Origin of the sequence: Amycolatopsis lurida (assembly GCF_900105055.1) — a bacterium.
Classification (GTDB): domain Bacteria; phylum Actinomycetota; class Actinomycetes; order Mycobacteriales; family Pseudonocardiaceae; genus Amycolatopsis; species Amycolatopsis lurida.
On sequence record NZ_FNTA01000004.1, the window covers coordinates 1,704,821 to 1,762,491 of the forward strand.

At 69.1% G+C, this 57,671-nt stretch carries 46 protein-coding genes and 1 pseudogene (2 of these 47 running past the window's edge); 26 read left to right on the forward strand and 21 right to left on the reverse strand.

Translation table 11 applies throughout. From position 1 onward, the window contains the following. From BLW75_RS13150 to BLW75_RS13160, 3 genes are all read right to left on the reverse strand, one after another. On the reverse strand, positions 1-1,380 hold the 5' portion of the coding sequence (locus BLW75_RS13150) for a sensor histidine kinase (protein ID WP_034321762.1). Its footprint begins 12 nt before the window's first position; 1,380 of the gene's 1,392 nt are visible here — the first part of the coding sequence; the start codon lies at positions 1,378-1,380; its stop codon lies beyond the left edge, outside the window. A gap of 9 nt (positions 1,381-1,389) precedes the next feature. Beyond that, positions 1,390-1,650 (reverse strand): hypothetical protein, encoded by a 261-nt coding sequence (locus BLW75_RS13155; protein WP_034321760.1) that lies wholly within the window; start codon positions 1,648-1,650, stop codon positions 1,390-1,392. A 69-nt stretch (positions 1,651-1,719) separates the two neighbouring features. Next, positions 1,720-2,868: a N(5)-(carboxyethyl)ornithine synthase gene (locus BLW75_RS13160; RefSeq protein ID WP_034321758.1), complete on the reverse strand. Its 1,149-nt coding sequence runs from the start codon at positions 2,866-2,868 to the stop codon at positions 1,720-1,722. Between the two features lie 145 nt (positions 2,869-3,013). Between BLW75_RS13160 and BLW75_RS13165 the strand changes: the two genes are divergently transcribed. After that, entirely contained in the window at positions 3,014-3,451 is a 438-nt protein-coding gene (locus BLW75_RS13165) for a DUF5994 family protein (RefSeq protein ID WP_034321756.1), read from the forward strand. A 9-nt stretch (positions 3,452-3,460) separates the two neighbouring features. On the opposite strand, the gene BLW75_RS13170 is transcribed toward BLW75_RS13165, so the two are convergent. Continuing rightward, a complete protein-coding gene (locus tag BLW75_RS13170; RefSeq protein ID WP_034321833.1) occupies positions 3,461-4,279 on the reverse strand; it encodes an NAD(P)H-binding protein in 819 nt (272 codons plus the stop codon). Positions 4,280-4,427: 148 nt separating this feature from the next. Between BLW75_RS13170 and BLW75_RS13175 the strand changes: the two genes are divergently transcribed. From BLW75_RS13175 to BLW75_RS13200, 6 genes are all read left to right on the forward strand, one after another. Beyond that, a complete protein-coding gene (locus BLW75_RS13175; protein WP_034321754.1) occupies positions 4,428-5,573 on the forward strand; it encodes a CaiB/BaiF CoA transferase family protein in 1,146 nt (381 codons plus the stop codon). A gap of 59 nt (positions 5,574-5,632) precedes the next feature. Further along, positions 5,633-6,796, forward strand: coding sequence for an FAD-dependent monooxygenase (locus BLW75_RS13180; protein WP_034321750.1), 1,164 nt, complete (start codon positions 5,633-5,635; stop codon positions 6,794-6,796). Positions 6,797-7,036: 240 nt separating this feature from the next. Next, complete coding sequence (locus BLW75_RS13185; RefSeq protein ID WP_034321748.1) at positions 7,037-7,618, forward strand: RNA polymerase sigma factor; 582 nt, start codon at positions 7,037-7,039, stop codon at positions 7,616-7,618. Continuing rightward, the gene (locus tag BLW75_RS13190) at positions 7,609-8,175 is read left to right on the forward strand and encodes a hypothetical protein (RefSeq protein ID WP_034321746.1); all 567 of its coding nucleotides are present in this window, start codon (positions 7,609-7,611) and stop codon (positions 8,173-8,175) included. Before BLW75_RS13185 ends, BLW75_RS13190 begins: the two co-directional genes overlap by 10 nt. Further along, on the forward strand, positions 8,165-8,566 hold the full coding sequence (locus BLW75_RS13195) for an Asp23/Gls24 family envelope stress response protein (RefSeq protein WP_034321743.1): 402 nt from the start codon (positions 8,165-8,167) through the stop codon (positions 8,564-8,566). Before BLW75_RS13190 ends, BLW75_RS13195 begins: the two co-directional genes overlap by 11 nt. Next, the gene (locus tag BLW75_RS13200; RefSeq protein ID WP_034321741.1) at positions 8,563-8,868 is read left to right on the forward strand and encodes a hypothetical protein; all 306 of its coding nucleotides are present in this window, start codon (positions 8,563-8,565) and stop codon (positions 8,866-8,868) included. Before BLW75_RS13195 ends, BLW75_RS13200 begins: the two co-directional genes overlap by 4 nt. A 61-nt stretch (positions 8,869-8,929) precedes the next feature. Here the strand turns inward: BLW75_RS13200 and BLW75_RS13205 are convergent, their stop codons facing one another. Further along, positions 8,930-9,607, reverse strand: coding sequence for a fasciclin domain-containing protein (locus tag BLW75_RS13205; RefSeq protein WP_034321738.1), 678 nt, complete (start codon positions 9,605-9,607; stop codon positions 8,930-8,932). Positions 9,608-9,695: 88 nt separating this feature from the next. Then, positions 9,696-11,258 (reverse strand): molybdopterin-dependent oxidoreductase, encoded by a 1,563-nt coding sequence (locus BLW75_RS13210; protein ID WP_034321736.1) that lies wholly within the window; start codon positions 11,256-11,258, stop codon positions 9,696-9,698. Between the two features lie 231 nt (positions 11,259-11,489). Between BLW75_RS13210 and argG the strand changes: the two genes are divergently transcribed. Next, positions 11,490-12,938 (forward strand): argininosuccinate synthase, encoded by a 1,449-nt coding sequence (gene argG / locus BLW75_RS13215; RefSeq protein WP_034321733.1) that lies wholly within the window; start codon positions 11,490-11,492, stop codon positions 12,936-12,938. Positions 12,939-13,012: 74 nt separating this feature from the next. Here the strand turns inward: argG and BLW75_RS13220 are convergent, their stop codons facing one another. Next, positions 13,013-14,281: an SON protein gene (locus BLW75_RS13220; protein WP_241784036.1), complete on the reverse strand. Its 1,269-nt coding sequence runs from the start codon at positions 14,279-14,281 to the stop codon at positions 13,013-13,015. A 128-nt stretch (positions 14,282-14,409) separates the two neighbouring features. Further along, the gene (locus BLW75_RS13225; protein WP_034321727.1) at positions 14,410-15,594 is read right to left on the reverse strand and encodes a PQQ-dependent sugar dehydrogenase; all 1,185 of its coding nucleotides are present in this window, start codon (positions 15,592-15,594) and stop codon (positions 14,410-14,412) included. 148 nt (positions 15,595-15,742) lie between these two features. Between BLW75_RS13225 and BLW75_RS13230 the strand changes: the two genes are divergently transcribed. After that, entirely contained in the window at positions 15,743-16,288 is a 546-nt protein-coding gene (locus BLW75_RS13230) for a helix-turn-helix domain-containing protein (protein WP_241784034.1), read from the forward strand. Between the two features lie 614 nt (positions 16,289-16,902). On the opposite strand, the gene BLW75_RS13235 is transcribed toward BLW75_RS13230, so the two are convergent. After that, positions 16,903-19,869 (reverse strand): tetratricopeptide repeat protein, encoded by a 2,967-nt coding sequence (locus tag BLW75_RS13235; RefSeq protein ID WP_167373494.1) that lies wholly within the window; start codon positions 19,867-19,869, stop codon positions 16,903-16,905. 282 nt (positions 19,870-20,151) lie between these two features. Between BLW75_RS13235 and BLW75_RS13240 the strand changes: the two genes are divergently transcribed. Beyond that, positions 20,152-21,369, forward strand: coding sequence for a hypothetical protein (locus tag BLW75_RS13240; protein WP_034321722.1), 1,218 nt, complete (start codon positions 20,152-20,154; stop codon positions 21,367-21,369). A gap of 299 nt (positions 21,370-21,668) precedes the next feature. Here BLW75_RS13240 and BLW75_RS13245 read toward each other — a convergent pair whose 3' ends face one another. Next, positions 21,669-23,759 carry a tetratricopeptide repeat protein gene (locus BLW75_RS13245; protein WP_091597518.1) on the reverse strand — a complete coding sequence of 697 codons (2,091 nt, stop codon included), beginning with the start codon at positions 23,757-23,759 and terminating at the stop codon, positions 21,669-21,671. An 814-nt stretch (positions 23,760-24,573) separates the two neighbouring features. Between BLW75_RS13245 and BLW75_RS13250 the strand changes: the two genes are divergently transcribed. The 4 genes and pseudogenes from BLW75_RS13250 to BLW75_RS13260 all read left to right on the forward strand — a co-directional run bounded on the left by BLW75_RS13250 (position 24,574) and on the right by BLW75_RS13260 (position 28,111). Further along, the gene (locus BLW75_RS13250) at positions 24,574-25,728 is read left to right on the forward strand and encodes a thioester domain-containing protein (RefSeq protein ID WP_034321719.1); all 1,155 of its coding nucleotides are present in this window, start codon (positions 24,574-24,576) and stop codon (positions 25,726-25,728) included. 336 nt (positions 25,729-26,064) lie between these two features. After that, positions 26,065-27,024: pseudogene (locus BLW75_RS13255) on the forward strand (lipase family protein); the annotation flags it as partial. Positions 27,025-27,157: 133 nt separating this feature from the next. After that, positions 27,158-27,379, forward strand: coding sequence for a lipase family protein (locus tag BLW75_RS43935; protein ID WP_277815021.1), 222 nt, complete (start codon positions 27,158-27,160; stop codon positions 27,377-27,379). Between the two features lie 87 nt (positions 27,380-27,466). Then, positions 27,467-28,111, forward strand: coding sequence for a TetR/AcrR family transcriptional regulator (locus BLW75_RS13260; RefSeq protein WP_241784030.1), 645 nt, complete (start codon positions 27,467-27,469; stop codon positions 28,109-28,111). On the opposite strand, the gene BLW75_RS13265 is transcribed toward BLW75_RS13260, so the two are convergent. The 3 genes from BLW75_RS13265 to BLW75_RS13275 are packed head-to-tail and all read right to left on the reverse strand — an operon-like array spanning position 28,108 to position 31,342. Continuing rightward, a complete protein-coding gene (locus BLW75_RS13265; protein WP_034321712.1) occupies positions 28,108-28,956 on the reverse strand; it encodes an SDR family NAD(P)-dependent oxidoreductase in 849 nt (282 codons plus the stop codon). The genes BLW75_RS13260 and BLW75_RS13265 overlap by 4 nt on opposite strands. Continuing rightward, entirely contained in the window at positions 28,953-29,852 is a 900-nt protein-coding gene (locus tag BLW75_RS13270; protein ID WP_034321709.1) for an alpha/beta fold hydrolase, read from the reverse strand. The genes BLW75_RS13265 and BLW75_RS13270 overlap by 4 nt, the downstream gene beginning before the upstream one ends. After that, a complete protein-coding gene (locus tag BLW75_RS13275) occupies positions 29,849-31,342 on the reverse strand; it encodes a flavin-containing monooxygenase (protein ID WP_034321707.1) in 1,494 nt (497 codons plus the stop codon). Before BLW75_RS13275 ends, BLW75_RS13270 begins: the two co-directional genes overlap by 4 nt. A gap of 89 nt (positions 31,343-31,431) precedes the next feature. Between BLW75_RS13275 and BLW75_RS13280 the strand changes: the two genes are divergently transcribed. Next, a complete protein-coding gene (locus BLW75_RS13280; protein WP_034321704.1) occupies positions 31,432-32,676 on the forward strand; it encodes a PucR family transcriptional regulator in 1,245 nt (414 codons plus the stop codon). A gap of 6 nt (positions 32,677-32,682) precedes the next feature. Here BLW75_RS13280 and BLW75_RS13285 read toward each other — a convergent pair whose 3' ends face one another. Together BLW75_RS13285 and BLW75_RS13290 are read right to left on the reverse strand one after the other, a co-directional pair. Further along, positions 32,683-35,643 carry a hypothetical protein gene (locus tag BLW75_RS13285; RefSeq protein ID WP_091597521.1) on the reverse strand — a complete coding sequence of 987 codons (2,961 nt, stop codon included), beginning with the start codon at positions 35,641-35,643 and terminating at the stop codon, positions 32,683-32,685. Positions 35,644-35,808: 165 nt separating this feature from the next. Then, positions 35,809-36,174, reverse strand: a complete 366-nt coding sequence (locus tag BLW75_RS13290) for an effector-associated constant component EACC1 (protein ID WP_091597524.1) — start codon at positions 36,172-36,174, stop codon at positions 35,809-35,811. Between the two features lie 97 nt (positions 36,175-36,271). Here BLW75_RS13290 and BLW75_RS13295 point away from each other — a divergent pair, with 97 nt between their 5' ends. From BLW75_RS13295 to BLW75_RS13305, 3 genes are read left to right on the forward strand one after another with little or no spacing between them, the layout of a single operon-like run. Further along, the gene (locus BLW75_RS13295; protein ID WP_034324581.1) at positions 36,272-37,051 is read left to right on the forward strand and encodes an isocitrate lyase/PEP mutase family protein; all 780 of its coding nucleotides are present in this window, start codon (positions 36,272-36,274) and stop codon (positions 37,049-37,051) included. A gap of 34 nt (positions 37,052-37,085) precedes the next feature. Continuing rightward, a complete protein-coding gene (locus BLW75_RS13300) occupies positions 37,086-37,709 on the forward strand; it encodes a DUF2238 domain-containing protein (RefSeq protein ID WP_034324583.1) in 624 nt (207 codons plus the stop codon). Positions 37,710-37,734: 25 nt separating this feature from the next. Beyond that, positions 37,735-39,117 carry a serine/threonine-protein kinase gene (locus tag BLW75_RS13305; protein WP_091597527.1) on the forward strand — a complete coding sequence of 461 codons (1,383 nt, stop codon included), beginning with the start codon at positions 37,735-37,737 and terminating at the stop codon, positions 39,115-39,117. Positions 39,118-39,176: 59 nt separating this feature from the next. Here the strand turns inward: BLW75_RS13305 and BLW75_RS13310 are convergent, their stop codons facing one another. Together BLW75_RS13310 and BLW75_RS13315 are read right to left on the reverse strand one after the other, a co-directional pair. Continuing rightward, positions 39,177-40,370, reverse strand: coding sequence for a hypothetical protein (locus BLW75_RS13310; protein ID WP_034324586.1), 1,194 nt, complete (start codon positions 40,368-40,370; stop codon positions 39,177-39,179). Then, positions 40,370-41,386, reverse strand: coding sequence for a hypothetical protein (locus BLW75_RS13315; RefSeq protein ID WP_034324589.1), 1,017 nt, complete (start codon positions 41,384-41,386; stop codon positions 40,370-40,372). Before BLW75_RS13315 ends, BLW75_RS13310 begins: the two co-directional genes overlap by 1 nt. Before the next feature lie 70 nt (positions 41,387-41,456). Here BLW75_RS13315 and BLW75_RS13320 point away from each other — a divergent pair, with 70 nt between their 5' ends. The 3 genes from BLW75_RS13320 (at position 41,457) to BLW75_RS13330 (ending at position 45,111) form a co-directional block, all read left to right on the forward strand. Further along, positions 41,457-42,572, forward strand: a complete 1,116-nt coding sequence (locus tag BLW75_RS13320; RefSeq protein WP_091597530.1) for a BTAD domain-containing putative transcriptional regulator — start codon at positions 41,457-41,459, stop codon at positions 42,570-42,572. An 89-nt stretch (positions 42,573-42,661) separates the two neighbouring features. Next, positions 42,662-44,083 (forward strand): amino acid permease, encoded by a 1,422-nt coding sequence (locus BLW75_RS13325; RefSeq protein WP_034324607.1) that lies wholly within the window; start codon positions 42,662-42,664, stop codon positions 44,081-44,083. Positions 44,084-44,376: 293 nt separating this feature from the next. Next, complete coding sequence (locus tag BLW75_RS13330; protein WP_034324592.1) at positions 44,377-45,111, forward strand: hypothetical protein; 735 nt, start codon at positions 44,377-44,379, stop codon at positions 45,109-45,111. A gap of 54 nt (positions 45,112-45,165) precedes the next feature. Here BLW75_RS13330 and BLW75_RS13335 read toward each other — a convergent pair whose 3' ends face one another. Then, positions 45,166-45,504: a YybH family protein gene (locus BLW75_RS13335; RefSeq protein WP_034324594.1), complete on the reverse strand. Its 339-nt coding sequence runs from the start codon at positions 45,502-45,504 to the stop codon at positions 45,166-45,168. 77 nt (positions 45,505-45,581) lie between these two features. Between BLW75_RS13335 and BLW75_RS13340 the strand changes: the two genes are divergently transcribed. Together BLW75_RS13340 and BLW75_RS13345 are read left to right on the forward strand one after the other, a co-directional pair. Further along, positions 45,582-46,598, forward strand: a complete 1,017-nt coding sequence (locus tag BLW75_RS13340) for a helix-turn-helix transcriptional regulator (protein WP_091597533.1) — start codon at positions 45,582-45,584, stop codon at positions 46,596-46,598. 7 nt (positions 46,599-46,605) lie between these two features. Then, positions 46,606-48,987 (forward strand): ATP-binding protein, encoded by a 2,382-nt coding sequence (locus BLW75_RS13345; RefSeq protein WP_034324597.1) that lies wholly within the window; start codon positions 46,606-46,608, stop codon positions 48,985-48,987. Between the two features lie 469 nt (positions 48,988-49,456). On the opposite strand, the gene BLW75_RS13350 is transcribed toward BLW75_RS13345, so the two are convergent. Continuing rightward, a complete protein-coding gene (locus tag BLW75_RS13350) occupies positions 49,457-50,710 on the reverse strand; it encodes an HNH endonuclease signature motif containing protein (RefSeq protein ID WP_091597536.1) in 1,254 nt (417 codons plus the stop codon). A 356-nt stretch (positions 50,711-51,066) separates the two neighbouring features. Then, entirely contained in the window at positions 51,067-51,915 is an 849-nt protein-coding gene (locus tag BLW75_RS13355) for an NmrA family NAD(P)-binding protein (RefSeq protein WP_034324855.1), read from the reverse strand. 351 nt (positions 51,916-52,266) lie between these two features. On the opposite strand from BLW75_RS13355, the gene BLW75_RS13360 reads away from it, so the two are divergent. Then, complete coding sequence (locus BLW75_RS13360) at positions 52,267-54,963, forward strand: ATP-binding protein (protein ID WP_034324858.1); 2,697 nt, start codon at positions 52,267-52,269, stop codon at positions 54,961-54,963. A gap of 49 nt (positions 54,964-55,012) precedes the next feature. Here the strand turns inward: BLW75_RS13360 and BLW75_RS13365 are convergent, their stop codons facing one another. Then, on the reverse strand, positions 55,013-55,888 hold the full coding sequence (locus tag BLW75_RS13365) for an FG-GAP repeat domain-containing protein (protein WP_034324861.1): 876 nt from the start codon (positions 55,886-55,888) through the stop codon (positions 55,013-55,015). A gap of 100 nt (positions 55,889-55,988) precedes the next feature. On the opposite strand from BLW75_RS13365, the gene BLW75_RS13370 reads away from it, so the two are divergent. Together BLW75_RS13370 and BLW75_RS13375 are read left to right on the forward strand one after the other, a co-directional pair. Further along, positions 55,989-56,639 carry a helix-turn-helix domain-containing protein gene (locus BLW75_RS13370; RefSeq protein WP_277815028.1) on the forward strand — a complete coding sequence of 217 codons (651 nt, stop codon included), beginning with the start codon at positions 55,989-55,991 and terminating at the stop codon, positions 56,637-56,639. 218 nt (positions 56,640-56,857) lie between these two features. Continuing rightward, positions 56,858-57,671, forward strand: the 5' portion of a protein-coding gene (locus tag BLW75_RS13375) for an aminoglycoside phosphotransferase/kinase family protein (protein ID WP_091597543.1). 107 nt of this gene lie beyond the right edge of the window; only the first 814 of its 921 coding nucleotides appear in the window; its start codon is at positions 56,858-56,860; the stop codon falls past the right edge of the window.

Below are 57,671 nucleotides of genomic sequence, written 5' to 3' on the forward strand. Positions count from 1 at the left end.
ACCTTCCGCCACGGGGATCTCCATGGTGAACCGCGCCCCTTCGCCGGGCGCGGTGTCGAGCAGGACACGGCCACCGTGCGCTTCGGCGATCGCGGCGACGATCGCGAGGCCCAGCCCGGCGCCGTCGTCGCCGTTCGAGTTGCTGCCGCGTTTGAACCGCTCGAAGATCCGGCTTCTCGAATCCGGGGGGACTCCCTCGCCGGTGTCGCGGACCCAGAGCCGCGCCGTCGTCGCGGTCACCTCGGAGCCGAGGGCGATCTCCTGGCCTGGCGAAGTGTGCCGGACGGCGTTGGAGACCAGTTGCAGCAACGCCTGCGCGAGCCGCTGGCCGTCCGCGCGGACCGTCGCCTCGGCGACCGCGTCGAGCCGCCAGACGCGGTCGGCCAGCGGACGGGATTTGGCGAGGGTCTCGACGGTGAGATCGGCGAGGTCGGTGTCGCCGGGCGTGAGGAAGTCGGGGTTGCCGGATTTCGCGAGGACCAGCAGGTCGTCCACGATCCGTTGCATACGCCCGAGTTCGTCGAGGACGAGATGCCGGGTGGCGGCGTTCTCCTCGGGGTCTTCCCCCATCAGCTCGAGATGGCCCCGGACGATCGTGATCGGCGTGCGCAGTTCGTGCCCGGCGTCGTCGATGAACTCGCGCTGCCCGGCGAAGGCGCTTTCGAGCCGGTCCAGCATCGTGTTGAAGGTGCGCCCGAGCGCGGCCACATCGTCCGAGCCGCGGACCTCGATCCGGCGCGAAAGGTCGGTCTCACCGATCTGTTCGGCGGCCAGCCGGACCTCCCGCACCGGCGCGAGGATACGGCCGGCGACCAGCCAGCCGATCAGCCCGGCCAGCACGAGCGCGGCCCCGGACATCGCGGCCATCACGCCGACGACGTCGTTGATCTCGCCGGCGGCGTGGTCGACGAACTCGACGATCACCAGCGCGCCGCGGCCCGGTGAGCCCTCGATGGTCACCGGGACGACGCCGTACCGCGCGGATCCGACCGCGGTGGTGACCGTGCCGTACGCCGGGCTCGCCGCCCGGGACAGTTCCGCGACGAACTTCGGGTCGGTGTCGAGCCGGACCGGCGGCTCGATCGCGCTCCGCCTCGACGCGACGCCGTCGCTGATCGAGAAGAACGTCTCGTACTTCTCGGGCAGGTTCCGTTCCAGGTGACGGCCGAGGACCGCCTCGACGGTGGCGGGCTGCCCGGCCGGGCGGGCGTCCGGCGACGCCAGGAAGGCCCGGAGTTTGCCGGTCTCGTGCGCGATCTCGTTGTCGAGGCGCTGGTCGAGCTGGTTGTGCAGGACGGTGCGGGTGGCCAGCAGCGATCCGGCGAGCGCGAGCAGCACGACCAGCAGGACCCACGCGAGGATCCGGGCGCGGGCGCTCATCGGCCCGGCTCAGTCGTCGAGGTCGAAGTGGTCGTCGGCGTCATCAGGGTCATCATCGAGGTCGTCGTCGTGTCCGGCCAGCCGGGGCGGGACGACGGCGGGCGGGGCACCCGTTTCACCCGGCCCGGTGGCGGCCTGCCCCGCCGGGGCGACGACCGCCGGGCCGAGGTCGGGCGGCGAGGCCGCGGTGGCCGCGATGACGGCGAACGTGCCGGTGGCCGCCACCACGACGGCGGCGACCCCGGCCAGGACGATCATTCGGACTCGCATACCACCCAGGCTGCCCGGCGCGGGTGAGTCAGCGATGAGGGCTCGATGAGAACTTTCTCATCCGCGGGCTCACCGATGCGCGTGCGGATACTCCGGCGAGCGGTGCTGGAAGGCCAGGATGTCGGGATTCCGGATCGTGCCTTCGCTGATCTCGATCGCCCGGTCGAGCGTCGGGTCGGCGGCCCACGCGGTGCGCCCCGCCAGCACTCGCTCCAGATGCGGCAGCAGGGCGCCGCTGATCTCCCAGGTCGCCGAGTCCCAGAGGTAGGACGGGCTGTGGTCGACGGCGTAGTAGGTGACGCCGCGGACCTGGAAGGTCGGCTCCGTGAACGTCGTCGGCTTGGCCCAGCTGAAACCCATTGCCTCGTCACAGGAAACGTCGACGACGAGGCTCCCGTGCCGGAACACGGCGAGGTCTTCCTCCACGAGGAACGTCAACGGCGCCTTCGGGTCCTGCAGCACACAGTTGACGACGACGTCGTGTCCGGCGAGGAACTCCGCCAGTGGCACGCGTCCGTCCTCGGTGATCGCGTGACTGCGGCGGAGGTCCGCCGGGCCCTTCAGATCGTGGTCGAGATGCACGATGTTCGCCGAGTGGATCGGCGACCCGACCGCGGTGACGCCGCGATGGGTGAGGACGTGCACGTCGTGGATCCCGTGCGCGTTCAACGCCGTCACCGAACCACGCGCTGTGGCACCGAAGCCGATCACAACGGCGCGGAGACGGCGGCCGTAGTCGCCCGTCGAACCGATCAGCTGAAGCGCGTGCAGCACCGAGGAATAGCCGGCCAGTTCGTTGTTCTTGTGGAAGACGTGCAGACCGAAAGAACCATCACCGCGCCAATGGTTCATCGCTTCGAAAGCGATGAGGGTCAGCTTCCGGTCGATGGCCAGCTGCGTGAGCTTGTCGTCCTGGACGCAGTGCGGCCAGCCCCAAAGGGTCTGTCCCGGCCGGAGTTCGGCCAGGTCTTCCGCGAGCGGTTTGGCGAGGAGAATGACGTCGCAGTCCGCGATCAGTCGTTCACGGGAACGCATCGCCCCGACCAGGGGCGCGAGGTCGTCGTCCGGGATGCCGAAGCGTTCGCCGTAGCCGTTTTCGAGAAAGATGCGTTCACGGATACCGGGGTCGATCCGCTCGAGATGGCGCGGATGGATCGGAAGCCGCCACTCGTTTTCTTTTCGCGAGCGGGAAATGACGCCGAGAGTGAGTTGGTCCACTTGGGGCCCCTTAAATAGACCTTCAGTCTAAACGCAGGGGCGTGGCGTAGACTCAGGGTGTCCGAGAGCATCTCGTGCGCAGGCGTTCGAGTCCGCGTCGTCCTCGGCCCCCATCCGGCCGCTCGGCCCGGGACGGAGCACCGCCATGACGACGGTCTCGCACAGGAACACCGTTGCCCCTCCGAAACATGTCGCCCGCCTGCGCCTGAAGCCCAAAGCGTCCGCGACCGGTCACGTCGACGGCGCGTGGTGGCCCGCCTCCCGTGACCTCGCCGCAGAACTGCCGTTCCTGCTGGTGGTATTGGCCGTCCAGCTGGAACACGTCGAGCGGGTGACCTACAACCTCACGGCCTGGCCGTCCACTCCCCGGCGGCTCGTCGTCGAAAGCGGGGACGTCCGGCTCGAAGGGTTCCGCTCGCAACACCCCGCCACCGTGACGGTGATCGGCACCGCGGGCAGGCGGCGGCTGACCCTGCTGGTCGTCCCTCCGGAGACCGAACCGGACCTCGCGCACCGCCTGCTGATGACCGCGGCGCACCGGGAGAGCGTCGACGGCATCGACACGCTGCTCACCGGCGAATGACGGCGAGCGTCATTTGAACGCCACCGCGTTCCGCGCCGCCCATTCGGCGAAGGTCCGCCCCGGTCGTCCGAGCACCTTCTCGACGTCGGGGCTGACCCGCCGCTCTTCCTCTGTCGGACCGCCGAGGATCGAGAGCGTGGCCTCCACGACCACCGGCGGCATGAACTCCGACATCGCGGCACGTGCTTCGTCTTCGCTCAGTTCGGCGAATCGCAGCGGTTCGCCGAGCGCGTCGCCGAGATCCGCCGCCTGCCGCCGCGGCGAGATCGGCTCGGGTCCGGTGAGCACGTAGGTCCGGCCGTGGTGGCCGGGTTCCCGCAGCACGGTCGCCGCGACGTCGGCGATGTCCGCCGGGTCGATGACGGGCAGCGCGACGTCGCCGAACGGCGCGGCGACGACCCGATCGGCCCGGATGGCCGGTGCCCACTGGAAAGCGTTCGACGCGAAGCCTCCCGGCTGCAGTACTGTCCACTTCGGACTCATCGCTTTGACCGTCTCCTCGAACGCGGGCGCGTGCCGTCCGGTCGCGACCCCTTGGGAGGACAGGAGGACGATCTCGGCGTCACCCGCCGCCGTGACGACCTCCGCGACGTCTCCGCCCGCCGCCAGGAATTCTCCCGACGTCAGCAGGAAAACCCGGTCCGCTCCGGCGAAGACCTCCTTCAGTCCTTCGGTACGGGCGAGGTCGGCCCGCACGGTCCGCACCCCCTCCGGCAGGTCCGACGGCGAGATCCGGCGCGACACCGCCGTCACTTCCTCCCCTGCGGCGACAAGGTTTTCCACCAGCAGCCGTCCTACGTTCCCGGTCGCTCCGGTCACCACGATCATGGTCACTCCTCGGTTCGCGTTTCGTTGACGCGGCCGAAGCTACCTTCCCGGTGATAGTAGGTACCTAGAGGAAAGTAATGGGAAAACGACCCCTTCGTGAGCGCGATCACAACTTCGAAGCCGCGAACGGCCGCTTAGGGTCGGGCACATGCCCGAAACCGCACTCGGCCCGCTGCGCGTCCTCGACTTCTCGCGGGTGCTCGCCGGCCCGTTCGCCACCATGCTGCTGGCCGACCTCGGCGCGACGGTGATCAAGGTCGAGCGGCCGGGCACCGGCGACGACACCCGCAGCTGGGGACCGCCCTACGACGCCGCCGGCCAGGCGACGTACTTCCAGTCGGTGAACCGGAACAAGACGAGCGTGGCGCTGGACCTCGGCGATCCGGGCGATCTCGCCAAGGCCCGCGCGCTCGCGCTGGAGGCCGACGTCGTGGTCGAGAACTTCCGTCCCGGCGTGATGGAGCGGCTCGGTCTCGGCCCAGAGGTCCTGCTGGCGGCGAATCCCGGCCTCGTCCTGTGCTCCGTCACGGGTTTCGGTTCCGGCGGCGGCGCCGCGCTGCCGGGTTACGACCTGCTCATCCAGGCCGTCGGCGGGCTGATGAGCATCACCGGCGACCCGGCGGGCGAGCCGCAGAAGGTCGGCGTCGCCCTCGTCGACGTCCTGGCCGGGCTGTTCGCGAGCGTCGGCATCCTCGCCGCATTGCGCCATCGCGACCGGACCGGGCAGGGGCAGCGGGTCGAGATCGACCTTCTCTCCAGCCTGCTCGCCGCGCTGGTCAACCAGGGCAGCGCCTACACCTCCGGCGGGACGGTCCCGGCGCGGATGGGCAACCGGCATCCCAGCATCGCGCCCTACGAACTCGTCCCCTGCGCCGACCACGAACTCGCGCTCGCCGTCGGCAACGACCGGCAATTCGCGGCGTTGTGCGAGGTCATCGGGCTGCCGGAGCTCGCGGGCGAAACCCGGTTCGCGACCAATCCGGCGCGGGTCGAACACCGGGCCGAACTCCGCACGCTGCTCGAAGACCACCTCGGCCGGCGTCCGGCGGCCGAGTGGGCGGCGGAGTTGAGCGCGGCCGGGGTGCCCGCCGGGGAGGTCAACGACATCGCGGGCGCGTTCGCGCTGGCCGAACGGCTCGGGCTGAACCCGATGGTGGACCTCCCACGGCCCGACGGCACCTCGGTGCGGCTGACCCGCAACCCGATCGGGCTGTCGGCGACGCCGGCGCGCTACGAGACCGCGCCGCCGGACGACCCCGGGCAACTCACCCTTCCGTTGCCCGGCTGGAGCTGACGGGGAGCCGTCAGCGGACTGTCAGCGCTTCGTCAACACCGGCCGCGAAGCTCCCTGCCATGACGAACAGGACAGTCCTCATCTCCGGCGCCAGCATCGCCGGTCCCGCCCTCGCCTTCTGGCTTTCCCGCCAGGGCTACGCGGTCACCGTCGTCGAACGGTCGCGGGAGCTCCGCGGCGGCGGACAGGCGGTCGACTTCAAGGGCGCCACCCACCGCTTCGTGCTGGAGCGGATGGGCATCCTCGAGGAAATCCGCAGGCACCAGACCGGCGGGCTCGACCAGACCATCGTCGACGCCGAGGGACGGCCGCTCGCCGTCCTGCCCGGAGAGTTCACCGGAGGCGACGTCGAGATCCGCCGCGGCGACCTGGCCCGGATCCTCCACGAACGGACCGAGCGGGACTGCGAGTACGTCTTCGGCGACTCGATCGCTTCACTGACCGAGACCGCCGACGGCGTCGACGTCACCTTCGAGCGCGGTGCCCCCAGACGCTTCGACCTCGTCTTCGGCGCCGACGGTATCCACTCCACGGTGCGACGGCTGGCGTTCGGCCCGGAAGCCGACTATGTGGAACACCTCGGTCACTACTACGCCCTGGTCGAGACCGACGAGGCCGACGGCGGTCCGGCGGTGATGTACAACGAGCCCGGCCGCATGGCGGCGACCGGCGGGCCCAAGGCGAACGCGTTCTTCGTGTTCGCCTCCCCCGAACTCGCCTACGACCGGTACGACATCGGACAGCAGAAGGACATCTTGGCCGGCGCGTTCGCCGACGGCGGCTGGCGGCTGCCGGAACTGCTGGAGGTGGTGAAGCGCTCGGACGACGTCTACCTGGATTCGATCGCCCGGGTCAAGATGGACGGCTACTCGACCGGACGCGTCGCGCTCCTCGGTGACGCGGCCTACGGCAACACCCTCGGCGGCTTCGGCACCGGGCTCGCGATCGTCGCCGCGTATGTCATCGCGGGCGAGCTCGCCGCGGCGAACGGCGACCATGAGCCTGCCTTCCGCCGCTACGACGAGAAGTTCCGCGGCTACGCCAAGGTGGCCCGCAACGCCAACGCCGGCCCGTTCCTCGCGCCGCCGACGAACCTGCGGATCAAGCTGCGCGACCAGATGTTCCGGCGGCGGCTTCTGCTGCGCTCGATGCTGTGGGTGACCGACAAGCTGGCCACCGACATCACGCTCGACGAGTACCCCGCGCTCGCCAGGCTGGGCTGATTCACAGCGGCGGCGCGGCTCCGTTCGTGCTCATCGGGGCGCCTGGCCTTGGCGCTGGCCGGGTTCATCCCCGCGGGTCTCTGGGCGTTCCGCCGGGCGATCACCTGACTTCGGCGTGCGCCCTCCGCGATGTCGTGGTCGGCTGGACGAAGTTTCCCGCGTGACGTTTCCGGGGAAGCCGTGTCTTAGCTGGTGAGGTGAAGGGAGCTTCGGCATGACGGCGCTGCACAGGTGCGCTCGATGACGACCTCGGAGAGAACCGAACCGCTCGCGGCCGGCGAAACCATGCTGGACGACGCGACGCTGGTCGCGCGCGCCCGCGACGGTGAGATCCGCGCGTACGAGCAGCTCGTCCTGCGGTTCCAAGGGCCGATGTACCGGCTGGCGCTGCGGATGCTCGGGAACAAAGGGGACGCCGAGGACGTCGTCCAGGAGGTGTTCCTCGTCGCCTGGCGAAGGCTCGACCAGCTGCAGGAGGACGCGGCGTTCGTCGGCTGGCTCTACCGGATGACCACCAACCGGTGCCTGAACGTGATCCGCGCCAGGAAGCCGGTGGCCGACGTCGAGCTGGATCAGCAGGAGTCCGCCGGTTCGGTGGGACGGCCGGACCGCGCGGCGGAGACGAGCGCGCAGATGGCGGCCCTGACCGGGGCCTTGGACCAGCTGACCGCCGAGCAACGGGCCTGCTGGCTGTTGCGCGAGGTCCACGGGCGCTCCTACGAGGAGATCGCGAAGGCGATCGGGGCGACCACCACCGCGGTGCGCGGACGCATCGCGCGAGCACGAGCACAGTTGGCGGAGGTGATGGCGCCATGGCGATGAACCACGCGACCCGCGACTACCTGCTGCCGTGCGGCCGTGATGTGGAACAGATCTGGGACCGGCTCGATGAGGTCGATGCCGGCCGGGCGGACCCGCACGAACTCGACTGCCCGCACTGCCGGGCGACCAGGGAGAGCCTCCGCGTGTTGCGCGGGCTGACCAGGGAACTGGCCGAAGACGACGCCGAGCCCTCGCCGGATCTCACCAGCCGGATCATGTCCGCGATCCGCGCCGAGGTGCGGCGCCGGGACCTGGTGCCGCTGGCCAGCCCGGAACCGGGCGACGTGCAGGTGAGCGATCAGGCGGTCGCGGCGGTGCTGCGGTTCGCCGCGGACTCCGTCGACGGTGTCCGCGCGCGGCGCTGCCGGGTCCACCGGTCGGGGGAAGACGCCGACGCGCTGGCCGTGGACGTGGAGCTGAGCCTGGCGATAGCGCATGATTTCGACGGTGACTCGCTGGACCTGGTCCGCGAGCGGGTCACGGCGGCGGCCGGCGCCAGGGTGGGTCTCCGGCTGGCCCGGCTCGATCTGGTGGTGGAGGACATCTATGACGCGTGAGCAGGCCCCGGCCAGGCCACTGACCGAAACGGTGATCTCCCCGCCGGTGATCGCGGCCGTCGCCGCGCATGCCGCGGCCCGGGTCCCCGGCGTGGTCCGCCTGGAACCCGGGCTGCGCGGCCTGGCCGGTTCGCTGACCCGGATCGCGCGGCAGCGGATCAAGGGCCTCGAACCGGCGCCGACGGAGGGGGTCCGCGCGTTCGTCGAGCACGATCCGACGGACGTCCGGGTGGAGATCGACCTCTCCCTCTCCGGGCTGGACCAGGCCGCGGCGACGGCGCAGGCGGTTCAGCGTGCCGTCGGCAAGGCGGTCACCGAGGCGACCGGGCTCACCCCGTCGGCCGTCTCGGTGTCCATTTTGGACATCGAAATCCGTGGAGGACTGTTGTGACCGCACGATCCGAACTGACCGCGTCCCTGCTGAGCACCCTCCGCGAGGTGCCGGGGCTGCGCGCGGCCACGCCGTCGACCACCGCCGCCGCCTCGGCGGTGCCGTGGGACCTCGACGTGATGGCCGTCGACATCTCCGAGAACGTCGTCGAGATCCGCGTGGTCGCGCTGGAGGTACCGATCCCGCCGCTCACGGAGGTCGCCGGGGCGGCCTTGCGCGCGGTGCTCACCGGAACCCCGTGGGAGAACGCGGACCTGCGGATCGTCGTGACCGACGTGGACGCCGCCGCACTCGTTCCCTGACCCGAAAAAATCGCGGTGGCCACGCCCGGAAGCGTGGCCACCGCGATCATGGGGTGGGGACCTAGTTCTTGTTGGTGCCCGGCGTCAGCACCTTGTCGATGACGAAGACGGTGGCGTTCTTGGTGGGGATGTTGCCGCACAGCACCTTCGCGCCGTTGACGGTCATGTTCTCGCCGGAACCCTCGATCTTCACCGGGCCGCCCGCGGTGTTCAGGCTCTCCACGGACTTGGCGGACTCCAGGCCCTTGGCGTCGTAACGCTTGCCGACGACGTGGTACTGCAGGATCGGGGCCAGCTGGTCCGGCTTGCCCGCCAGCTCGGTGAACTTGGCGTCACCCAGGGCCTGGAAGGCCGGGTCCGCCGGGGCGAACACGGTGATGGCCTGCTGGCTGTTGAGGGTGTCGACCAGGTTGGTGGCCTTGACCGCGGCGACCAGCTTGGTCAGCAGCGGGTTGGTCGACGCGGCACTGGCGACCGGCTGCGGGCCCATCGAGTCCAGCGAGCCGGGCGCACTGCCCTGCGGCAGCTGCGAACAGGCCGGGCCGAACACGTCGGCGTTGGTGGTGACGCCGTCACCCGAGGCGGCGCTGGACATCGGGGCCGACATCGACGAGGACGGGGCGGGCGCGGGGGCACTGCTGGAGCTGCCGGACGAAGCGCTGTCGTTGCTGCTGCAGGCGGCCAGGGCCAGCGCGGTGACCGCGGTGAAACCGATTCCTGCGACGCGAAGCTTGCTCACGGAAAATCACTCCATTTGTTTTTCGGACTCTTGCCGGGTATTCGGACCTACTGCGAAATCGGATTGCCCCTCTTTCGAGTGACGCCGATCACCGTGCGGTGAAACTGATGACATGCCAGCCCGTCGCGCCGTCCGGAACGGTTCCCGCGCGGGCGTCGGTCTGGGTGTAACCGGATTTGTCGACAGCCCGGACGGTGACCTGGTGACTGCCGGCCGGGACCTCGAATTCGGTCCACCACATCCGCCAGGTGTTGACGCCCACCTCACGGGAAAGCGTTGCGGGCTGCCAGTTCCCGTTCGCGCCGAGCCGGACTTCGACCCGCTCGACACCGGTGTGCTGCGCCCACGCCACGCCCGAAACGCGGACCTTCCCCGCGGGCACCGTTTCGAATCCTTTCGGACTGTCGATCCTGGACTGCGTTTTGATCGGGGCCTGTTCACCCCAGCCGCGGTCGAGCCAGTACGCGCGGCGCGCTTTCCAGGTGGTGATCTCCAGGTCCTTAACCCACTTCGTCGCCGAAACATAGCCATAGAGACCCGGGATGACCATTCGCGCGGGAAAACCGTGTTCGACCGGGAGGGGTTCGCCGTTCATCCCGATCGCCAGCATCGCGCCCCGCTCCGGGTCGAGCGCGGCCACGACCGGGCTGCCCGCCGTCCAGCCGTCGACACTGGTGGAGAAGATCTGCTCCGCACCCGGCAGGACTTCGGCCTCCCGCAGCAGATCCCCGAGGTCGACGCCGATGAAGTTCGCCGTGGACACATAGGTCCCGCCGACCTCGTTGGACACGCAGGTCATGGTGATGGTGCGCTCGATCAGCGGCCGGTTGCGGATCTCGTCGTAGCTGAAGCGTTTTTCGTTGCGCACCATGCCATGCAGCCGGAGGCTCCAGTCCTCGGCCCGGACCTGCGGCACCGACAGCGCGGTGTCGACGCGGTAGAAGTCACGGTTCGAGGTGAGGAACGTCGGCGTGCCCAGTTTGGCGAAATCCGCGTCGGCCGGGATCGGCGGTGCCGGCTTGGCGGGAACGAGGCGTCCGATGGCCGTCCGGGAAGACTCCGCGTCCCGGGTGCCGGCGAGGAGCTGCCCTCCGGCGCCCGCCGCACCCGCGGCGACGACGGCACCGGCTCCGGCCAGCAGCACCGACCTGCGGGACGGAGCGGCGCCGGAAGACTCCTCCTCGGCCCGCGACCTGGCCGAGGCCAGGCGATGCAACCAGAGGAAGACGCCGACCCCGGCGATCAGGCTGGCCAGCGGCGCGAGCAGCGCGACCGTCGAGAGGTCGGGGCGCTGCGACACGGCGAACCCGCCCAGCAGACCGAAGGCGGCGATCAGCACGACCCCCGGAACGGGTGACCGGCGCGAGACGACCCCCGCCACGGCTGCGGCGAGCACCATCACGACGGCCATCCCGCCGAGCAGCACGAGCTTGTCGTAGACGCCGAACGTCCGGACCGCGAAGTCCTTCAGCTCCACCGGCGTCAGATCGATCGCCCCGTTGCCGACCGCGAGGTACGGCGAGGCGTTGGCGCTGAGGAACCCGGCCACCAGATGACCGGCCGCCAGCGCCGCGGCGAGGGCCACGACACCGATCAGCGCCGCCCCGAAGAGAGGAAGGCGTGGTTCCCGGTCGGCCCGCGAAGTCTTCATGTCAGGTATTCGGCACCATCGGGCCCGCGGACTGGTTTTCCTTTCACCACAACGAAAAGGCGCCTTTCACACAGAGCCGCGCCCAGTATTCGTGGCCGACCGGCCCGCGGACAGGTCACGAAAGGGACACGACCCCGAATGCGTGCGATCACGCGAGTCACGCCACCCACCCGAGTTGCCCTGCTCACCCCGGCTTGCATGGTCATACACACCTATGCATATACTTCCATCATGTCCAAGGTACTCACCTCTCTGCCTGTCGGCGAACGCGTCGGGATCGCCTTCTCCGGCGGCCTCGACACCTCGGTAGCGGTCGCGTGGATGCGCGAGAAGGGTGCAGTGCCGTGCACCTACACCGCTGACATCGGCCAGTACGACGAACCCGACATCGCGTCGGTCCCGGGCCGGGCGAAGGCCTACGGCGCCGAGATCGCGCGCGCCGTCGACTGCAAGGCCGCGCTGGTCGAGGAAGGGCTCGCGGCGCTGGCCTGCGGCGCCTTCCACATCCGCAACGGCGGCCGCACCTACTTCAACACGACCCCGCTCGGCCGCGCGGTCACCGGCACGCTGCTGGTGCGCGCGATGCTCGAGGACGACGTCCAGATCTGGGGCGACGGGTCCACCTTCAAGGGCAACGACATCGAGCGGTTCTACCGTTACGGGCTGCTCGCGAACCCGTCCCTGCGGATCTACAAACCGTGGCTGGACGCCGCGTTCGTCAGCGAGCTCGGCGGCCGCAAGGAGATGTCCGAGTGGCTGCAGGCCCACGGCCTGCCGTACCGGGACAGCACCGAGAAGGCCTACTCCACCGACGCGAACATCTGGGGCGCGACGCACGAGGCCAAGTCGCTGGAGCACCTCGACACCGGCATCGAGATCGTGAACCCGATCATGGGCGTCCGGTTCTGGGACCCCGAGGTCGAGATCGCGCCGGAGGACGTCACGATCGGCTTCGAGCAGGGCCGCCCGGTGACGATCAACGGCAAGGAGTTCGCCACCGCGGTCGACCTGGTCCTGGAGGCCAACGCCATCGGCGGGCGGCACGGGCTCGGCATGTCCGACCAGATCGAGAACCGGATCATCGAGGCCAAGAGCCGCGGTATCTACGAGGCGCCGGGCATGGCGCTGCTGCACGCGGCGTACGAGCGGCTCGTCAACGCGATCCACAACGAGGACACCCTCGCCAGCTACCACAACGAAGGCCGTCGTCTCGGCAGGCTCATGTACGAAGGCCGCTGGCTGGACCCGCAGGCGATGATGCTGCGCGAATCACTGCAGCGGTGGGTCGGCGCGGCCGTCACCGGCGAGGTCACCCTGCGGCTGCGGCGCGGCGAGGACTACTCGATCCTCGACACCACCGGCCCGTTCTTCAGCTACCACCCGGACAAGCTGTCCATGGAGCGCACCGAGGACTCGGCGTTCGGCCCGGTGGACCGGATCGGCCAGCTCACCATGCGGAACCTCGACATCGCGGACTCGCGCGCCAAGCTCGAGCAGTACGCCGGGCTCGGCATGGTCGGTGGCGGGCACCCGACCCTGATCGGCGCCGCGCAGGCCGCGTCGACCGGTCTGATCGGGGCCATGGACGCGGGCGGCGCGCAGGCGATCGCCTCGCGTGGCAAGGCCTCGGGCGAGGACGAACTGCTGGACCACGCCGCGATCGAATCCGGCACGGACTGACCCGGACGAACGGGACGCGAAAGCGCCGGGCGCGCGGCATCGAAGCCGTTCGCCCGGCGCTGTTCTTCATCCGGTCAGCCGCCGAGCTTCGACCGGCGTTCCGTCAGCTCGTCGACCAGACGGGTGATCTCGACCTGCCCGATCGCTTCGGCCAGCACGGCGACCGACGCGATGCTCTCGATCCGGTACTGGACCGGCACCCCGCCGGAGGCTCGCGATCGCGCCTCGGCATCCGCCTTCTTCTCCGCTTCGACGGACGAGAAGACGCTCCCGGCACCGCCGTTGACACAGCTGATCGAAGCCGAACCGTTCAACGGCAGACTGGCGCTTTCCCGGCAACTGCCCGCCGCGCGGCCACCGATGGTCACGTTCGCGGTCATCGTGGCGTTGACCTTGCCGCTGACCTTCCCACCGCTGCTCGCCGAGGCGGAGTTGGACACGTTCGCCGTCACCGTGCAGCCCGACGAGCCGCACGCGACCGTGGCCGCACCGTTCATGTCGAACCGCACACTGGTGTCGACGGCACCGGACAGCTTCTTGGTGTTCGCCGTCAGATCTTCGTAGACGGCGTCGGTCTCCTGCGGCGACAAAGCGTCCACATCGGACTCACCGAGGCCGGCGCCGGACGGGATCGGCGGCCGTGACTCCGAGCCGGGCATGGACGGTATCCCGCCGGGCATTTTCACGGAGTAGCGGAGAAGCCGGTGCGGTGCCTCCTTCGAGACGTACAGGTCACCCGCCGGCGTGCTCGCCTTGAGCGCCGGAACGTCCCGCACGGTCTCGTTCTGATCCCCGGGGATCTCGTCCGCCCGGTCCAGCGCCGCGCGCAGCCGGGCGGCGAGTTTCTCCGGGGACTCGAACTGCTGCAGAGCCGGGCCGAACAGCGCGTCCTCGCCGGTGATCCACCGGTCCTTGAGCTCGTCGGTCCCGCCCGCGTCCGCCATCGCCCCGGGCAGCATGCCGTCCGGCGCCTTGAAGTAGACCTTGCCGCCGACGACCAGGATGTCGATCTTCTTGCCCTGGAAGGACATCGTGCCGGACGTCTCACCGTGCGCGGTGGTCTTGACGTCCGTCTTGATCATCCCGCCGACCCCGGAGGTGCTGTTGCGGACGGCAGGCGCCGAAGAAAGCCCGGCGAGCGCCTGCTCGAAGGGTTCACGGTCCCCCTTCGACGGCCACAGGAGCCAGGTCGTCAGACCCGCGAGGAGCACCAGCACCAGTCCGGCGATCCCGCCGAACAGCAGCCACCGGGGTTTCCGGGCGGGCGGCCCCGGTACCGGTTGCGGGACCCAGCCCTGCGGCGGCGGCCACTGCGCGCCTCCGGGTGGGATTGTTTGCTCCACGTCGCCCTCCATCACTGTTCTCACCGGACGACCTCACGCTAGGGAGGAATGATGAAAACTTGATGAAACGCGATCCGACGAACCGGAAGGCCCTGCCGCGCCGGGCGGACGCGGCAGGGGAAGCCGGTTCAGCCCTTGCGCGCGAACGAGATCCGGTGCAGTCCGCCGGGCTGCTCGTCGGCCAGGTACAGCTCGCCGTTCTGGTCGGTGCCGAACGTGGTGGCGTCGAGCGGGAACTCGCCGATCCGGGCGCTTTCGTAGGTGCCGTCGGTCTTCTTGCGGACGGCCCAGGCCGTTCCCTGGCAGAAGTCGGTGGCGAGGTAGGTCCCGCCCGCCAGCGCCGCGTACTTCCTGCCGCGGTAGACATGCCCGCCGATCACCGCGCAGCCTTCCGCGCCGGAGATGTAGTGGAAGACCGGATCGGTGTAGGTCACGCCGTCCTTGCACCGTGTCTCGTCGAACACGACCGGCCCTTCTTTGCAGGACCAGCCGAAGTTCGCGCCGCCCTTGCCCTTGGCGAGGTGGTCGACCTCCTCGAACCGGCCCTGGCCGACGTCGCCGATCCACAGCGAACCGTCGGCCGGATCGAAGGAGAACCGCCACGGATTGCGGAGCCCGTACGACCAGATCTCCGGACGCGCGCCCGCGACGCCGACGAACGGATTGCCTGCTGGGACGCAGTACTTCAGCGGACGGCACGCGCGGTCGACGTCGATCCGCAGGATCTTGCCCAGCAACGTGTCCAGGCGCTGCCCGCTGGCTAGCGGATCGCCGCCTCCGCCACCGTCACCGATCCCCCAGTACAGATACCCGTCCTGGCCGAACGCCAGCTGGCCGCCGTTGTGGTTGGGGAACTCGGAATGCGGCTGGGTGATCAGCTCGGTGAGCTCGCCGGTGTCCAGCCGGACGCGGGACAGAGTCACCGCACTGTCGGCTTTGCGGGTGTACGCGACGTAAACCCGCCGGTCCTTGGCGATCGCCAACCCGAGCAGCCCGCGCTCGACGTCCGCGCCGTTCACCTTGGCGCTGATGTCCAGAACCGGCTTGGCGGCGAGCCCGGTCCGGGGATGGTAAGCCCGGACGACGCCTCTCTTCTCCACGATGAGGATCCGGCCGCTGCCGTCGTTCAGCGCGGTGATCGCGGTCGGGTTGACCAGCCCGGACGCGACCTTGGTCGCCGTGGCGGTCAGCTCGCCGAGCGGAACGCCCCGCGTCTCCCCGGGTTCCGCGCTGCTCATGGCCGGGAGCAGCGCACCCGCCAAAGCGAGCCCGGCCACCAGGGACAACCCCCGGCGGAAGTGCCGTCGCGTCATGAGGACTCCAATCGCCAGTGAATGGTCTGGTCCAATTCAACTGCGACCGGAGGAGCGGCGGTACCTCCATCCGCGAGCTTTCCGTCGGTTTCTTTCCGTCTTCAGGCAACGCCTCGGAGGGATGGAGTTGCGGCCGAGCACTCGTGGAATGGACACCATGCGCCCGCAAGCCTTCGGCGACACGCCGTTCCTGGCCGCCACATTCGAGGGAAACACTCGGATAGCGGTGTGGGATCCGACGCCCATACCGTTGGCTGGAGGGTCGAAATGGAGCCTGGGCCACCAGGAACCTAGCGTCGGACAACGATCGATCAGCTGTGCGGGCGGCGATGATCTGATGACCGAAGAAGATGACAGCCCCGGGGAACATATCGGGGCCACCGAGCATGGGGACGACCTCGGCTCACTGGACGACGAGCTGGTACGTCTCTACAACGACGGCGAGACGATCGAAGGTCTCGCGAAACGCTACGCGTTGAGCTATCACAAGGTACGCACCACCCTGCTGACCGCCGGTGTCACGCTCCGGCCGCCGAAAATCCAGCTCCCGCCCACACCTCCAGGCCTGGTCAACGCCTATCTGGCGGGCCGGAGCATCCGGCAGCTCGCCGACATTCACGGTATGAGTTACAACCAGACCCGCCGAATCCTTCTCGCCGAAGGCGTCACCCTGCGCCCACGAGGGCGACAGTAGTCACTCTTGCCGACTGTCACCCGAGGCGGGCTCTCCGGGCGGGCGGCGTCACGCCACGCCCGGAGAACCGAAGCTCTACTCACAGCGCATGACTTCTGCCGTCACGCAGAGTACACAATCCAGATGTAGCGTTCCATTACGCTGGCCTGGTCCTTTCCACTTCTCTTGATGTGCGCCCACTCGCCCGATAAGGTCGAATCTACGGGCTCGCGAAGAGCTCATTCGCAAATTGAGCAGGCTGGGATTGAAAGTCTCCTTGTGAGTGACGAGCGCAGCTTACAGCCACTCAGTCAGCAGCTTTCAGCACCCCGTCACACCTTTGTGCAACCGCAGCAGCAACACGCCACACGATGGCCTGACATGCGGTTTCTCTCTGCGCATGCGCAAGTTCGGCCACCTTCGTGCGCGGACGCCGCGCGCCGGACCCAACGGCCGACCTCACACCGAGATGGACATCCTCTGATCTACTGATCAGTAGTCGCGGAAACGGCCTAGTTCGCGAAATCCACCCGACACCAATGAGTGTATGGATGGTCACGAAAGCTGCTGTGGGTAGTAATACGCGGCCGAATATTCACACATCCGATTGTTACCCAGCGGTACCGTTTGACGTCTCAGTCGCGGTGTCCGCGCAGTATCCGGAGATGAGGCGAGGGCATCGCCACGGTGTCTCCTTCGCCTTCACGCGCAGCCGGGACAAGTGGTCCACGCGCGTCCAGTTCGGCCAGCAGGACCTCGATCGCCTCCGCCTTCGCCACCCGCGCCCGCCCGCGGTAGAGCTCCGCGGCGTCCCGCCACAACTTCCGCGCATCGTCGGGGTTTCCGTGATCGCAGAGAACGGCGGCCAGGACGCCCAAGGCCCGCGCCTGTCCAGTCGCATGCCGAGTCCGGTTCGCATAATCGACCGCACGATGCGCGTACCGCAGCGCCGCCCCGGCGTCACCTTCCGCGTGCCGAAGCTGAGCGAGCACTGTGGTGAGTTTCATGATCGTGGGAAGATCTTGGCTGGCCTCGATCAACGCTTCGCCGGCACTGCATTCCAGCGACGCTTCGGCAAGCCTGCCGAGGCGGACCAGCAATGCCCCGAGAGCGGCGTGCGCCCGCATCAGCTCAGTGGCGTCACCGGCTTCGCGCCGGTGTCGCACGGCCTCCCGGTACAGTGCGAGCGCCTCCTCGTCGTGGCCGCCCATCTCGACCAACGCGTCGGCGAAGCGATGTTCCGCGCTGGCACACAACATCGGCTCACCGAGTTCGCGAACTGACGGCAGCACCTTCCGATATCTTTCGACCGCTTCGGCCGCGCGACCGGCATGGAAATGCACACGGGCCAGGTTCAGCCTGACCGTCGCAACGCCGACCGCGATCCCATGGGCGTCGACCAGTTCGAGCGCGCGCAGCAGGCACGTCTCGGCGGCGTCGTCGGCGCCGCTGAGCATGTGCACCACCGCCAGGTCGTTCAGGCACGAAGCCAATGAGCCCACGTCACCTTGTGCCGACGCGGCGCGGACGGCAATGGTGAGCCCCTCGATCGCGTCGGGGTATATCCCCTGCAGGATGAAGAATTCCGAGGCCATTGCGGGCAGAAGATACGAAATACCGTTGAGAACACCTTCCGACGCCGCGCTGATCGCCATGATCGACGTTCGTTCCCGCAGCACCCACTGCTTTGCTTCGGCGACGTTCCGGAACCCGGGCGTGGGCGCCGCCCGCACCATCGGAGGCAGGTTCAACAGCTCTTTGTGCGGGAACTGCAGGCGATACGCGTCGATGACCACGCGCAGGTAGAACTCGAACATCCTCCTCCGCGCGAGGTCCACATCGGACAGCTGGGCGGCCAGGGACGCGGCGTACAAATGCAGAAGGTCGTGCACGCGATAGCGATCGAGGTCCGCGGGGTGCTCGATCAGATGCGCGGCGACCAGTATGTCGAGTGAGCGGCGCACCTCCGACGCAGGGCGCCCGTCCGCCGCGGCGATCACCGCGGTGGTCATCTCGGCGCTCGGATGCAGGCCGATCAGGGCGAACACACGCTGCTCGGCGGGCTCGAGGTCGTGATACGAAAGGGCGAAGGCTGACCTCAGGCTCATCCCCGGCCAGTCGCCCTCGTCACCGAGGTCCAGCAGCAGTTCGGCGTCGCGCAATTGGGTCGCCAAGGTTCGCATCCGGGTACCCGCTCGCGAGACGGCGCGTTCGGCGACCAGGGTCAGCGCCAACGGGTTGCCCTGGCACAGCCGCACCAGTTCTCCGACCCCCTCCGCGTCATCTCGCGCCCGGTGACCGATTCGCCGGGTCAGCAGGGCGGAGGAATACCGGTCGCCGAGCGGGAAGACCGTGATCACCGGCGGGGTCAGCTTCGCCGACAAGGACTTCAGGCGCCACCGCGAAACGATCAGCACCGTGCACGACGACAGGACACCCAGCAGCGGCGCGACCTGATCGGAACTGCGCACGTTGTCGAGAATCACGAGCATCGAGCGCCGGGCGAGCAACGCCGACAGTTTCGCGGCGCGGGCGATCGGATTGACCACTTGGTCGACCGGGAAATCCAGCAACGACAAGAGTGTGTCGACTATTTCGCCGGCGTCGGCCTTCGCGGCTTGGCTGTCACCGCGAAGATCCAGCATGACCGCGCCATGTCGGTACCGTCGTTCCGCGCGGTGGGCCCATTTGGCCGCCAACGTCGTCTTCCCGACCCCGGGTCCTCCGGTCACCACCACCGCGGCACGTTTCGGCGCGCCCGCGGAATCGGTCGTGTAAGCGTCGAGCAGCGCGAGCAGATCGACTCTTCCCGCGACATCGTCGACGTCCGGCGGCAAATGCCGGATCATGTGCTCGTTTTGACCGGCGGAATCGGGCGAAGCCGGTTTGCGGCGGGGAATCACCCGTTCCGGCCGGATCAATACCTTGTCGTTGACCGCCCGCAGTTCTTCCGCGGCCCTTGTCTCCCCAGCCTCACGGTAACGGGCATACGTCGCCCGAAAGAAGTCGGCGGCTTCAGCGGGTTGATCGGCTTCGGCAAGCGCCCGTATTCGCAGTTTTTCGAAGCTCAGTTCCCTCGGATGTGCTTGTTCGAGTTCCGCCAGTTTCCGCACCGCGGCGTCGGCTTGTCCGGTCGCCAAGTGCTCCGCCACGACGAATGCGTTGGCGGGGATCCACTCACTGCGTTCCCATAGGGCGCGCCATCCGTCGGCGCGCTCGGTCCGGAGATCGGCCAAGGCTTCGTCACGGCACAACCGGACGGCCGAAAGCGCTTCGACCAGTGCGCGGTCGTGCTGACCGAGTTCACGGAACCGGCGAGCCTTGTCCATCATGGCCTGGAAGCCGAAGTGATCGATCAGCGCCGGCTCGATCTCCAGCAGGCAACCCCCTTTACCCACACTCACGTTCGCGGGCACGGATTTTTCGTGGAACGCCCGGCGCAGCTTGGTCGCGTTCTGGTGAAGCGTCGAGTGGGCGTCCTGTGGCGCCCTCTCGTGTTCTTCCCATACCCAGTCCACGACGACGTCCAGTGGCAATCGGCGGTTCGGCGCGGTCAGCAGCGCGGTCAGCACCTGTCTCGGCCGGGGACCCGCCCAGTTCACATCCACATTCCCGTGCATTAGCATGGCCGTCTGCCCGAGAATTCCGAAAGCGATTTCCACGAGTGCGCCCCTTCCCCATGGCGAACCCGGGTTCGCCACCCCTGTCCCGCCGGATCATTTTTCCACCAGTCCGCGCATAAGGCCAGGTCATCGGCTTAATTGTCAAACTTCGGCGATCACCGTTGATCATCTGTCAATGAACTGACAACCGGCCGAAGCCCTTTTCTCCACGATCGCTCCCATGCTGACTGCGGATACCGGAGTTCGAGCGAGGGGAATTTCATGACCGAGTCATCGTGGGTCCACAGTCCGGTGGACGACGCCGATCAGCACTGGGCGACACGCAAGGGCGTCAAATCCGTGCTGGTGATGATTCCGCACATCGTCGCCGGGAATCGGCTCCTCGATCTGCTCCCGCTCTTCGAGGCCGACCACCGTGTCCAGTCGACCTTCACCGTTCCGGAGTGGGAATCGTGGCGCGCCACTCACGACTTCGTGGCGGCCCAAGGGGGAATAGTCCTGCCCTGGGCACAGGCCAAGCGCGGTGAATACGACCTCGTCCTCGCCGCCAGCCAGCGTGGCATCGACGAAGTCGCGGGGCCGGTGTTGCTGGTCCCCCACGGCGGAGGATTCGGCCAGTACCGGCCGTGGCGGCCCCCGGACGCCGGGTCCGGCTGGAGTCCCCAAGTCGGGCTCGACGCGGGTCAGCTGATGCGGGAAGGACGAGTGCGCGCCGACTCGATCGTGCTCGTCCACGACCGCGAGCGGGACGTCCTCGCCGAGACCTGCCCTCGCGCGGTCCCCACCGCTGTCGTCGCGGGTGACATCGCGCTGGATCGGCTCGTCGCCAGCCTTCCCTTCCGCGATCACTACCGGCGAGGTCTCGGCGTGACCGACGACCGGCGGCTGGTGGTCGTCACCTCGACCTGGTCCGATCGCTCGGCCTTCGGACGCCATCACGACCTGTTCGAACGGGTGCTCAGCGAACTTCCCCCCGAGGACTTCCGGGTGCTCGGTGTCCTTCATCCCCAGATCTGGGCGCACCACAGCCGCTGGCAGATTCGCAGCTGGCTGGCCGACAGTCTGCGGTCCGGGCTCGAGCTTTTGCGCCCCGAAGGGAGTTGGCGAGCCGCCTTGATCGCCGCCGATCATGTCATCGGCGACTACGGCTCCGTGACCGGTTACGCGGCGGCCATCGGCAAACCGGTGCTCTTGGCCGTGGACGGCACCGAGCCGTTGCTGCCGGGCACGCCCAGCGCGGTCATCGCCGAACACGCGCCCCGCTGGATACCCGGCAGCACTCTTCGCCCTTTGCTGCGCGAGGCGGAGTCCGTCGGCGTGGCCGAGCACGTTCGCGGATTGCTGTCGTCCCGGCCTGGCCGCGCCGGAGCGATCCTGCGCGCCGAGATGTACCGGCTTCTCGGTTTGCCCGAACCCGGCAGAGCGGTCCCGGTGTCCCCTGTGCCGATGGCGGAGGTGCTGCCGTGCTGGCCTTTGTAGCGCGGTTGCGCGTCACTGCCGGGAACTGTCGGATCGACGCCGCGGGAACCTCGTTCCTCCTGTCCGGCGCGAACGACGGGACCCGCACCTCTCTCGCCGACGTGCTCGTCCACTCAGGGCCGCACGCGGTCGCGGACGCCCGCGGCGTGATCGCGAGCGACTTCGACCGGCTGCCCGGTCTCACGATCGTCGCCGTCGCGGGTTCCGCGGGGCGCTGTCTTGTCGGCGACCGCGCGGGAGACCTGATCGTCATCCCGTGCGAGTCCGCCGCGTTGGCGGGCGCGGGGGCCTATCTGTGGTCACTCGCCGGACGCCGGCTCCGGCTGCTGCGGGTGATCGCGCCGTGCGTCCAAGGCGGCCAACCGGGCACGGGCCCGTTCCACCCGCAGCCCGCCGGTCGGACCGCACAGGTCCAGCGCTTTGATCAGATGGCCACGAGCGGCGCCGAAATCGCCCTCGAGCTCAGCGACCTCGGCGAACGCCACCAGCACATCGGACTGATAGACGGCCGAACCTGACTCGTCGAACACCGCGGCGGCGCGTTCGAGCTCGCGCTTCGCCGCGGTGATCTCGCCCGCCCGCGCGTCGATCCGCGCCAGCGACAGGGTGAGCTCGGCTTCGCCCTTCACATCGCCGATGTCCTTGAACAGCTCTTGCCCGAGGCGCAGGTGCCGGGCGGCGTCGGCGGTCCGGCCCGCCTGCAGGAACGCCTCGCCGATCCGCCGGTGCCGCTGGGCGACGCCGCGGTCGATCCCGAGTTCCCCTTCGATCACGAGGCTCTGGCCGAAGAGCTCGACCGCTCGCTCGAAGTCGCCACGACCTTGCGCCGCCATGCCCAGCTGGTCCAGGGCCACGGACTCGTTGTGGCGGCTTCCGGCTCCCTTCGCCAGCTCCACGGCCTTCAGGCATTCGCTTTCGGCAGCTTCGAACCGTCCTAGATCCAGGTAGGCGCGGGCCAGCTGACAGCGCAACCGTGCTTCGGCGATCGCGTGGGCGCACCGGTGTGCCGCGGCGATGCCGGCCTCGTGCGTCCGGATCCAAAGCTGATAGTGCTTGCGGTAGAGGAAGAGTTCCCAGAGGGCTTCGCACAGTTGCCAGGCGAGCTCGTCCTGCCGCAGCGCGGACGTCTCTTCCAGCACCGCGATGATGTCCGGCAGCCGTTCGTCCAGCCATTCAAGGGCTTCGGCACCGGTGGCGAACAACGCCGGCGAATCCTCGTAGCGGGCGCGCACGGTACTGACCCGCCAGCGCATCGGGATCACCACCATGTTCGCCCGCGTCATCCGGTGCAGGTACCAGGTCGCGATACGGGGAACGACTTCGAACCGTTCGTCGTCGGGTAGCGCCCGTGCGTGCAGCCGCACCAGATCGTGGAAGCGATAGCCGCCCTCGCGGATCTCTTCGAGCAGGCTGGCGTCCGCCAGCTCTTGGAGTCCGTCCGCGGCCTCGGTGCCGGAAACACGCAGCGCGGCGGCCGCCGCTCCCACTTCGACCGTCAGGCCCGGATACTCACTGACCAGCCGGTAAAGCCTGGCCGCGTGCGGCGACAACGCCGAATACGACGAATCGAAGGTGGCCGTCAACGACGCCTCCCCCACCGGCGACAGCTTCGTCAAACGCAGCCGTTCGTCACGGAGCTCCGCCACCATCCTGGCCACCGGCCACGTCGGCCGCGACGCCAACCTCGCACCGGCCACCCGGAGCGCGATCGGCAGGCGGCCGCACAGGGCCGCCAGGGTCGTCACATCCGAAAGTTCACCGGCGACCCTCGACTCGCCCACCGAACGCGTCAACAGCTCGACGGCGTGTTTCTCCGGCAGAGGCGCCATGTCGACGAACCGGGCGCCCTCGGCGTGCAGGCCGTCCAGCCTCAGCCTGCTGGTGACCACGACGACGCAGCCCGACGAAGCCGGGATGAGCGGCCGCACCTGGGCGGCCGAGATCGCGTTGTCCACCACCAGCAGCAGTCGCATCCCCGCGGTGGTGGTCCGGAACAACGCCGCTTGTTCGGCCAGTTCGACCGGAACCCGCTCCGGAGAGACCCCGAGTGCCCGCAAGAACGCTCCGAGCGCGTCTTCGGGCGGCACGGCCGTCTCCGGCGAGAACCCGCGCAGATCCGCATACAGTTGCCCCGACGGGAAGCGTCCGGCGTTCCGGACCGCCCAGGTGACCGCGAGCGCGGTCTTGCCCACCCCGCCGGGCCCGACCACCACGGTCACCGCGGGCGACCGGTCGGCCGAGGCGTCCTCCCGGCCGGCCGCGGCGGAGTCGAGCGCTTCGAGTTCAGCGGTCCTGCTCGTGAAATACGCGGGGACAGGCGGCAACTGCCGGGGAATCGGAGTACCGGATGGCGACCGCGCGACCGTCGTCGAGGCGCCGTCATCTCCCATGACCGCACCCCGACCGGCGGCGATTCGAGCGCGAATTGCGCAAACGCGATTTTTCACCTTCGAGAACAGAAGTCCACGACGAAAAAAGTCGCGGGTCACGTGCCAAAGATCGCATGCTCGTGTCTCCCCACACGGCCATATTCTTTTATCCGCGCAACAACCGGGCACGGATCCTCGTCGTGCCACACCGCCACGTCCACCCCGGGAATCCCCGAACCTCCCTGTCTACCGCGCCGAGCGGTGCCCCTCCCGGCAAGGCAGGGACATCTACCCGAAAGAACCAAGGCGACAACCCCGTCACAAACGCTTGATACACCTGAACGCAGGAGGCTCGGGGCATATCGCCACATACTGTGACCTCCGACACTCCACCCACCGGCGACCACTTCTCCGCTCGCGGGCAAGCGAAAGAGCGAACACAACGGAAAGAAGATCCGCCGGTAAGGAAAAGGGTACCGGAATCGATTCGGCAAGCCGCTCCATGACCTGCCGGACAATTTCTTTTCGAGCCACTCCCCTTCGATCACCCACGCCTCAGGCCACCCCTGGACCACACGCCGCGGCGCCGTGGCGACCGCGGGATTCACGCGCGGCAGGCCACCCACTCGCCCAAGATCGTTTTCCGGTCGTTCACTCGTATCGGCGGGCAAATCGGACATCAGCCATACCCCTGAGTAGCCACATGTGAGACTTCTGTATGCTCCGCTCTCGCTCGATGGGATTAGTCATCCCCCGATCGGGCGAGCCGTTGCGGTCGGGGCCTGTGGTCGCATGCGGCGCTGGCATTCGTGGTCCGTATCCGGATAGGAGACACATGCACGGCAGGTCAGTTCTGGTTCGTGGCGGGATCGCGGTGGCCACCGCGGCCGTCGCGCTGACGATGGCCGCTCCGGCCGCCCTCGCCGACGACGGCGCGGCGCGGGGCCGGGTCGTCGAAGGTTCCGGCACCGATGGTTTCAGCGTCAACTTCGAGGGCGGGCAGCACTACGTCACGAAGCTGTTCGGGCTGAAGCTGTCCGATGGCAGCAAGCTCAAGATGTACTGCGTGCAGGTCGAGGTCGACATGCGCACCGATCAGGACATGATCGAACGTCCGTGGAACAAGTACCCGGACGCCGCTTCGCCGTTCAACAAGAACAGCTCCAAGATCAACTGGGTCCTGCACCACGGCTACCCGGCCGTCGCCGTGAAGGCGCTCGAGGGCGCGCTCGGCAAGGACGTCAAGCTGACCGACGGTTTGTCCGTCGAGGAGGCCGTGACCGCGACGCAGGCCGCCGTCTGGCACTTCAGTGACGGCAAGAACCTCGACCGCAAGAAGCCGCTGCCCTACGAGAGCGCCGAAGAGTCCGCCGACGTGCTGGCCGTCTACGACTACCTCACGGGCAAGCAGAACGTCGGCATCGGACAGCAGCCGAAGCCGACCCTCGACATCGGCCCGGCCAAGGCCTCGGGCGCGACCGGCTCCAAGATCGGCCCGTTCAGCATCGCCACCAACGGTGACATCACCGAGCTGACGAGCAAGCTGCCCGAGGGCGTCAAGGTCACCGACGCCGACGGCAAGGAGATCAAGGCCGCCGCCATCAAGGACGGCACCAAGGTCTACGTCGACGTCCCCAAGGACGCCAAGGACGGCTCCGGCTCGTTCGCGCTGAAGGTGAGCGGCCGCCTCGACACCGGTCGCCTGTTCGTGGGCGAGAACTACGCCAAGGTGCCCGCGCAGTCCCTGATCGTCGCGGAGTCCGAGAAGACCTCGGTCGTCGCGAACGCGACCGCGAACTGGAAGCAGGGCGGCGCGCCCGTCACCGAAACCCCGGCCCCCGCCACCCCCGGTGGCGCCGAATCGGGTGGCGGCGACGAGCTGGCCAACACCGGTGCTTCCGCGACCATGCCGCTGATCATCGGCGGCGCGCTCCTCGGCGCGGGTGCGCTGATGGTGCTGCTGGTGCGCCGTCGCCGTAGCGAGGCGTAAGAACCGAACGAACAGCGGGGCCGGTCCTTTGTGGACCGGCCCCGCTTTCGCGTTCACCGGCCGCAGGCGTGCGCCATCGCGGGAAGGTCATGCCGAGATCGGCTTCGGAGAGCCGCGCCAGGGTGCGATCGCTCGCCCCCACCCGCGCGCCGCGCACTGCCGTTTTTGTGCTGGATCACAACCCGCACCCTTTCCGAGCCGTGCTCCGTCCCAACGCGAGTAAAAGAAACGTCGAAATCGCGCGATCAATGATGTACGGGTCTGTACACCATCGGTTACCGGCTGGTAGGTTCCGGGCATCCAAACGTGATCCACTTCATGATTCAAAGGGGAGTCATGACCCGAAAGCCCGCTCGTCTGCTAGCCGTCGCGATCGCCCTCATCGTCGGTTTCGCCGCCGCGCCCGCCGCCTCCGCCGCCCCCGCCACCGACCCGTTCTACAGCTACGACGGCAGCGAACCATTGTCGTCGTACAGTCCCGGTGCCGTTTTGAAGACCCGGACGCTCAATTACCACGTCATCGGCATTTCCACGCCGCTCAAGGTGACCCAGTTGCTGTACCGGTCCACCGACGCGCAAGGGAAGCCGTCCGCCAACGTCACTTCGGTGCTGCGAAGCCTCACCGGCGACAGCACGAAAGCCGTTTCGTACCAATCGTTCTACGATTCGCTCAACCCCGAACACGGCCCGTCGCGGGCGATCGCCGGTGACGTCTCGCTCGGCGGCCTGATCGCCAACGCGGAGTCGCTGTTCATCGCGCCCGCCCTGCTGCTGGGCTACAACGTCGTCATTCCCGACACCGAAGGCCAGAAGGCGAACTTCGCCGCCGGGCCGGAATACGGGACGAACACCCTGGATTCGATCCGTGCCGCGACGCGGGCTCCGGGAACCGGGATGAACGACAAGACCCGGTTCGGTCTCATCGGGTATTCGGGTGGTGCCATCGCGACGGGCTGGGCCGCCGCGCTCGCGCCGGATTACGCGCCCGAGGTCAACAAGAACCTGGTCGGTTTCACCGAAGGCGGAGTGCTCGTCAAGCCGTCGCACAACCTCAAGTACGTCAACGGCAGCGTCGCGTGGACCGGGGTCATTCCGATGGCGCTCATCGGCGTCTCGCGATCCTTCGACATCGATCTCAAGCCGTACGCGAATTCTTACGGCCTTCAGGTGCTCAAGGACATGGAAAAGGCGTCGATCGTCGACGCGCTCGGCCGGTATCCCGGGCTGACGTGGGAGAAATTCGTCAAGCCCGAGTACGTCAACCCGAACAAGGTGCTGCCGTACGTCGAGGCCGTCAACAAGATCAACCTCGGTTCCGCCCCGACACCCACGGTGCCCGGCTACATCGCGCAGGGCAACAACGGTGTCGTGGAAGGCACTTTCGGCAATCCCCCGGGGATCGGGACCGGCGACGGGGTGATGGTCGCCGGTGACGTGCGCTCGCTCGCTCGCGCGGCAGTACTGCGACACCGGCAACAAGTCGATCAAGTACGACCAGTACAACACGCTGAGCCACGTCGGGGCGGCCGTCGCCTGGGCGCCGCAGGCCATCGGCTGGCTCAACGACCGGTTCGCGGGCAAGGCGGCCCCGACCAGCTGCGGGAAGATCGCCCCCGGTAACTCCCTTGCCCCGGAGGTGCCGGTCAGCTGACCCCGCGTGTCCGTGAAGGCCTCCTTGAGGGACTCTGGGTCCCTTGAGGAGGCCTTCACGGACTTCCGGACCGGTACGGTGCCGCACGTGACCGAGCACCGCAAGCTGCCGAAGGGGCCGCACAACCTGAGCCGGGACGAGGTCGCCGGAACCCAGCGCGCCCGGCTGATCGACGCCGTTCTGGAGAACACCGGCAAGCGCGGCTACGTCGCCACCACCGTCGGCCACATCACCGCCACGGCGGGGGTGTCCCGGACCTCGTTCTACGAACAGTTCACCGGCAAACAGGACGCGTTCCTCGCCGCCTACCGCGAGGTCACCACCGAGTTCATCAGCCAGGGCGTCGCCGCGGGCGCCGAGGCCGCGACCCCGCTGGACGCCGTCGCCGCCTGCTGCGACTTCCTCGTCGACTACGTGCACCGGCGCCCCATCGCCGTCCGTGCCGTCCTGCTGGAGATCTACGCGCTCGGCGACGCGGGCCTCGAAGTACGGGAGAACACCTTGCGTGCCGGGGAAGCCGTCTTCGACCGGACGGCGAGCTGGCTGCGTGCCACCGACCCCTCGCTGCCGTCACCGCCGCCGTTCACGGCACGCACGGTCGTCGCCGCCACCATCGAACTGATCACTCAGGCCATCTGGATCGGCACGGAAGACGCGTACGAACAGGCTCGCGAAGCCGTCCGCTACACCTGGCTGCTCGGCTTGTTCGGGCACCGGAGCGTCGACGCCTAGCGGGCGAGACGCCGCCGCTCGAACTCGACGATCAGTTTCGGGTACCGCCGCGGGAGCAGCCGGACGAGCCGGTCGACCAGTTTCGCGTCGTTCCCGACGAGCACCCGCGGCTTCCCGGCCTCGACGCCGTCGACGATGATGCGGGCGGCCTGGTCGGCAGGCATCTTCAGCAGCTTTTCGTTGTACACCCGGACGCGTTCCCGCTGTTCGGCGGTGGGCTCGATCCCGCGGGCCTCGGCTTCCTTCAACGCCGCCGAGGCGATACCGGTCTTGACCCCGCCCGGGTGGACGACCGTCACCCGCACCGGATGTCCGGCCGCGATCATCTCGGTGCGCAGGGCCTCGGTGAACCCGCGGACGCCGAATTTGCTGGCACAGTAGGCACTGAGTGTCGGCTGGGCCAGGAAACCGTTGAGACTGGAGATGTTGACGACCTGGCCGTCGCCGGAGTCGATCAGATGCGGCAGGAAGGCCTTGGTGCCGTTGATGACGCCGAAGAGGTTGACCGCGAGCGTGCGGTCGTACAGCTCCCAGTCGGCGTCGAGCACGGTCTGCCCGCCGCCGGCGATCCCCGCGTTGTTGTAGATCTGGTGCACGACACCGAACTGCCCAGCGACGGCGGTCGCGTACTCCAGCACCGCCGCCCGGTCGCTGACGTCCAGCGCGGCACCCTGCACTTCCACGCCAAGGGCTTTGACCTGGGCGACGGTTTCGGCCAGTCCGGTTTCGTCCACATCGGACACCGCGAGCCGGGCTCCGCGCCGCGCGAGTTCGAGCGCCAGCTGACGGCCGATGCCGGAACCGGCACCGGTGACGACGGCGACCTTGCCGCGAACACCGCTCATCGGGTTTCTCCTGCCGGGTCGAGGGCCAGTTCGGCGGTCAGCTCGACGAGCCGCTCGACCAGGTCCGGGGCGATGTGGTGGCCCATTCCGGGGATTTCGACGTAGCGGGCGCCCCTGATGGCCTTGGCGGTCGCCCGCCCGCCGCTGTGGTGGACCATGCGGTCGGTGTCGCCGTGGACCACGACCGTCGGGCAGGTGATGCGGGCGAGTTCGGCGGTGCGGTCGCCGCTGGCCTGGATGGCGCCGATCTGGCGGGCGATGCCGCTGCGGGCGCGCCGTCCCCCGGCCCGTTCCCACAGGCCCTCGGCCCACGCCGTTTCGACGTCCTTGTCCAGCGGGAACGTGGCCGAACCGAGGTGGCCCATCAGCGACAGGTGCCCGGCCACGGATTCCTCGACCGTCTGAGCGGGCCGCCTCGCCATGCGCACCAGCGTCGACTTCGCGGGCTGCCCGACGCGGCGGTGCCCGGTCGTGGAGAAGATCGACGTCAGCGACAGGACCCGGCCGGGCTTCCGGGCGGCGACGGTCTGCGCGATCATGCCGCCCATCGACATGCCGACCAGATGCGCCTGCTCGACGCCCAGGTGGTCCAGCAGGCCGACGGTGTCCGCCGCCATGTCGCCCAGGTCGTAGGCATCCGGGAGCGGCCTGGCCAGCAGTTGCCGGAGCTTGCCGGGATTCGGCGCCTTGATGCGCTCCGAGCAGCCCGCGTCCCGGTTGTCGAACCGGATGACGCGGAAGCCGCGGCGGGTGAAACCATCGATCATTTCCCGCGGCCACGACGTGAGATCCAGGCCGAGGCCGGCGATCAGCACCAGCGGCACACCGTCGGCCGGGCCGTCTTCGCGGTAACAGATCTTCGGGCCGCCGGGCAGCTCGGCGAAGCTGTCGGTCACGAGCTCACCGCTTCCCGGGCCTCGACGCGGGAGAAGTGCAACTCCGGATCGGTGATGTCGTCCGCGCGCAGCAACTTGATGTCCGAGTGGTAGCTCATCGACGTCAGCCACGGCATGCGGTCACCCTGGCGCGGGAGCTGGTCGAGGGCTCGCTGGACGTATCCGGCGGCGAAGTCCAGGAACGGCTTCGTCGGCATGTCCGGGTCGGCGACGACGGGACGGCAGACGTCGTAGCCGTGGGCGTCCATATGCGCCAGCAGACGGCAGAAATGCTCGCACAGCAGGCCGATCTTGAGCGTCCACGACGAGTTCGTGTAGCCGATCGCGAACGCGGCGTTCGGCACGTCCGAAAGCATCATGCCCTTGTACGCGACGGTTTCCGGCAGGTTCACCGGTTTGCCGTCGACACTGAGCTTCGCCCCGCCGAACACCTGGAGGTTCAGGCCGGTGGCGGTGACGATGATGTCCGCCTCCAGCTCGCGCCCGGATTCGAGCAGAATCCCCTTTTCGGTGAAGGTCGCGATCTTGTCGGTGACGACGTCGGCCTGCCCCCTGCGGATGGCGGCGAACAGGTCACCGCCGGGCACGGCGCACAGCCGCTGGTCCCACGGGTCGTACGGCGGGTTGAAGTGCTCGTCGACCGGATAGCCCTGGGGAAGCTGCTTCTTGTTGACGTAGCGGATGAGCCCGCGCGCGGTCTTCGGGAACTTCTGGCAGAACTGCCAGACCGCCAGTCCCTTGCGGATGTTCTTGCGGCGGGTGAGCGCGTACGCCCGCTCCTCGCCGAGGATCTTGCGCAGGCCGTTGGCGATCTTGTCCTCGCGCGGCACCGGCATGACGTAGGTCGGGGTGCGCTGCAGCATCGTCACGTGCGCCGCGGTGCCCGCCATCGCCGGGATCAGGGTGACCGCGGTGGCGCCACTGCCGATCACGACGACCCGCTTGCCCGCGTAGTCGAGGTCCTCCGGCCAGTGCTGCGGGTGCACGATCGTGCCGGTGAACCGGTCCCGGCCCTCGAAGCGCGGGGTGAAGCCCTCGTCGTAGCGGTAGTAACCACCCGCGTTGAACACCCAGCCCGCGCTGAGGCTGGTGCGCTCACCGGTGTCGGTCCGCTCGATCTCGAGCAGCCAGCGGGCCTCGTCGCTCGACCAGGCGGCCGAGAGCAGCTTGTGGTGGTAGCGGATGGCGGGCTCGAGGCCGTTCTCGGCGACCGTCTCGCGCAGGTACGACAGGATCCGGGGCGCGTCGGCGATGGACTGCTTGTCCCGCCACGGCTTGAACTCGTAGCCGAAGGTGTGGAGATCGGAGTCCGACCGGATACCCGGGTAGCGGAACAGGTCCCAGGTGCCGCCGGACGCGCCGCGTGCCTCCAGGATGGCGAACGTCTTGCCCGGGTTCTCGGTCTTCAGATAGCGCGCGGCCCCGATCCCGGAAATCCCGGCACCGATGATGACCACGTCGAGGTGCTCGACGGGGGTGCTCGTCGTCATGCGGTACTCCAGCCTCGTCTCGGTTCCCTCCACGATGCGGGTCGGGCGGGGAATTGCGCTAGCGCTATCTGCACCATCATGATGTATGGATGGTGCAAAGTGCCGCATCACCGTGGCCGACCCTCTCACCTGAGGCGCGTGACCTCTTCCGGCGGGGCGCGGAGATCGTGCTGCATCCGCGTGCCGAATGGATCGAGGAGCTGCACGAGGCCTCGCTCGGCGGGGACAGTATGCGCGCGGTCGCCGAGGACCCCGTGCTCACCGAGGGGACCAAACGCGCCAATCTGGCGAATCTGCTGCACTGGGCGGCCGCCAACGTGCAGCGCCCCGGTGAACGGGTCGCCGCCAACCTGAACCGGGAGGTACTGGACGGCGCTCGCGACATGGTGCGCCGCGGCTTCGACTCCGGCGGCCTCGACGCCTACCGGCGGGCGCAGGGAGTCGCCTGGCGCCGGTGGATCGAGATCTGTTTCGACCTCACGTCGGACCCGGTCCTGCTCCGCGAACTGCTGGACGTCTCGTCGCTGTCGATCACCACGTTCATCGAGGACACCGTCGCCGCGGTGTCCGAAAGGATGGCCGCCGAACGCTCGGAACTGACCCGCGGCGCCCACGCCGAACGGCGGGCCACGGTCACGCTGCTGCTGGAAGGTGCGCCCATCAGCCGTTCACGGGCCGAAGCCCAGCTCGGCTACCCGCTCGCCGGCCCGCATACGGCCGCGATCGTCTGGAGCGGCTCGGCGACACCGTCGTCCCAGGAACTCGAAACCGCCGCGGAGACGCTCATGCGGGCGAGCGGCGCTTCACACCGGCTGACCGTCGTCGCCAGCGCCGCCGCCCTGTGGGTCTGGCTGCCCGGCCGGACCCCGCCGCGCGCGGACCGGCTCGCCGAAGACCTCGCGCCGCACGCGGGCGTCCGGATCGCGCTGGGACGGCCCGGCAGCGGGATCGACGGGTTCCGCCGCAGCCATCTGGACGCCGCCGCCACCCAGCGGATGCTCGCCCGGCTCACCTCGCCGCAGCAGATCGCGCGGTACCAGGACATCCAGCTACTCGCCCTGCTCACCGGCGATCCGGCGCAGGCGGACGAATTCATCGCGGACACCCTCGGCGAACTCCGCCACGCCGACGCCGAGACCCGGGAGACCGTGCGGGCCTACGTGCACGAACTGGGCAACACGACGCGGACCGCGGAGCGGCTCTACACCCATCGGAACACCGTCGTCCGGCGGCTGGCTCGGGCCGACGAACTACTCCCCCGGCCGCTGGCGGAGAACGCGGTGGACGTGGCCGTCGCGCTGGAAACGTTGCGGTGGCTGGGAAGCGGCGCTTGAGACAGTTCACTCGAGCGTGTTCACGGACCAGGGCGGCGAGACCGTACCGTCGGGCGTCACTCCGTACTTGCGCAACCGGAGGCGACCGCTGCGGTCCTTCATCTTCGCGAAGAGTGTTTCGATGCTTCCCCACGCCTCGGTATGCCCATGGGCCAGGGCGATGAGGTAGTGATCCAGGGCATCGGTGTAGCGGGCTTCACGACGCAGCTGATCGGCGAGACACACGCGAGACTTCACGTCACCGGCGCTGATGCCCCTTTCGAGGAGGGCGATCCCCTTCTCCCGGTGTTCTTTTCGCTCCAGGAGCGACATCGCGACCGAGGCGACGGCCGCCGTGTCGGAGTTCGCGAGCTGTTTCTCGAGTTCTGCCAGCGCCTTCTCGAATTCCCCTTCGACCGCCAGCGCGAGCACATGATTATGGGCGTAACGCGGATCAGCGGCGTCACATTTTTCGAGAAGGCGTTTGGCGTCGTAGGAACGGTGCAGGTCCAACTGCACCTCGACGGCGCGCATACGCGCGGGCGCGTATCCCTCGGCCACCGCGGTCGTGAAGGCGTCCACCGCCGCGGTCAGTTTCTTGCCCCGCACCGCGACCGGCCCGAGACTCCGCTCGAACAGACGCGTGTCGGTCTCCGCTTCCACCCGATCGGCCGCGACCAGTCCTTCGGCGACCCAGCAGAAGGCCTGCCCCTTGCCGACGTCGGCTTGCCGCGAATAGCTGTTCACCACGTGGGCGATGGCCCCTTCGTGGAGCAGGAAGTCACTGAGCGGGACGAGAATGTCCGGAGTCGAAAGGTCGACGGTTTTGACGTACCACTCGAAAGCCTCCTTGTAGCACCCTGCCCGGCACAGCGCAGTGGCCAGGTCTTCAGGCCGCGGTGCCCGTTCGAACCGCTGGGCGCGGCGAAAAAATCCGATGGCCTCGGCCGTCCACCCCGCGGCCGCCGACACCTCCGCAGCTTTCGCCAGGGCGGATTCGTCGCCCTCGTCGATGGCTTGCTGATAACACTCGAGCGCGCGCCTTATCAGCCCCTTGGCGGCGAGAACATCACCGACCGCGGTGAACGCCTCGGGGTTCCCTTTCGCCGAGGCGTTCACCGCATGCGTCATCGCCACATCGAAGAAGCCCGCCAAGGCGTTGATCCGCGCGGCGGACGCCAGTGCGCCCGGGACCTCGCAGTCGACCGCCGTCTCACTCCAGTCCAGTGCGTCCTCGAGGAGATGGTGCGCGACCAGGATCTCCGCGCCGAGCAGGTAGGCGTGATGCTTGCCCGCGACGCCCAGGCTCTCCAGGGTGTCCAGGGCGTACTTGATCTCCTGGTGATCCGTGAGCATGTCCGCGGCGGCTCGCAGGATCTCCGGGCTGTTGTGGTTGTCCAGGGACATCAGCCATTCCACCGCCGACGGCACACCGGTGGTGACGGCCAGCATGTCGGCGGCGACGGCGGCGGCCGTGCCGTCGCCGTGCTGCGCGAGGTCGCCGTAAAGGCGCAGTGCGTCCTTCCGCCGCCCCAGATCGTTGTACGCCATGGCCGTCAGGGTGGTCGCACGCTTGTGCCGCCGCTCGACCAGTCTCGCGAGGCAGTGGACGACTTCTTCCGGCCGCCCGGCCGACAGCAGCATCTCGGCCGCGGCGATCTTCGCGTCGTGGCCGGCGTCGAAGTGGGCGTACTGTTCGAGCGCTTCGTCGATACGACCGGCACGGCTCAGCAGTCCCGCCAGATCGAGCCGGGCCCTTTCCTCGCCTTCTTTCGCAGCCCGGAGATAGAAGCGGGCCGCTTGTTCGAGGAGGCCCCGCCTTTCACACTCCTGGGCCATCGCGGACAGGCTCGTCCGGCCCGCGTGGCGAATCAAGACGTCCCAGAGGCGCTTGTCAGGCAGGCGCGGCCGGGCGATGTCGGCCACTTGCCTGCGTTCGAGGTAGTCGTCGAACCGGTAGAACCGCGGGCCGCCCGCCGCCTCACGCTCGACCAGGACGCTCCGCCCGCCGTTTCCTCGACGGGTCAGTTCGTCGATCGCGTCGGAGAACCATCGGTCGCCGAGGCCACTACGCGCCCCCGAAGACAGATGCAGAGCCGAACCCGCCTCGAGAAGGTCGAGCGGCAGCCACGGACCGTGCGCGGCGACGAGCGCGTCGACCGCGCAGTCGAGGATCGCCCGCTCGCCCGCGCCTGCCGTGTCGTAGCGCTCCTGAAGGTCAGGAACGTCGACGAGGTACTGGATCACGCGTCCCGCCTCGGCACGCGAGACCGCTTCGGCGAGCCGCGGATCGGCGCACGACAGGGCCCTGTCCTCCTCCACGCCGCTGAACGTGTCGGGCACGACGACGCTGCTGCCCGCCAAGAGCAGGCGAACATGGGGAAAGAGATCCTTGCCCTCCGAGGGCTGCGCCGTCAGCAACCGCCAGAACTTGGTGCGCAGCGTCGTGATGATCAGCACCGGCCCGCGCTCGGCATCGTGAAGCAGCTCCCGGAGGACCTTCGCGATCTTGTTGCCGACGCCGGCGCCGGGTTCCTTGAAGTAGCGCTCGGCCTTCGGCAGCCAGATGGCCGTTCGCGGCCCGACCTTTCCGAGCGAGTCCAGCAACTCGCGCGGATCACTGGGGCTGATGCTCGGCATCAACCACCAGTCGGCCATCCAGGGGTCCGGCTCCCCCGGCCGTGTCCATCGGATCGCTTCCCACGCGGAGCGCTTCTTGCCCGCCGTCGATTCGCTGATGAGGGTGACGATCCCGCTCGCCCCTCCGACGACCGGCGCGACCTTCGCGCGAAGGGAGTCGTCGTGGTCCCGCCGAACGTACGCGGTGTCATCCGGCAAGCCCGCGATGTCCCGGATCGTGCCCCGCACCGGCAGGATCTCCAACCGGCTCGGCACGCACTCGGCCAAGGACACACCCATGGTGGCCTCGGGCACGCGTTCCAGCCTGCCCAGGTTGAGCACGTCCACCAGCTCATCCGCCTCTTTCACCGATCGGTCCGTTCGGGGTGCACGGCAGCAAGTCACCACCCCTCGGTGGGACTCGCGCCTGCTTTCGACCGTGGCGGAAGCCGTCCGAAGCAGCCAGGTGTTTCAGTGGTCCTTCGCCCAGCGGTCGATACGGCCGAGCAGCGGCGTGAGCGACTTCGTTAGCGCTTACCGCCCGGTTTCACCCGATCGTGCCGGGCGGCCGCCGTCCGGTTCGTCCGGCCACAGTGGAAGGTCGAGGTTTCGCAGCATGGCGCGCTGTTCGGTGGTCAACTCACCCTCGACCGTGATCGTGAACGGAGGCGTTTCCTTGCGGGAGCGCAGGAAGTTGCCCCAAGCGATCCCCAGATTCGCCAGCCCGGTCAGGGAACCGATGGACATGCAGATGACCTCGAAGTCCCCGATCTCCCCCGTGCTCCGGGATCCCGCGAGGCTGATCGTCGCGGACCGGGTCACGTCGGCGTCGTCGCGGAGCCAGCTGTAGAACTCGGTCAGCGCTTGTTCGTCGCCTGCGGCGTTGATCGTCAGCTCCATGGGACCTCCCTCGAAGTGCTGTCCCTACCAGTCGCGGCCCCGGGCCGGGGCGTAACAGGGAATCGGCGCCGCCGGGCGAAACCTCTAGATTGAGGGCATGGTTTCCATCGCCGAGAAGGCCACCCGGCTGCAGGAATTGCACGCCGCCCCCGAACTGCTGCTCGTCGTCAACGTCTGGGACGCGATCACCGCGAAGGTCGTCGCCGAAACGCCCGGTACGCAGGCGCTCGCCACCCCGAGTCACGGTATCGCCGCCGCCCGTGGCTATCCCGACGGCGAGGTGATCCCCCGCGACGAGATGATCTCCGAGGTCGCCCTGATCGTGCGGGTGGCGGGCGATCTGCCGGTCACCGCGGACCTGGAGGCCGGTTACGGCGACCCGGGCGGCACGGTCGCCCGGGCGATCGAGGCGGGCGCGGTCGGTTGCAACCTCGAAGACCAGATGAAACCGCTGGACGAGTCGGTCAAGGCCGTCGAGGCCGCGGTCGCCGCCGCCCAGTCCGCGGGGATCGACTTCGTGCTCAACGCCCGCACCGACGCCTTCCTCCGGGCGGGCGACCGTGACCCCGAGGAGGTGCTGGCCGACGCGATCGCCCGGGGCCGCGCGTACCTGGACGCCGGCGCGTCGAACGTCTTCGTGCCCGGCAAGCTCGACGAGACCCAGGTCGGCAGGCTGGTCGAGGCGCTGGGCGAGCGCAAGGTGAACCTGATCGGCGTCCCGGGATCGATCCCGCTGGCCACCGCCCAGAAGCTCGGCGTCTCCCGGGTGTCCTACGGGCCGTTCAGCCAGAACGTCGCGCTCACCGCGCTGGCGAAGCTCGCCGAAGACGTCTACGCCGGCGGCGGGCTGCCCGCCGACATGCGCAAGCTGAACTGAGCGAGCCGGGGCCCGTCGCAGTAGGGTCCCACGCATGGTGCGCGGAGTCGGCCGGACGGAAGGGATCCTGCTGGCCGGCTCCGTGGTCGCCGTGCTCGTGGTGACCGGTGTCCTGGCCAGGTCCCCCGGCACCTGGCTGCTGGAAGTCGTCTGGGTGCTGATCGGGCTGCCGCTGGTGGTGGCCCTGCGCAAACGTTTTCCCTTGACCCGCCTGCTGTGCTGGCTGCTGGTGCTGCACGCGATCGTGCTGTGTTACGGCGGGCAGTACACCTACGCGGAGACCCCGGCCGGGGAATGGGTGCAGGGGCTGATGGGCACTCAGCGGAACAACTACGATCGGTTCGCCCACGTCGTCCAGGGTTTCGTCCCGGCGATCGCCGTGCGCGAGGTGCTGCTGCGCCGGACGCCGTTGCGGCCCGGTGCCTGGGTCGCGTTCCTGACCGTCTGCGTCTGCGTGACGATCGCCGCCGGTTTCGAGTTCGTGGAATGGCTCAGCGCGATGGTCGCCGGTGCGGGCGCGGACGATTTCCTCGGCACCCAGGGAGACGTGTGGGACACGCAGTGGGACATGTTCCTCTGCCTGTGCGGCGCGGTGCTTTCCCTGCTGATCTGGCGCAGAGTGCACGATCGGCAACTCCGGGACGATCGCGCGGGTTAGAGTTCTCGCGTGACTGGGGAACCGCATGACGCCGCGCGTCGGTGAGGACTTCGGGGGGTTCCGGATCGACGGGATCCTCGGCCGCGGCGGGATGGGCGTGGTCTATCGCGCGTGGCAGCACCGCATGCGGCGACCGGTGGCGCTGAAGGTCCTGCCACCCCACTACGCCGAAGACCCGGTGTACCGCGAACGCTTCGGCCGTGAGGCGGCGGCGCTGGCCAGGCTCGATTCGCCGCATGTCGTCGCGGTGTACGACCACGGCGAGGTGGACGGCTGCCTGTACCTGGCGATGCAACTCGCCGACGGGCCCGACCTGGCCAAGGTGCTCGAAACCGGGCCGATGGACCCGGACCGGGCGCTGGCGGTGGTGGACCAGGTGGTCTCAGCGCTCGGTGACGCGCACGCGATCGGCGTCGTGCACCGTGACGTCAAGGCGGCCAACGTCCTGCTGCGGCCTCGCGCCGCGCACCACGACGAGGATTTCGCCTATCTGTGCGACTTCGGCATCGCGCGGTCGGCCGAGATCGACCGCGGCGCGGAGACCAGCGGCGTGATCGGCACCGTCGGTTACATGGCGCCAGAACGTCTTCGCGGCGAACCCGCCACCGCCGCTTCGGACGTCTACGCGGTGGGCTGCCTGCTGTGGGTGACGCTGACCGGCGAGCTGCCTTACCACGGCAGCCAGCCCGAGGTGATCGTGGCGCACGACAGGGCACCGATCCCGCAGCTGGTGGTCGGCGATCCGCGCACCGTCGCGGTCAATGATCTACTGAAGTCGTTGCTGGCCAAGGATTCCCGCGACCGTCCGACGGTGCGTGAAGTACGCGACCGGATCCGGGCCATCCGCGCCGAGGCGCTGCCCGCCGGTGTCGCCGTCGAGCCGCCTCGCCGCCGCCGGACCGGTTTGGTGGCGGGTCTGGTGGCCGGTGCCGCGCTGGTGATCGCGATCGTGCTGGCGGCGGTCTTCCTGATGGCGCCGGGGCCACCCGCCGCCGACCGGATCGGCCGCAGCACGCCGTCCGGGCTCACCTGCGCACCGGTGGCGGCGGCCGATGAGGGGGTCCGTGCGCAGGTCGTCTGCCAGACCGGCGGTGAAACCGGCGAACTCCGGATCGCCGCCCTCGACGACGCCGACGCGGCCACCGCTTACCTGCGCACCGGCGCGGGGACGGATCCGGCCGGTCTCACCGCCGGCAAATGCCCCGCCGACCTGCCCGCCAAGCAGTCGTGGTCGCGCGACGGGCACCGCGGCACACTCGTGTGCACGGTGCTCGGCACGACCACCCGGTACGCCTGGACCGACGACGAACACGCCACCGTGTCGGTGCTCGACGGCCGCCTCGGCACGCCTTATCCCGCCGATCTGCGCGCCGTCGAGGACTTCTTCGCGGCGATCCGGTTCGGCTGAGTGTCCGTTGGTGAACCCGCGTCCGCGATCGCGTCGCAGCTCCACCGACAGGCTCTGAGTCACCGCGAGCCGCGCTGCCAGCGCTCCAGCAGCGCCTCCGGCGAAGAGCCCGGTGCGCCGAAGAACCAGCCGTAGATCAGTGTCGCGTCGTCGTCGAAATAGATGGCCGGGCTGCGGTCGTCCGCCGTGACGAACCGGATGAACTGGCCGACGACCGGGCCGCCGAGGCGGTTCCAGGTCCGCACCTCGACGCTCCCGGGCACCACCCCGCCGTTCGCCGAGTTCTCCGAACGCAGCTTGATCAGCGCGTCGTGGTCGGACGCCGAGCTGAACACCAGCATCGCGCCATCGGCCAACGGGCATTTGACCGTCTCCGCGGTGCCGGTCGTGGCGGGGACCGCCTGGCATTTCGCGGACTGCTCGTTGAGCACGTGCGCCTGCGCGAAGTCCCACAGCGCCCCGGAGGAGAACGCGGCCCCGGGCACCTCCGGGCGCTTGAGCACCCCGAACTGACGCGCGTCGTAGAACTCCACCAGGGCGGGAAGCCCGGTTTTCCGTGCCGTCAGTGTCGCGCTGACCGGACGCGGACTGTCGACGTCCCAGTAGACCGTCGATTCCCCGGAAGGGAGTTCTCGCATCGCGAAGGCCGCGCCTTGACCGGCATTGCCCGCCGAACGCACCGCTCCGGCGGCGCTCGCGAGCGCCCTGGACTCGGTGAGCCTGCCCGGCACGTCGTAGGTGACCAGGGTGAGGGCGTACAGCCCGGCGTCGCAGCCGACCCGTTCCATCTCACCGGGCTTCGCGGGCTGCTGGGCGCACCGGACCGCGCCGTCGAGCAAGCGGGCACCGAGCGCGCGGTAGCGGCCGGCGACCTGGTCGAGCGCGTACCGGTCCGGCGGTGGTGCCGCGGGCTCTTCCTCGCCCTGGACGAAGAGCACCACTCCGGTCGCGAGCGCGGCCACCAGCAGTACCGCTCCGCCGAGAAGCCACTTCCTGCGTGCTCGTGAGGGAAGCGCTCGTGTCGTGCGGTTCTGACGGCCGCCCCAGGTGAGCCGGTTCTCCGCGCGGGTGGGGTTCAGCGGCGGGCCGGTCTGTCCGGGGTCGAGCGACGCGGCCACGAGCGCGTCGATTTCGGCTGGAGTGAAGGCGTTTCCGGACTGCTCCAAGGCGGATCGGAGCGCCACCGGGTCGGTCAGCGCGTGGCGCCCGAAGCGGCGGACGACTTCGGCGAGCCGGGGGTCTTGGTCTTCCATCACGCGTCCGGGTCCGCCCAGAACTTGCGGAGCACCTGCTGATCGTCGGTGCCCGCCTGCATGTAGACGGCGACCCCGGTGGCGTCCTCGTCGAAGTAGAGCCGCGCGTAGCCGTTTTCCGGCTCCAGGAAACGGATCCGGGTGCCGTCGCCGGTACGCGGGGTGCCTGCCGGGATACCCGCGCGGATACCCGGCTGCCCCGGCACGTACTCCCAGCGCAACGTCCGGATCGATCCCGGCCGCGCACCGTCGTTGTCGGTCTGCAGCACCTTGCGCAGAGTGGTGAGCTGGCCGGGGAAGAACAGCACGCGGAAGCTGGCGATGATGCCCGAACCCAGCTCGCAGTTGACGGTTTCCCGGACACTCACGATGGATTTCGCCGCCTCACAGCGGACGTCCGGATGATCGAGGTACGGCTTCGCGGCGGCGAGCAACTTCGGGTCCTTGAAGACCGCGGCCGCCTCCTCGGGAACCGGCGCCGGGGCGGATTCGCGCTGGGGCGCCGAGCCCATGGGCAACGTGGTGGTCTCGGACCCCGACGGCGGTACCGTCGGCGGATCGGCGGGACGCTTCGGTTCGTCGCCACCGACCAGCACGAGGTTCGCCACGGTCACGACGAGGACCGCCGCCGCGACGGCACCGGCGATCACGGCGAACCCTTTGGCGCGCTTCGGCTTTTCCCCGGTCAGGACGGCGGTCGGCTCGTCGGTGGAGGCGTCCCTCGGGAGATAGCCGAGTGCCGCGCCCAGTTGCGCGCACGCCCACTTCGCACCGGCGTCACCGCCGCAAGCCGCTGTCGCGGCCCGGTGTGCCGCGGCGGGACTGCCCCCGTCTTCGAGCACGGAGCGCATCCGCTGGGCCGCACCCGCCCCCGCCGCCGCGGCGAGCAGGTTGATCTCGCCGTCGGGAGGCGGGTCGGGAAGACTGCGTAGAGCGCCGGTGAGGACGATCGGGTCGGACAGCGCGTCGCGCCCGTGCCGGTCCACCACGTCTTCGAGTGCGATCAATGTGGTCATGGCGGTCAGTTAAGCCCATCCCGCTTCAAGCTCGCTTCAAGCTTCCGGAGGAACCTGGGATGATCGGCCCGTGACGGTGGAGGTGCGGCTGCTGGGACCGGTGGAGCTGGTCGTCGACGGCGTGCCCGCCACTCCCGGTGGCCTGCGGCCGCGTGCGGTCCTCGCCGTGCTCGCCGCGGCCGGGGAGGCACCGGTGAACGCGGACAGGCTGGCGGAGGCGATCTACTCCGACACCGGCAAACCCGCGTCCCGCGCCACCGTGCAGGTCCACGTGCACAACCTGAGGCAGAACCTGGGTGCGTACGGTGGCTCCCTGCTCCACGGCCCGGCGGGTTACCGGCTTCTCGGCGTCCACGCCGACATCCGCGAGGCCGAGGACGCGATCGGCCGGGCGAGGGCGGCCGAGCGGGCACGCGACGGCGAAGGTGCCGCGGCGGGATACCGGCGGGCGCTCGCAGTGTGGCGGGGTCCGTTCTGCGCGGACCTGCCGGATCACGCCGCCTTCGACCCCGCGCGCGGCCTCTACGCGGAGATGCGCTGGGAGGCACTGGAGGCGCGGCTCGCCGCGGATCTGCGCGCGGGTGACGTCCCCGGCCTGGTCCGGGAGCTCGAGGACCTGGTCTCCGAGCATCCGCTGCGGGAACGCTTCTGGGGTCAGCTGATGGTCGCGCTCTACCAGGAAGGACGCCAGGCCGAGGCGCTCGACCGGTTCCGGCAGGCGCGGCGGGTGCTGGCCGAGGAAGCGGGCGTCGATCCGGGGCCGGCGCTGCGGGAACTGGAACGCGCGGTACTCGCCCACGCCGGAACGGCGACCCTGCTGCGGGTGGCCGCCCCTGGCGCCGCCGGGGCCGGGCGGCCGACGCTGACCTGGGTCGACGGGGCGGGGCGGGCGCGTCTGCGGGAGTTGCCCGCGCTCGGGCGGCTGGCGATCGGGCGGGACGCGAGCGCCGACGTCGCGCTCCGGCACGACGGCGCCGTTTCCCGCGCCCACGCCGAGATCACCGTCGGCGAGGGCGGCACCGTCCTGGTGGACCTCGGGTCGCGCAACGGGACCTTCCACAACGGCGAGCGGATCGCGGGGCCGGTCCCGCTCGCACCCGGCGACGTCGTACGCTGCGGCGACACGGTACTGGCGGTGACGAGCGGCGGCGCGGCGGTCAGCCCGGTCGACGGGACCACCCGGTAGAACGATTCTTCACGAATAACCTGTAATCCAGGTAACCAAGCAACGATCTCCTGTTCTGCGTGTTCAACACGGCAGATACGGTCCTCGGCATGACTCTGCGAGCCGCGGCGGTGCGGCGGAAACCGGTCGCCGATTTGATCGCCGACAGTGATCACGGCACGCTGAAGCGATCCCTCGGCCTCGGGCAGCTGACGATGCTCAGCATCGGCGCGACGCTGGGCAGCGGGATCTTCGTCGTGCTCGGCGAAGCGGTCCCCGTGGCGGGCCCCGCGGTCGTGCTGTCGTTCGTGCTCGCCGGTGTCACCGCGCTGTTCTCGGCGCTCTCCTACGCGGAGCTCGCCGGAATGATCCCGGTGTCCGGTTCGTCCTACTCCTACGCCTACGCGACGCTCGGTGAGCTGGTCGCCTGGGTCTGCGGCTGGTGCCTGGTACTCGAGTACGGCGTCTCCGTGGCGTCGGTGGCCGTCGGCTGGGGGCAGTACCTCAACGAACTGCTGCGACTGACGTTCGGTTTCGCCATCCCCGACGCGTTCAGCCAGCCACCGGGCTCGGGCGGGATCGTCAACGTCCCGGCCATCGTCGTCGTGCTGCTCGCCATGTTCCTGTTGCTGTCCGGCGCGAAGGAGAGCGCGCGGGCCAACGCGATCATGGTCGTGATCAAGGTCGGCACGCTGGTGCTGTTCTGCGCGATCGCGTTCTCCGCGGTGCGGGCGGCGAACTTCACCCCGTTCCTGCCGCTCGGCCTCGCCGGGCTGAGCGCCGGTGCCGCGAAACTCTTCTTCTCCTACATCGGTTTCGACGCGGCCTCGACCGCGGGCGAGGAGGCGAAGAACCCGCAACGGGACCTGCCGAGGGCGATCCTGCTCTCACTCGCGATCGTCACCGTGCTGTACTGCCTGGTCGCCGTGGCCGCGGTCGGCGCCCTGCCGTGGCAGGACTTCGACGGCCAGGAGGCCGCGCTCTCGCACGTGCTCGGCGCCGTGTCCGGCAATCCGCTGTGGGCCGGGTTGCTCGCCGTCGGCGCGATCGTGGCGATCTCCAGTGTCGTGCTGACCGTCCTCTACGGACAGACGCGCATCCTGTTCTCGATGTCCCGCGACGGCCTTGTCCCCGCCTCGCTGTCCAAAGTGGACTCCAAGACCGGCACGCCCCGGATCAACACGCTGGTGGTCTCCGGCTTCGTCGCGACGCTGGCCGCGTTCATCCCGCTCGGGAAACTGGCCGACGCCACCAGCATCGGCACGCTGTTCGCCTTCGGGCTGGTGAACGTCGCCGTCCTGCTGCTGCGAAAGCGGCAACCGGAGGCGCCTCGCTCGTTCCGGGTGCCGTTCTCCCCCGTCACGCCGATCCTCGGGGTGCTGTGCTGCGGTTACATGATGCTCAGCCTCGACGGGGAGACCTGGATCGTCTTCGCCGGATGGATGGCGCTCGGCCTGCTCGTCTACTTCGGTTACAGCATGCGCCGATCCCGGCTGGCCCTGGATTCACCCGTTCGCCGCCATAATTCCTAGCCTGTACAGCCGTAGTACGGGCTGGATCATTGAATGACGGTGATCGGTGGGGGACACTTCCGTCCGACCCACGGAAAACCCTACCGTGAACCGAGGTCCTTATGCGCCGATATGGCATTACCGTGCTGACCGCGTGCCTCGCCCTGTCCCTCACCTCATTCCCCGCCTCCGCTCAAGAGACGGCGACGCCCCGCGCTCCCTTCTGTTATGAAGAACCCGTACAACCGAAAGCTGATGTAAGTGACATAAAGGCCGGTTTCCAGTCCACGAAGTGGTTGCAGACGATCCAAGCCGTGTACAAGCGGCGCTGGCCGAGCGGCGAAGCGCTCGCGATCGCCCAGGCCAAGGACAAGTACTTCAGCCAGTTCGTCAACAAGACCAGCTTCAACGCGCTCGCCGAGTCCCTGATGGTGGCGATTCACGAAGAGACCCACATGTGGGATCTGGATCCGTCGAGGACATCGTGGGACGTGTACGTCTCGGCGTGGATCGACGCCTCCCGCAAGGCGATGAAGGTCCCGATCCACGGCGGCTTCCCCCGTCGCGAAATCCTGCCGCTGATCACGGACGATCTCACGCGTTCGATGGACGACATCTACCTGCGGGACCAGCAGCAGGGGTCGTACCGGATGCAAGGGGTCATCGCGGAACTCAACGCCGGGCTCATGGGATTGCCCGCCGCGACCGTCGTCGCCGAGTACATCCAGGGCGTGGGCGCGAGCAATTCGCGGGACATCGCGGCCACGAACATGCGCTACCTTCAGCTCTATCTTCGCGTCGCCAAGACGAAACATCCCGATTACTGGGCGAAGATCAAAGCACAGCCCGAATTGCGCGACTTCGTGCTCATCGAATTCCTCCGGACCGCCTACTGGCTGGATCAATCCGCACCCCATGCCGCGAAACTCGGCAGTGCGGACGTGGCCAAGATCGTCGCCAAGAACTACGCACCGGAGAACATCGCGATCATCGAGGAGTTCACCGGAGCCAAGGTGAACACGGGTTCGGCCAGGAACTGCACGCTCTGACGCCGTACGGCTCGCCGGTGGCGGACCCGGGTCCGCCACCGGCGAGCCGCCCCGTCACGGCACGAACACCGGCTGGTCCAGCACCCAGAGCCAGGATCCGTCCGGCTGACGGCGGGCGACCTCGATGGTCGCCTCGCCGGTGGTCAGCGTCGACGCCGTGAGCGCCAGGTCGCCGCCCACCAGCGCCGGATGCTGCCTGCCCGGCAGGAGTTCCGGCGCGGCCGCGACGAACTCCTCGTACACCTTGCGGATCTCCGTGTGCCCTTTCGCGATGTTGCCCGGCGGGAACGCCAGCACGGCGTCCGGCTCGTACAACGCCACCAGCCCGTCGACATCGCCCGCGTTGCCTCGCTCGATGAAGAACTTGCCCAGATCGTTCGGCTCGGTGGCCACAGTCCTGCTTGTCATGGGGACGAGCCTCGCAGCGAATCACGACATCCTGTGTCGTGTATTCCGCTAGAGTTCGGGCCATGCGCGCCGACCGGCTGGTCTCCTTGGTGTTGCTGTTGCGGCACCGCGGCCGTCTGTCCGCGACCACGCTCGCGCGCGAACTGGAGGTCTCCACCCGCACCGTGTTGCGCGACATCGAGGCGTTGTCGGCGGCGGGTGTGCCGGTGTACGCCGAACGAGGCAGGCACGGCGGTTTCGGGCTGCTGCCCGGTTTCCGCACCGAACTCACCGGGCTGAACCATGACGAGGCGCTCGCGCTGCTGATCGCCGGATCACGGCGTGGCGCGCAGGCGTTCGGCCTCGGCTCGGCGCTGGCGGCGGCCATGCTCAAGGTGGTCGACGCGCTGCCGGAAGGCCAGCGGGACACCGCGGCGGGCGCGGCCCGGCGCCTGCTCATCGACCCGGAGACCGACCTGCTGTCGCGCCGGGTGGCCGCCGAGGAGGTGCCGGACACCGTCGTCTCCGAGGTCCGGCGCGCGGTGTTCGCGGGGCACAAGCTGCGCATCCACTACGCGGCCGAGGGCCGGGCGGCGCGGTGGCGCACGGTGGATCCGATAGGTCTGGTCACCGTCCGGGATCGGGGTTATCTGCTGGCCACGAGGTCCGGCGAGGACCGCACCTACCGGCTGTCCCGGGTGCGGGCCGCCGAGGAACTCCCCGAACCCGCGCAACGCCCGGACCGGGTGGATCTGGACCGGGCCTGGCAGGAACGCGGCACGCGGTTCCGGAGCGGTGGAGACCAGGTCGCCGTGTCGGTGCTGGTGTCCCCGGTGCGGCGGGACGAACTGGCGGGCACCGCGCTGGCCGTGCTCACGGAAGAAGCCGATGAGGACGGCCGTCTGCGCATGGAGGTGACCTTCCAGGACGCGCGCCACGCCGAATGGGCGCTGTGGCAACTCGCCACGGACGCGGAAGCCCTTGCGCCGCCTTGGTTACGCGCCTCGCTGCGGGGCCGGGCCGAGGCGATCACCGCCCGCTACGCCGGCCGCGCCGATGAGACCAAAGTCAAGTCGAGCCCGCCGTCCGGGACGGGATAATCCGGCCATGACGAACGCCGCCCTGGGCAAGGCAGTCACGACTTTCAAGGTGCTGCTGAAGGGTTACCGCGTCCGAGCCGGCCTCACGCAGGAGGAACTCGCCGAAGGGTCCGGGGTGAGCGTCCGCGCCATCAGCGACATGGAACGCGGGATCGCCAAGAGCCCGCAACGCCGGACGATCGAAGCGCTCGCCGCGCCACTGTCGTTGACCGACGAAGAGCTGACCGGCCTGCAGAAGGTCGCCCGGCAGGGCCGCGTCCCCGCGCCCGCCGGGATCACCGGCGCCCACCTGATCGGCATCCTCCCGGCGGACGTCGACGACCTCACCGGCCGCGAAAGCGATCTCGACGCGTTGCGCGCCCTTTCCGCGGGTCTGGGCGGTCGCCGCAGGTCCGGACGGGTCGCGATCCTGAGCGGACCTCCCGGGACCGGCAAGACCACCCTCGCGGTCCGCGTGGCGCACAACCTCGCCGAAGAGTTCCCCGACGGCAGGCTTTTCCTGAAGCTGCGCGGGATGTCCGCCGAGCAGGCGGGCCCGGCGGACGTGCTGCATCTGATCCTGCGCTCGCTGGGCGTCGACGCCGTCCGCATCCCGGCCGATCAGGAGGACCGGGTGAGCCTGTGCCGCTCCCTCCTGCAGGATCGGGCCGCCCTGATCGTCCTCGACGACGCGGCCGACGAGGCCCAGGTCCGCCCGCTGCTGGTCGGCGGGCCGCGGTGTCTCACCCTGGTCACCAGCCGTCAGATGCTGGTGGGGCTGGAGGGTGCGAGCAGGCTCGCTCTCGACGTGTTCGGCGAGGACGACGCGGTCGCCCTGTTGTCGACCATCATCGGGGCGGACAGGGTGGCGCGGGAGCGGCGGGAGGCGCTCGAACTGGTCGATCTGTGCGGGCGGCTGCCGCTGGCGCTGCGGATCGCGGGCAACCGGCTGGCGAGCCGCCCGACCTGGCCGTTGTCGCGCCTGGTGGATCAGCTCCGGGACCGCGGCCGACGGTTGACCACGCTGACCGCCGGCGATCTCGACGTGCGCAGCGTCTTCGAACTGTCGTACCGCCAGCTCAGTCCGAACGCCGCCGCGGTGTTCCGGCGGCTGTCGCTCGTCCCGGCGGCGGACTTCTCGGTGGGAGCGGCGATGACGCTCATCGAGGCGGCCGACGAGGACGACGCCGCCGTGTTCCTGGAGGAACTGACGGACGCGAGCCTGCTGCAGACGTCGCAGGAGAACGGCCGGTACCAGTTCCACGACCTCTTGCGGGTCTTCGCGACCGAACGGCTGGCCCGCGAGGAGGCTCCCGAGGTGGTCGAAGCGGCGGAGAACCGGCTGGCCGACTGGCTGGTGCGCACCGCGACGGCGGCGGGCCGCTACTTCCACCCGACCGACGGAGTGAGCCCGCTCCCGGCCGCGACGGCGTCGTTCGGCGACCACGCCGGAGCGGGCAGGTGGCTCGAGGTCGAACTGAAGAACTGGCACGCCGCGGTCAAAAGCGTCGCCGCGCGCGGTGACCACCGGCCGGTGCTGGACCTGGCCGAATCCATGCACTGGTACTCGGAGATCGGCGGGACCGCGAGTACCTGGTACGACGTGTTCGAACTCGCCGTGAACGCGGCCATCGCGCTCGGCAGCGACCGGGAGGAGGCGGTCCACCGGAACTATCTGTCCTGGGTGCAGGCCTCGCTGTGCGATCAGGCGGAGGAAGCCGTCCGGATGGCCCGGCTGGCCTGGGACGCCGCGGTGAAGGCGGGCGATCGGCGCGAACAGGGCTGGGCGCGGGTGTACCTGACGAGCGCGAACGCCCGCGAGACATCGCCCGAACTCTTCGACGAGGCGGTGCGCCTCTTCGAGGAGGCGGGCTACCCGCTCGGGGTCCATGTGGCACGGACGATGCGGGCCTCGTACCGGTACCGGGAGGGCCGGTACGACGAGGCCGCCGAAGAGTTCGACGCCTGCGTCCGCTACTTCGCGCCGGACCACGGCGGCTCGCGCACTCCGGTGGACGACACCAACTACGCGTATGTGCTGCTGCGTTCGGCCCAGAACCTGGCCGCCCTCGACTCGGCCGATCGGGCACTCACCCAGTGCGAGACGGCACTCGGCCTGTTCCGTCGGCACGGCGCGGCCATGGGCCAGGCCCGCGCCCTCCAGGAGACCGGGCGGTTCATGCGGCGCCAGGGCGACCACGCGAACGCGCGCCGCCGTCTGTCCGAAGCCGGGGAACTCTACGAACGCATCGGCCTGACACAGGCCCAGATCGACACGCTCGACGAAAGAGCGGCGCTGTCCGAGGAGATGGGCGACCCGGCGTCGGCCCACATGGACCGGGAACGCGCGCGGGGTCTCCGTGACCGGCTCGGTCGCTCCGAAGCGGTCAAACCGAACTACGGTTCCTAGCTGACGTCGTTCCGCTCGCACGCCGAGGCCGGCTCGGGATGGGGGGCACCGGCCGACCGCAGCAAGGCCGGTATTCCGGGCGACCTCGGCGTGCGCGGGGACGTCGCGGACGACGTTCGGTCCAGGTGCGGGGTCCGGCGGCCGACGCCCCAGCCTGGGTCTCGTTGCCCAGGACCGGTTCGCCGGGGGGTGGTTCCGGTTCGATACCCGATGGCCGTGTCCGAGTGCCGTCGGCTTCGCGTCGCCGCTGAACAACTGGACCGAACCTAAGCCGGTAGGACATCCGGGTCCAGGCAGCCTTACCGGCAGAACGGGACGTCGATTTCTGCCGGTTGCCTCGTCTTGCCAAGGCGCTCGGTCTTGAGCCTGTGGGCATCTGATGGTCGAGCCGGTCCCCCAAAGAGTCCTTCACGGAGCCTTGGGCATGGCGAGGGGCCCGTCGCCGGTGTGGCTGGCGGGCTCCTCGGGTTCAGACGCGGTGGAGGGTGTTGCGCCGAGGTTGTCGGAGCGGGTCTCGGTATTGGGGTGGGATGAACTCCGGTAACCCGTCGGCCGCCATCCGGACTTCCCAGTCACCGTGATGGATCAACCGGTGATGGAACCCGCACAGCAGCACCAGATTCCGAAGATCGGTAGGTCCGCCGTCTGCCCAGTGATGAATGTGGTGAGCGTGGCAATTCTTGGGTTTCCGATGACAGCCCGGGAAGGCGCAGCCGCCGTCGCGGATGTTCAACGCACGTCTCTGGCCTGGGGTGACGAAGCGTCTGAGTCGCCCCACATCGAGGGGTTCTCCGGCGGCGCTCAGCACGACCGGCAGCATCAGGCAGTCACAGGCGGCGAGCCGGGCTTCCCTCGCGGTCATCGTCCCGACGAAATCCAGGCACGCGGTCCCGAGACCGGACTTCAACTCCTCAAGTCCAATGGTGACGTTCACGAGGGTCCGGTAGCCGCTGGTGCCGGGCTGGTCCGGGCAGGCGATCGCCAGATCGAGCAGGTCGACCCACGCGTCACCCATCCGTTCGCATTTCATCCGCAGATCGGCTTGCCCGAATTCGTCGACGGGTCGTGGCTGGGCGTAGGCCTCCAGCGCGGCAGCGGTGCGGGCACCGGTCTCGTCATCCAGGAGACCGGTCAGTTTCCAGAAACCGTCCTTGCGGCGCTCCAGCGTGATCTCCCGGCGCGACTCCTTCGGTTCCGGATCCTTCGGCTCCTTGCCGTCGGGGTCCAGCAACGCCAAAAGGTTCGCCTCAGCGTCCGCCAACTGGCGAGGACCGGCATCGCGGGCGAGGGTGGCGAGAATCTTCTCCGCGTTCGCCCGGTCCTCCACCGAGGTGTCGGCCGGGAGTCTCTTCAAGATCTCCAGGATCTGATCGATCCGCTCATCACCGACCAACCCCTCGGCCGCAACCGCAGCGGTCTTGGGCAGCGCGGCGGGAACCTCGGTGCCGTCCAACGCACGGGTCGAGTTCAACGCGATGGCCCGCTTCACCACCGCACCCGCCTCACCGACCGACAACCCCGCCACATCCGCGAACCATGCAGCCGTGCGGCCATACCCGTACAAGTCTTTGACGCCCCGAGACTCGATCTCCGCCAGGAATTTCCCCAGTCCGGCGGTGGCCATCCGAATCACCTGCAAAGACTGCTGCACGCCATGGGCAAGCTCCAGCTTGCCAGCGCGCCACAGCTCCTGCGGCAACTCGGGAAGGAAGGTCTCGGACACACCCCCAGAATACCGCAATTCACCGAACATGTGTTCGTAATTTTGGGCAACCAACAAAACGAACAACTAACACTGAAGGGTGATAGAACTACCATACCGCGGACACATACAGCCAACCCTCGCATTTAGTCGACTAATTGCGAAGGGAATCGCCGAACGGCTGCCCATGCCTGCCAGGTGCGGACTACCGCTGTTCCTCTTGAGATCGCCGGCCGGTCCGGCCACATCGAGCAGGTTCTCGAACCGGCGCCGGTGGACGTGCGCCCCATCCGCGCGAGCCCCACGGCCTTTTCCTCCTCGAAAACATCCGCCTTGAGCGTGAACCGGATGCAGTGGTGGATCATCGCGCTTCCCTTTCACACGGACAAGAAATCGGCAGCGTGGTCGCGGGCGAAGTCGGTGACGTCGCGCGCGGGTTTTCCGGTCAGGTCGGCGACGGCCGTGTGCACTTCGGCGGCTTCGCCTCTGGCGTAGTGCGCGTAGTCCTCGATGAGGCCGTCGATCTGCCACCGCGGGAGCAAACCGTTCAGCGCCGCGGCGAACCGATCGGCGGAGGTGTCGCGGAAGGTGACGTTCCGCCCTGTGGCGGTCGAGAGCGCCTGAGCGATCTGGCCGTGGGTCACCGCGCGCGGTCCGGTCAGCGTGTAGGTCCGGCCGGCGTGTCCCGTACCGGTCAGCACGGCCGCGGCGGCGTCCGCGATGTCCCTGGTGTCTATGGCGCTGACGGCGGCTTCGCCGATGGGTGCGGCGAAGAAACCCTGCGCGATAGTTCCGGCGAAGGCGAGCAGCGCCTGCAAGTAGAGGTTGGGACGAAGCACGGTGTGCTCGATCCCGAGTGAGCGGACGTGCGCCTCCACTTCGGCGTGCCAGCGCAGGAACCGCACCGGCGAGTCGGCGCGCGCCGCGTACTGCGAGAGCAGCACGAGCCGGCTCACACCGGCGTCCCGGGCGAGGTCGGCGAACCGGATCTGGAGTGAGGCGGCGTCGGGAGCGGAAGGGCTGTTGAGGAAGGCCGCGTCGACGCCTTTCAGTGCCGCACCGACCGCTTCCGGGCCACGCAGGTCGGCGACGACGGTCTCGGCGCCGGGAACGGAACGATCGGGGTCCCGGGTCATCGCGCGGACGGCGACGCCGCGGGCTCGCAGAGCGGGTATCAGGGTGGTTCCGATGGTTCCGGTCGCGCCGGTCACCAATACAGTGTCCATTGTGGAATGTCCTTTCCCGACAGAGTTCGGTTACGGGTTTTGACTGCGGAGAAGAGTGCAACCGCGAGGGCGATTGACGACGAGCGCGGCGACCTCGACCGGGTCGTCCGGCAGCAGGTGGCTGTCCACGACCACCGTGAGGTCGGCGGCGGTGAGCGCCAGGCCCTGCCGGTTCGTGGATCACCGTCGCGGCGTCGAGGATGACCAGGAACATGGCGCTCGCGAGGCCGCGCATCGCACCCCGCGGCAAATCCGTTCGTCGCTCCTCCGGTCATGCCGCCACGATCGCGCGGGGGCCCGTCCGTTCGCGTCGGCGACAATCACCTATTCCGCCTCGCTAGGGTTCGGACCATGCCCACGACGTCCCCCCGATCGCTCGTCGGCAGACGAGCCGAGATCGATCGCCTCCTCGCCCTTGTCCACGCGGCGGGCCGAGGCGAGGGCGGAGTGCTCGTCCTCCGTGGCGAGCCGGGTATCGGCAAGAGCGCGCTGCTGGACCACGTCGAACGAGCGACGGCCGAGGAGTTCCAGCTCATCCGCGCGTCCGGGTCGGAATTCGAGGGTGAACTGCCGTTCGCGGCACTGCACCAGCTGTGCGTCCCGGCGCTGGCGCACCTCGACACGCTGTCGGCTCCCTACCGCGAATCCCTCCTGGTCGCCTTCGGGCTGGCCGACGGCGCGCCGGATCCGTTCCGGGTCGGTCTCGCCGCGCTCGAACTCCTGGCGACCGCCGCGGGGACGCGTCCGATGCTGTGCGTGGTCGACGACGCGCACTGGCTGGACACCGCGTCGGCGAGGGCGTTGACGTTCCTGGCGAGGCGGATCGCGGCCGAACCGATCGCGATGGTGTTCGCCGCGCGTGACCAGGACCCGGTTCGCGGGCTGGACGACCTGCCGGGACTGACGGTCGGCGGTTTGAGCGATACGCACGCGCGTGCCCTGCTGGCCGGGGAAAAGACCGTGACGCTGGACGAGCGTGTGCGCGATCGTCTGCTCGCGGAGGCGCGCGGCAACCCGCTCGCGCTCATCGAACTGCCGAAAGCGGGCGGTTTCGCACCGCCGGCGCCGTCGCCGATCGCGAGCCGGATAGAGCGGATTTTCCGGGCCAGGATGGCGGAACTGCCCGTGGCCGCGCGGCGGCTGCTGACCCTCGCGAGCGCCGATCCCACCGGCGATCCCGGTCTGCTGTGGGCGGCCGCGCGGCGGCTGGACATCGACGTGCCCACCGCGAGCGCCGCGGCCGAGGCCTCCGGGCTGATCCGGTTCGACACGCGGGCGCGCTTCTGCCACCCGCTGGCGCGCTCCGCCGCGTACCGCGCGGCCGAACCCGAGCAGCGCCACACGGCCCATCGAGCACTGGCCGAAGTCACCGACCCGGAAACCGCCGGAGACCGCCGGGCCTGGCACCGGGCCCAGGCCACCTCCGGGCCGGACGAACAGGTCGCGGCGGAACTGGAATTGTCGGCGTCGCGCGCGCAGGCACGCGGAGGTGTGGCGGCCGCCGCCGCGTTCCTCGAACGCGCGGCGGCGCTTTCGCTCGACCCTGCCAAGCAGATCGAGCGCACCCTCGCGGCCGCGCGGACCACGCTGGAGGCGGGCGCGACGGACGCGGCGGCGGAGCTGCTGGCCAGCGTCGACACCGAGACCTTGGCCGTCTCCCAGCACGCATCGGTCGACCTGCTGCGCGGGAGGATCGCGTTCGTCCAAGGCACGGAGGGGGCTGTCCGCGGGCCGGAACTCATCCTGCGCGCGGCGGAGCGGCTCGCCGCCGTCGATCCGGAGCGGTCACGCGAGTCCTTCGTCGCGGCGCTGGAAATGGGGCTCGTGGTCGGCCGGGCCGCGGGAGTGCTGGACCGCGTTCTCGACGCGGCCCGGTCGGCGCCGCCGGCGTCAGGACCGCCGGATCTCCTCGACGCGCTGGTGCGGTTGACCGCCGAAGGCCACCATGCCGGTGTGCCGGCGCTTCGCCGCGTTCTCACCGGCGACGATGCCGGCTGGACCAGGACACCGGCCCTGGCCACCGTGCTCGCGGGCGAACTGTGGGACATCGACCTGCACGCGACGATCGTCGACTGGCTCGTGCGGACCGGACGGGACACGGGATCGCCGATGACGATCCGGCTCGGCCTGTCCCAGGTGGCGCTGCACGCGGTGCTCACCGGGAACTTCGGGCGGGCGATGGCCGCGATCGCGGAAGAAGAGGCGATCGCGGACGCCGTCGGTGATCCGCCGCAGCTGTACCCGCGCGTGCACTTGGCGGCGATGCGCGGCCGCCGCCGGGAGGTGCTCGACCTGTTCGCCGAAGCGACGACTCGCGGCAACGGGCAGCTGACCGCGAACGCCCACTGGGCGACGGCCGTGCTGTACAACGGGCTCGCGGAATACCCGGCAGCGCTGGACGCGGCGACCCAGGCCGTGGCGAGCGGCGACCTCTTCCTCGCCGGCATCGCGTTGCCCGAACTCGTCGAAGCCGCGGTGCGATGCGGGAAGGATTCCGTCGCCCGGTCGGCGCTGGACTCCTTGACCGCCCGCACGGAACCCGCGGGGACCGCCTTCGCCCTCGGTATCGCGGCGAGCGCGCGGGCCCTCGTCAGCAACGCCGAACCCGACCATCTGGAGGCGCTCCGCTATCTGGCGAACGGCTCGCTCTCGGTGCATCTCGCGCGGGCGCGGTTGCGGTACGGCGAATGGTTGCGCCGCGCGGGCCGCCGACGCGAGGCGCGTGAACACCTGCGCGCCGCGCACGACCAGCTGTCGGAGATCGGGCTGGAGGCGTTCACCCGGCGGGCCGCCGACGAACTGCGCGCGACCGGGGAGGTCGCGCGCAGCCGCTCCGGGCGTTCCTACGACCATCTGACCATGCAGGAGACGCATATCGCGCGCCAGGTCGCGGCAGGCGCGACCTCGAAGGAAGTGGCCACCCGGCTGTTCCTCAGTCCCCGCACGGTGGACGCCCACCTCCGCAACATCTTCCGCAAGCTCGGCATCACTTCGCGCAGGCAATTGAGGGACATGCCCGATCTCCGCGACGAGGAAGCCGGTTCTTGACCGGTCCTCCGCCTTCCGCGTACGGAAGACGGAGGCTCCCGTTCACTGCTCAGACCGGGATGTCGCCCGGTGTCCCCCACTGGGTGGTGAACAGGCCAAGGCCGTACCAGGTCCCGTTCGACGGCCGCCACACCACGAAGTCCGCCCGCGGGTCGCCGCCGAAATTGCCCGCCATGGGCACGTCACCGGCGGCACCCCATTGCTGGGTCGCGATACCGAGCACGTACCAGACACCGTTACCCGGCCGCCACACGGCGAAATCGGAGCGGCCGTCCGCATTGAAATCACCGGCCACCGGAATATCGCCCGCGACCCCCCATTGCTGGGTCGCGATTCCCCGCACGTACCAGACGCCGTCGCTCGGGCGCCAAACTGTGAAGTCGGCGCGCCCGTCGGCGTTGAAATCGCCGGAGACCGGAACGTCACCGGCGACACCCCATTGCACCGTGGCGATACCGAGCACGTACCAGGTGCCATTACTCGGCCGCCACACCGCGAAATCGGAGCGGCCGTCACCATTGAAATCGCCGGTCAGGGGAACGTCCCCGGACACGCCCCACTGCTGGGTCACCACCGCGCCCGTGCTGCTCTGGATGATGTACCAAATTCCGTTGCTCGGCCGCCACACGGCGAAGTCGGCCCGATGGTCGCCGTCGTAGTCCGCGGCCACCGGCACGTCGCCCGAGACACCCCACTGCTGGGTCACGACACTGCCGTTACTGCTGCGGATCACGTACCAGACACCGTTACCGGGACGCCAAACCGCCTTGTCGGCGAACCCGTCGCCGTCGAAATCCGCGGCGGGCTTCTGAGACGATGGCGAGGCGGCGACACCGATATCGTCCGCTCCCGCGGCCGGTGACATTACGAGCGGACCCGCGAGCAGACCCGCCAATGCCGCACCCAGCCGAATGGATCTTCGCATTTTGCCGGAACCTCTTTCCGTTCGGTGGACGTGCTCTTCCCAGTCCGCGCTTTATGACCGAAGATACGAACCGGGGTAGTTCCAGCCTGACACCGACGGCATGACCTTGTCAGCAAGGATTCCGTCCAGCGGACCGCGCGAGGGGATTTCAGTGGAGACCAAGAGAAGACCAAGAAGCGTCCTCGAAGGCGCTTTCACCCTATTGGATGCCTTGGTACGACATCAAGGTGAAGCGGGATTGACCCAGCTGGCAAATTCCTGTTCGCTGCCGAAATCGACGGCATACCGATTACTCGAGCAATTGACCGCACTGGAGGTTGTCCAGCGCAGCGAAAACCGCTATCGCGTCGGCGCGCAGGCATTCCGGCTCGGCCAATCGTGGCAGCCCTATCCGCGGCTGCTGGAACTCGCGCGCGGCGAACTCCGGCGCCTGGCCGCGGCCACCCGGGCCAGTTCGGTGCTCGCCGTCCCCTGCGACGGCCGGATCCTGATCGCCGCCGCCAGCCTCACCCGGGCGGAGGACGGCGTCCTTCTCCGGCCCGGATCGACGGTGCCCCAGCGCACCGGCCGCTTCTGCCCCCGGTGGCAAGCGGAACACGAACTCGTCGCCGTCGAAGCGTCCGTCAGGCTGCCGACCGGCCGGACGGTCGGCTCGATCGCGACCGTGCTCACGCTGCCGCAGTCCTCCGTCACGATGTCCGACACCGTCGCCCGCGCCGCCCGCACACTCGGGGCCGCGCTGGCGGACTGAGCGACGTGCGCGGTCTCGCGCTACGGTCCCCTGGTGACTTCGGCCGACGCCCCCGAAGCCCGGATGTGGACGATCCGCGGTGGCGAACCCGGGTTGCGCGAAGAGAATTACCACGAGGTGATGGCCGCGTCGCGGGCTCTCACCGAACAGCTCCAGGCCGGCTCGGTGCCGCGTGAGGTCGTTTCCGCCGTGGTCGGGATCTCCGGTAGGACGGATACGTGGTGGAGGACGACCTGCCGGACTGGCTGCCGACCTGGTGTGCGGATCACCTGGGAGCCGAGCCGGTCGCCGTGCTGTTCGAGGCACGGTCGATATCGGCGGTGTTCGGGCTGCGGCTGGCGACGGGGCGGGACGTCGTGGTGAAGGCGCGGGAAGACGACGGCCGCGCCGCGTCGTGTGTCGCCGCGCAGGCCCGGTTGGCCGACCGGGGGTTTCCGTGCGCCAGGCCGGTCACGCCCGTGACAGGCGTGGGGACGCTGGCCGTGCACGCCGAGGAATTGCGGCCCGGCGGTGAACTGCTGCGCGGCGACTCACCGCACGTCGCCGCGCGCTACGCGGAGGTGTTCGCCCGGTTGATGACCGCGCTGGCCGACGTGACCGTCCCGCCGCCACTGCCGAATCCCCGCTGGATACGGTGGGACCACACGGATCCGGGGTTGTGGCCGTCCATCGAGGACCTCGATCGGCGGGATCAGAACACCGTGCCCGCGTACGTCGTCGAGACAGCCGGGAGGCTCCGTGGTCGGCTGCTCGCCGCCGACCTGCCCCGCGTACTCGGCCATGCCGACTTCGAAGCGCAGAACCTCCGCTGGCTCGGCGGGCGCGTCTGGGCCGTGCACGACTGGGACAGCCTGGCGTGGCAGCCGGAGGCGGCACTGGCGGGAGCGGCGAGCGCCGTCTTTCCCAAGACCGGGCCCGCCTTGCTGCCGCCGATCGCGAGCTCCGAGGCGTTCTTGGCGGCCTATCAGGACATCCGGGGCCGTCGGTTCACCACCGAGGAGCAGGAGGTCGCGTGGGCGGCGAGCCTGTGGC

Excerpts from the sequence above, each read along its gene's own strand:
- BLW75_RS13155 (WP_034321760.1), bottom strand. The coding sequence starts at position 1,650 with ATGCGAGTCCGAATGATCGTCCTGGCCGGGGTCGCCGCCGTCGTGGTG.
- BLW75_RS13165 (WP_034321756.1), top strand. The coding sequence starts at position 3,014 with ATGACGACGGTCTCGCACAGGAACACCGTTGCCCCTCCGAAACATGTC.
- BLW75_RS13170 (WP_034321833.1), bottom strand. The coding sequence starts at position 4,279 with ATGATCGTGGTGACCGGAGCGACCGGGAACGTAGGACGGCTGCTGGTG.
- BLW75_RS13175 (WP_034321754.1), top strand. The coding sequence starts at position 4,428 with ATGCCCGAAACCGCACTCGGCCCGCTGCGCGTCCTCGACTTCTCGCGG.
- BLW75_RS13180 (WP_034321750.1), top strand. The coding sequence starts at position 5,633 with ATGACGAACAGGACAGTCCTCATCTCCGGCGCCAGCATCGCCGGTCCC.
- BLW75_RS13185 (WP_034321748.1), top strand. The coding sequence starts at position 7,037 with ATGACGACCTCGGAGAGAACCGAACCGCTCGCGGCCGGCGAAACCATG.
- BLW75_RS13190 (WP_034321746.1), top strand. The coding sequence starts at position 7,609 with ATGGCGATGAACCACGCGACCCGCGACTACCTGCTGCCGTGCGGCCGT.
- BLW75_RS13195 (WP_034321743.1), top strand. The coding sequence starts at position 8,165 with ATGACGCGTGAGCAGGCCCCGGCCAGGCCACTGACCGAAACGGTGATC.
- BLW75_RS13210 (WP_034321736.1), bottom strand. The coding sequence starts at position 11,258 with ATGAAGACTTCGCGGGCCGACCGGGAACCACGCCTTCCTCTCTTCGGG.
- argG (WP_034321733.1), top strand. The coding sequence starts at position 11,490 with ATGTCCAAGGTACTCACCTCTCTGCCTGTCGGCGAACGCGTCGGGATC.
- BLW75_RS13225 (WP_034321727.1), bottom strand. The coding sequence starts at position 15,594 with ATGACGCGACGGCACTTCCGCCGGGGGTTGTCCCTGGTGGCCGGGCTC.
- BLW75_RS13230 (WP_241784034.1), top strand. The coding sequence starts at position 15,743 with ATGGACACCATGCGCCCGCAAGCCTTCGGCGACACGCCGTTCCTGGCC.
- BLW75_RS13240 (WP_034321722.1), top strand. The coding sequence starts at position 20,152 with ATGACCGAGTCATCGTGGGTCCACAGTCCGGTGGACGACGCCGATCAG.
- BLW75_RS13245 (WP_091597518.1), bottom strand. The coding sequence starts at position 23,759 with ATGGGAGATGACGGCGCCTCGACGACGGTCGCGCGGTCGCCATCCGGT.
- BLW75_RS13250 (WP_034321719.1), top strand. The coding sequence starts at position 24,574 with ATGCACGGCAGGTCAGTTCTGGTTCGTGGCGGGATCGCGGTGGCCACC.
- BLW75_RS13265 (WP_034321712.1), bottom strand. The coding sequence starts at position 28,956 with ATGAGCGGTGTTCGCGGCAAGGTCGCCGTCGTCACCGGTGCCGGTTCC.
- BLW75_RS13275 (WP_034321707.1), bottom strand. The coding sequence starts at position 31,342 with ATGACGACGAGCACCCCCGTCGAGCACCTCGACGTGGTCATCATCGGT.
- BLW75_RS13280 (WP_034321704.1), top strand. The coding sequence starts at position 31,432 with ATGGTGCAAAGTGCCGCATCACCGTGGCCGACCCTCTCACCTGAGGCG.
- BLW75_RS13290 (WP_091597524.1), bottom strand. The coding sequence starts at position 36,174 with ATGGAGCTGACGATCAACGCCGCAGGCGACGAACAAGCGCTGACCGAG.
- BLW75_RS13295 (WP_034324581.1), top strand. The coding sequence starts at position 36,272 with ATGGTTTCCATCGCCGAGAAGGCCACCCGGCTGCAGGAATTGCACGCC.
- BLW75_RS13300 (WP_034324583.1), top strand. The coding sequence starts at position 37,086 with ATGGTGCGCGGAGTCGGCCGGACGGAAGGGATCCTGCTGGCCGGCTCC.
- BLW75_RS13305 (WP_091597527.1), top strand. The coding sequence starts at position 37,735 with ATGACGCCGCGCGTCGGTGAGGACTTCGGGGGGTTCCGGATCGACGGG.
- BLW75_RS13310 (WP_034324586.1), bottom strand. The coding sequence starts at position 40,370 with ATGGAAGACCAAGACCCCCGGCTCGCCGAAGTCGTCCGCCGCTTCGGG.
- BLW75_RS13315 (WP_034324589.1), bottom strand. The coding sequence starts at position 41,386 with ATGACCACATTGATCGCACTCGAAGACGTGGTGGACCGGCACGGGCGC.
- BLW75_RS13325 (WP_034324607.1), top strand. The coding sequence starts at position 42,662 with ATGACTCTGCGAGCCGCGGCGGTGCGGCGGAAACCGGTCGCCGATTTG.
- BLW75_RS13340 (WP_091597533.1), top strand. The coding sequence starts at position 45,582 with ATGCGCGCCGACCGGCTGGTCTCCTTGGTGTTGCTGTTGCGGCACCGC.
- BLW75_RS13345 (WP_034324597.1), top strand. The coding sequence starts at position 46,606 with ATGACGAACGCCGCCCTGGGCAAGGCAGTCACGACTTTCAAGGTGCTG.
- BLW75_RS13355 (WP_034324855.1), bottom strand. The coding sequence starts at position 51,915 with ATGGACACTGTATTGGTGACCGGCGCGACCGGAACCATCGGAACCACC.
- BLW75_RS13360 (WP_034324858.1), top strand. The coding sequence starts at position 52,267 with ATGCCCACGACGTCCCCCCGATCGCTCGTCGGCAGACGAGCCGAGATC.
- BLW75_RS13365 (WP_034324861.1), bottom strand. The coding sequence starts at position 55,888 with ATGCGAAGATCCATTCGGCTGGGTGCGGCATTGGCGGGTCTGCTCGCG.
- BLW75_RS13370 (WP_277815028.1), top strand. The coding sequence starts at position 55,989 with ATGACCTTGTCAGCAAGGATTCCGTCCAGCGGACCGCGCGAGGGGATT.